Below are 57,671 nucleotides of genomic sequence, written 5' to 3' on the forward strand. Positions count from 1 at the left end.
CTTCCTTGTTCGCGATCGAATCCTCAGCCTTCGGCTCGGAGTTCTTCGCAACCTCCTGGTCCTTGCCCTGCGGGTCGTACTTGCCAGCCTGGTCGGTTACCTTCAGCGGCACAACGTCGGTGTGCTCGGTCTCGTTGCCGTCCTGGTCCACCAACGTGTAGGTGACGGTGACGTTCGGCTTTTCCTCAGAAGCGTCAACTGTCTTCTTCGGCGTACCGATGATCTTGCCGTTCTTAGGCTCCAGCCCCTCCGGAAGGCCCTCAACCTTGATGGAGTCCTTCTTCAGCTCGAAGCCCTGCGGCAGCTTGTCAAAGCCTTCCGGCTTCACTTCCTGCTCGTACGGCTCACCGACAACGCCGTCGGACAGCTTGGTGTCCGTCACTGTGACCTTGGTGACCACCTGCTCCTTACGCTTCTGAGGAACGAGCTTCTTCTCGGTCTTCTCAACGCGCTTTTCCGGATCTTCTTCGTCCGGGTTCTTGTAGACCGGGTTGCCGTCGTCGTCAAGCACCGGCACTTCCTGCTCAACCATGACCTCGACCTCGCGGGTCACGATGACCTCGGTGGTGCCCGGGGTGGTCGGCTTGCCGGTGATCTTGCCGGTCTTCGGGTCGATCTCCAGGCCTGCAGGCAAGTCGTTAGCCGAGTAGGACGGTTCAGCGCCCTCCTTCATGTTGTCCGGCAGGTCCTTGAACAGCGGCGTGACGTCGTTATCCGGGAACTCAGTGCCAACCGAACCCAACGGCAGCGGCTCAGGAACAACAGCGGTGAAGGAGTCAGCGATCTCCCAACGATCAGACGGCTCACCGGAAGCCGGGTCAACAGAAACCAGCGCAGCGGTGTAGACCGTTGTCTCCTTCAGGTCTTCAGGAGCCTGGAAATCACAAGACTCGAGCGCACCCTTGTCGTCGCTCTTGATCTTGCACATCGCGTCCTTGATCTCAGTCTGAGTACCGTCCGGGGCGGTGGCGTACCAACGGATTGCGTACTCCGTGTTCGGCAGCAGGCCCTCAGTCTTCGTGGTTACCTTGGAGCCCGGACGACCCTTATTGTCGTAAGAGTTGTACTCCGGAATATCGAAATTCGGCTGTGCGGACATCAAAGGGATGTGGAGACCGCTCAGTGCGTTTCCAGATGCGCCGACGTAACCCTGGTCGTTGAAGTTCTGGAACATGTTGACCACGAAAGCCGAGTTTCTGACATCGCGACCCTTAATACGTGGATAAATGTACATGTAGTCATAGTTGATGTGGCGACGCTTGGTCGCGTTGACCCCACCACCGGCCGTAAACGCTGCGAGTCGAGACGCGCCGTTTTCTGGCATGAAGTCTTTTGCGACAGTACCGAAGTCGCCCTCTTCAAGCAGGTTCCTGTACTGTGCGAGCTGGTTTTCCTGGGTGCGTGAAACACCGTACGTGCCCTTGAACGGAAGGTAAATCGTGCCGTCGTCTTTGGACGGAGCAACCACCGTCTCTGCGATGTGGGAACCAACGCCATGCTCGTCCTGGTACGCCTTAATGATGCGTTCCTGATTCTTACGTTCCTGCTCAACGGTGTAGCCCGGGTTCTCTTCCTTCCAGGCATCGATCTGCCGCGAGACTTCGTCATTCAGGTACGAAGCAACGATCTCGATGCCGCCGGCTGCGCGGTCGCCGCGCGCAGGCTGGTAGTCGTAGTAACTCGCCGGCTTACCCGCGGTTTCGCCCGATTCCCACCACACGGTGGAGTGACTCTGGGTGCCTGCGACCACAGGCTGCGAAGAAATCGCACCATATGCATCGTAATCCGGGAAGTAGCCATCGACCGTCGGTTCACCAGTCTGACCATCCGTCGCACGGGTCCACTCAGATTCTGGCTTTGCCAGCCAGTCAACCTGGGCTGGGCGCTCTTCAAGCACAAAACGGCCGTTGGTAATGCGGGAACCAGACGGACCAACAGTGAAGTTCCAAGACTCCTGGACGCGGTCCAATCGCGTGGTGTAGCGGCCAGACTTAATGTCACCGGCCATGACCACAGAGAACTTCTCCGGATCCGGGTTCTCGCCCCAGACGCGGACGCGAACGCTCGAGTCCGGCAGCCAGAACGGCGGGGCATCAACTTCGTTGGTTACCTTCTCGGACAAGTCGAAGGAGAAGCGGCCCTCAGAGTCGGTCGTGGTGTAGAACGTCGGAGAGACCTCGCCCTTCCCTGTCACGTACTGCAGGTAGATGACGTTGCCTTTGAGAGGCTTGTTGTTCTCAGACAGGTCATCATGGCGGCCGTCCTTGTTGATGTACGCCCAGCCGTGGTAGCCGTAGAAGTCGCGCCAGCCACCCTTGGTAAAGATGGCATTCGGTACCTGCTTGTTCTTACCCTCGCCTTGCTGCGCGCCCTTGTCAGCGCTTGAGGCAGGAGCAGCAGAAGCCGGCGGGTTGTCTTGCGCAAACGCAACAGGTTGAGACAGCGGGGCCGCCAGTGCAAAGGACAACGCCGCAGCAGCAATCGAAGTGCCACGACGTGCCGTGATGCTCTTTCGCATATGTTTCTTCCTTCTTCCCGAAGATCTGAATGTCCAGAAAGTTGTGTCCGTGCCCGTCAATAAGACGCACAGACCTTTCCCGAAACTAAACAATATCGACAGGAGTGCACCCTTCCGGGAATCCTTTTTCGCAAGAAACTTGCGCAATTCCATCCGTATTTAGCGCCTATTCGGCCAGAATCCACGGCAGCCTGCATCGACTCAAACTGAATCCCCATCCCCGGCCGGTTACTTTTCTTTTGGTTAAAGCGTTTTAAGAATGGATTGATAACGGCCCTATTTCTTTTGACTTTCAACAGCAGCTAAGCGGATTACCGCCAAACATTCTTTGAGCCCCAACGGGAATAGAGCCCAAACACATCGAACGAAACACAAACGTAGCGCGCACAGCATTTGTGCCCGACCTTTAGTTCAGCGTCTTATCCGGTAATTGCCGAAACGAGTTCCTCCCTGAGTTTTCCAGACAAAGATCAGCCAAAGTGATGGCGAGAAATCTCCAAGAAGCGCGAAAGGCCCCCTAATAGGGGCGTTCTAATAGTTGATATAAGGCGGCCTACTGCGAGTTTTCCACACAGAAGCTGAGGTAGACCGACGGAAACTCCGGTGCTTTCGCCTCAAGCGTTTTTGAGTCGCGCCCTCACAATCTTCTGGCGTAGCTGGCGTCGGCTCACGTTGTGGTGCTTGCGCGACTGCTCTTTGATCGCGCTAACAAGGCCTCGTGTCAAGAGTGCGTACAGCTTTGCCCTAGCCTCCTTCAGCCAAATGGCGTTGAGGTTGAGGTTGAGTACATCGTTGAGAACGTCTTGCGCGGCCTTCATTTCCTCTTCACCGGGAAAATATGCCGGGTTTGGGCGCACGGTCCCATCCCTTTCCACGACAACCAGGCTGCTCAACTCAGGAACTGATGGATCGCGCTGGTCGGCTGTGTTTGGGTTTTTCAACTAGGCACAAATATCAGTGTTGGATTTGCTTGTATCACAGTGGCGACTCACCACACCCGCAAAGTCAGTCTGCCCCTGCGCACACCGCGAGCAAGTTGGTGAGTTCCAGAGAAGATTAGTGCAATTCGTTGCATCCCGCAGCAGCCCTGCACTCATCACTAGCAGTCACACTGCTCTGAGGATGAAAGTGCTCAATCTTATTCGTTGGAGCGCGGCGCGTGTCTGCTTGAGATTTCTTTGAGGTGCGCCGCTTGTCGTTGATCCTTCGCTCGCAATAAGCACACCGATGCCCTTGGCGATTCAGCAGAAACGCGCGGATCTTATCCTTGCCTGGGTAATCATGGAACTCTACCCCTTGACGAAGCGCACGTTGAAGCTCTGCGCGCAGCTGCTGTTCTTCTTGGTTGTCCTGACGGCGCTGAATAAACACTGTCGGTTCCCCCTAACCGTCACCTTCAAGAAACAGATACGCATCTGCTTCCAATAGTTCTGGTACAAGGTCGAGGCCGCCGAGGGATTCCTCAATCCGTCGGCGCAATCCAAGGGCTTCTTCGCTATTGCCTTGTCCGGCGTGAACCATCTCCATATAGGTGGTGAGCATCCTGCGGTTCGCTGTATCCGGTGTAGGATCCACCCCCTGGACTCGTTCGATCACCGTCTCAATATCAAGGCCCTGTGCATACTCTGGTGTATGCACCTCATTGTCTACGAGAGCCCGGACTGATGCCGTCTCCGCGTTGGCAATGACCAACGGGCTGTGCGTCGTCACGATGAACTGTACTGCGGGAAAGGTTTCCAACAGCGTCGGCAAAATCTTCCTTTGCCACGATGGGTGTAAGTGCATGTCCACTTCATCAATGAGCACGATGCCGGGAGTCTGGCACCGCAGCTCCTCACCAGAAAGGTGTGGGTTGAGTCGGCCCATACGAGTAGCGATATCAAGCGCTAGACCAGCACAAATCTTCGTGCCAGTTGCCATCAAAGAAAGTGGCAAGGTCCCATGTTGCTTGTGCGTAAGCACCACGGACTTCGCCTTCCGGTCCCACCGGGCATTCCCCCACCCTGTTGGCTCAAGGATGCTATTACACGAGTCAAAGATGGACTGCAGCTGCTGTGCATCGGCATTCGTCTTAAGAGACTCGTCAGCGCTGAGCGCGTCGAGGCGCTGCGCGTCCAGATATTCAATGTATGACGAAAGCTGGTTCAAATCCGAACGAGGATCCAGCACATTGTCGTAGGCCGATAGGCGGGAAGTGGGCACAGACGCCTTACGCGGAATCTCTTTCACTAAGCGCTCGACACCATACGCTGCAAGGAGCGGAGCGGTCTTCATACTCGCGTCCGCGATAAGCTCCTCTTTCAAGGACTCACAGTACTTCCGGAATTCAGAATTCGCCCCAACTGTTTTCCGCTTCGGCCCGTTGAGCGAGCGCGTCATCTCAAAACGTTCATTGCCGCATACCAAGTCAGCATTGACGGACACCGGGTAGTACGGTTCCACCTGAGACACGCGGTTGCTGTTTCCCAACTGTGGCGCTAAGTGCGCGTCGTCCTGCTTGATTCCAACTGCTTGGTAGCCGAAAACCCCAACTGGCACCGAAAGGATGATTTTCAATGCATCCAGCACTGCAGTCTTTCCAGCACCGTTCACACCGGTAAGAACAGTCAAGCGCTCGTGAAAGTGGAGCGAGAACCGTTCGTAGTTACGAAAGTTCTCAAGCTCTAGGGTTTCAAACCTCCACTCAGACATGCGCTTGACTATACCGGAACCGACCTCTACTGCTTACTGCTCAGCCCGTCTTTGTTCACCTCTGGTCCACACTGCGTGTAGATCAGCGCACTGAGCGCCACGCCGAACGCCAGCAGGCCCGCGCCAGCCAGCGCGATCTCCGGGTTCTTCACGCCGGACTGGCCGCCAGGGCCGAACGCGTCGGCCATCGCCTTGCGCATCGGAGCAAGCGCCTGCTGCACGCCAGGGATCTCCTGCGCCGCGATACCCAGCGGCAGCAGCAACAGCAGCGGCACGCCAGCCGCGACGGACACCGCGATGCACTTCTCCACTTCCCAACGCTCCGAACCGGAATCCGGCTTCTGCGCCGTCGTGGGCGCAGGGGTAGTGGTCTCGGTTGGCTGCTCCGGCTCCGTGGTCGGGGTCGGGGCTGGCGCGGCAAACGGGTTCGTGCGTTGCTCCAGCTCATCGAGATTGGACACGCCATCACCATCGGCGTCCGCGGTGCGGTCGAGCAGTGGGTGCTTGTGGGCGTCGAGAAGCTCGAAGGCTGCTGTGGCCAGCTCAACGCGGCCGTCCTCGTGCTCGACGATGACGTTGACTGCCGGGCGCAATACATGCTGGAAGTCCACCGCGAACTGGGCCCACACAGGCGGGCGCAACTGCACCACGCCGTCGCGGGCACTGCCATAGGCCTCCTCGAAGAGCGCGGCCAGGAACTCCTGCGACGGCGCGACCGCGTGGATCTGGCCGGTGTTCTCGTCGAGGGTGAACTCCCAGCCGTGCGCGCCCGCCGGGGCGTGCATCTCGTAGCTGCGCACCAGCGCCAGCGAGTCGGCGAACGGATCGCGCGTCATAGCGCGTCCGCCCATGTCAACCGGCACGCGGCCGAGCGCACTATTCGGGTCGGCGTAGTTCGCGTGGGCGTTTGCCGGCGGAATCGGGGCCGCCGAGGTGGTCGGCACTGGGGTGGTGCCCGGCGCGGTCGCTGGGGTGGTCGGGACCTGCGAGGTCGCCTCGCTTGTCGACGTCCCCTTCGTCGTCACCGGTGCTGGTTCAGGCGTCGCGGTGGACGTCGACACCGTCGCCGTAGGAGCGGCGGAGGTCGGTGTGGTGGAGGTCGGCGCTGTCGTCGTGACCGGGGCGGCCACGCGGACGCGCACCGGCATCACGTCGGAGGAGCCGTCCTTGTAGCGCACCGTGATATCGAAGACCACGGTGCCCGGGGTCGCGTGCTTCGGCGCGTGCAGCTTCACCGCGTCGCCTTCGACGGTAACGCCCCAGTCCAGCGGGCCACTGACCGAGACCTCTGCATCCTTCGGCAGGGCATCGCCCAGGTTGTCCAGCGTGATATCCCCGTTGGCCTTCGTCGTCGCGCCCTGGTACTTCGGCGTGTAGAGGTCCGCGACGTTCTCGGTAACGCGCAGCGGAATGCGGCCGATCTCTTCGCCGGTAGAGAGCGCGGAGACGACAATCACGTAGTCGTCGCCAGGCTTGGTCTCCACCGGGACAGTCAGCAGCATCGCGCCAGAATCCAGGTCCAGGTCTACTGAGGCACCCTCAACAGACTTCCCTTCGGCACCGATGCGCTCCAGTCGAGCCTGTGCGTTGCCGGCGTGCTCCACCGTCGGAACCAGGCGCTCCTGGTGTGCACCCGCCGCTACTGACTGCTGCTCAACCGTGCTCAGTACCGGCAGCGGCATGCGGAGGCGAACCTTCGCCACGCCGCGGATTGGATCCTCGTACGGGACGTGCGCCACGACCGGGACCTCAACATCAGTGAGCTGGCGATGCGAAACATCGACCGTGAGCTCGCCGGTGTCGGCGTCGATAGTGACGCCCTCCACGGGGCGCTCCAGCTCGAACTGGGTGCCCTCGAACGTGAGCTTCTCACGCTTCTTCGTCGCGCGATCATCGAACGTCGGTGCCGGGAACTTCGCCGTCTGCCCCGGCTCCACCTGCTGCTCCTTGTACTCCAAGGCGTACTGGGCAACGTGCGGCACGAATGTCGCAATCGCGGCCGACACCGGACGCGAGCCCGGGCCCTGCGAACCCTGCGCATCATAACGCTGGATCTTGTTACTCGGGTCCAGCATCTCCACCGGGATCTCAATGCGCTCGCCAACCTGGTCCATGCGTGGCGTGAAACGGACCACGCCCTCATCATCCACGCTCACCTGGGACGCGTCAACCCCGAACGGCAGCGAGCCCAGCTGGAACTCCGCGCGCTCCGGCTTCGCCTCCACCGGATTCGAATCGGGGTTATCAAAGCTCGGCGTGGCCTCCGCCGGTCTACCGACGGCCGCCTCAACCGGATCCCCGTACTCCAGGAACATGTGCGTCACCGCAAACGAATCCTGCGCCAACATCGCCTGCACGTTGCCAGCGTCCGACGCGTAGAACAGGCGGGCAATGTACGTATCGCCCTGCTTCGCATCATCCGGCACCTTGAAGTCACACGACGCAATGCGCGCCTGGTCATCCGGCGTCGTTGCCTTGCACTCGTGAACCCGTTCGCCTTCGTCGTCATACCAGACGATTTTGTAACTCAATCCCTTCGAAAGCGGCACGCCCGAACCAAACGTGCGAACCGTCTCCCCCGGAGGCGCCCAGTTGTTAAACGTGTTCCGCTTCTCCACGTGGAACTTCAAGGGGGCCGTCGATAAGGCGTAGCGCGGCGAGCTCACCAGCGTCGACCCCGCGTACGCCGAGCCTGCCCAGGCCTTCAGCCACGGCACATCCGAACCCGACCAGTAGTCGAAGTAGCCACCACTCGGACCTGGGCCGCCCCAGTAGCCCAGTGCCCACGGGTGGATCGCACCAACGTTGTTCGGCAGCTCCTTGCCGTCCGGTGTCAGGATCGAAATATAGGTCCATTCCCAGTTGATGTGCTTGGAATACATATTGCCCTTGGCCCACGAGCCCTCATCCCACGACTCCGCAACCCGGTGATGCCAGCTTCCTACCAGACCGGGATAGCTGTAAGTGTCACCGTAGGTACCCCGCCAGTACAGGTTAAAGTCACCATTCTCGTCCGTCGTGGTCACGGCGGTTTCCGCGATCCAGCTCTGGTCCTTCGCAATCTGCTCATTGATCCACAGCTGCAGCTGTTTCTCATCCTCCGGCGTCCACGATCGGCTACGCACCTTCTTGCCGAACTGCTTCTTGCCATACTCGAGCGTCTTCGCCACTGCCTCATCCGACAAGTAGGAGCCGACCACCATCATCCCAGCAGCCGGCGCATCCCCCGCATTGTTCGTCATCGACTCCTGGTAGCGCCGGTTATACGGCGTATCCACCGTATTCCAAAACATCTGCCCCGTGTACACACCAAACGGAGTTCCCGAGCCGTCATTCTCAACCCACTTCGAGCGGTCCTTCAGATGCTGCGCCGAGTTCCTCCGGTCCTGGTACGCCACGAAGAAGCCATTCACCTTGCCGCCACGCCACCAACCATTCGTCTCATACGAAGGCGTCACATTGCCCAACCAATTCGTCGGCGGCACAATACCCGCCGGCTGATGGATCAGGCGGTAGTCATCCCGCACGCTCTCCGGCAGCTCCACCCAGACGCGCAGCTTCTCACGCAACTGATCACGCCCGCGATCACCCGAACCAACCACGCCGACCGTCGCATCCGCCAAAAACTCACGCTCCACCCCACGCGCATCCACATACGGCTGCAGCTTCAGCGAAAAGTTCCCGTTCTCATCCACCTCCGTATAAAACGTCGGCGACGAATGCTCCGTATACACGCCCTCATACCACTGCGCGAACACACGAATCGGCTCGCGGCGCACCGGCGCCCACGTCCCCGGATGCAACGCCGGCGTCAAATTCCCCGAACCATCATCAACCATCACCGGCCGCCCCAGCGGCTCCCCCTTGCGGTTCGTCAGCACCTTCGCCGACGCACTCACCGTCCGCGCCGAACGCGCCACCTCCATCGGCAGCTTCACCGAACCACTCACCGTCGCCGGATCATCCGGATTCCCCGGCGAAAACAACGCCTCCGTCGAATGCAGCGCCTGCGCATAATCCGGCGCAACCACGTTCAGAAACGGCTTCGCGGCCTCCACATCAATCTGCGCCGACGCCTGCGGCACCACAATTGACGACGCCACCACCGCAGCAACCACCGCCATGCCCAACCGGGAAGTGTTCATGCGCAGACAACTCCATCTCTAAAAAAGATTGCAGTAATCTGTCAATTAAACCAGTAAACTAGTCCAAATCCAACACGGGCCCGGTTCAGAGGCGCGACGCAGCCAGCGTCGCCCGGTCCCGCGCCTCCTGCGCCGACTCACCCGTCGACGTCACCACCGCAGCACCATCCACAAAACGCACACCAGTCTCCGCGACCGACATCGCCTTCGCAAGGCCATCCACGCTCGGGACAACATCCTCCACCAGGACCATTGCGCCCGGGCTGACCAAGGTGGCGTCAATAGGCAGACCAATCACTGCCCTCGCGTGCAACGAACACTGGTTCAGGCGCTGCGTCGCACGCGTCAGCAACCCATCCAAGGACGGCCGCGGCCGCGCATCCGAGAAGTACACCTCATCACCGGCCACGAACATCTCCACCGCGTACACACCCTGCCCGCCGAGCGCCCCCGTAATCCTGGCCGCAATCGACCGGGCGTTCCCCGCCGCAGCCTCCGACAACACCGCCGGCTGCCACGCCTCCACCAAACGGCCCCCCACATGCCGCGTACCGATCGGCTCACAGAACCACGTCGCCAACTCACCCGTCGCCGGATCCACCGAACGAGCCGCCAAAATCGTCAACTCAAAATCAAACTCAATAAACCGCTCCACGACCACCGGACCCTCCGGGTCCACCTCCGCAGCCGCCTCCCACGCCTTGGCCGCCTCAACGTTCAGGTCCTGCTCGCTCCGCAGCACCGTCTGGCCCTGCCCCTCCGACGAGCGCCCCGGCTTCACGACGACCGGCAAACCCAACCGCAACGCCGCCTCCTCCAGCTCCTCCGGAGAACGGACGAACTCACAACGCAACGTCGGCAAACCCAAGGAATCCGTCGCCGTCGCACGCACGCCCTCACGCGAACTGCACAGCTCCTGCGCCTCCACCGACGGCGCCACAATCGACCCGGCGCGCTCCTCCAGCTCCTTCAGCACCTCAGAGTCCACCCCGGCGCCCGCCACCGTCAACGACGGATACCGCTGCTGCATGTCTTCCGGGTCTATTTCAGTGGTGCACAGGTGCGTCACGTCAAACCCGAGCTGCTTGAAGGACCACGCGAGCTCCTCCTCAACCACGCTGTCGCCCAGCACCAGCACTTGGCGAGGGTCACACCTCAAATCCCGCGCGGGGTCGAGCTGAGTGATGGGCTCGTTGTCGAGCTGCTGTTGCTGCTCTGGCTGCTGCTCTTCGGGCATTGCTGCGTTCATAGTGGTCAGCATATTCAGCCGCGTATGTGGCGAGCAAACTTGAGAGGGGAAGGTGTGCTCTCGAGCGGAGTCGGGAAATTGTGAACAAATTTGCTTGTGTGCGCTGTCACAAAAAGCGCAATTTTGTTCACGATTTTCCGAATAAAGTTGAGAGGCACATATCCACCCCTCGGCCCGAGCAAAAAAGAGGACCTGGGAGCGTCTCCCAGGTCCCGAACTTCGGAGGAAGCAGAAAGCTAGCGGTCCATTACGTCAAAGCGGACGATGGTCTGGTCGCGGCCAGGACCGACGCCGATGTAGCTGATCGGCGCGCCGGAGAGCTCCTCCAGGCGGAGGACGTAGTCCTGGGCTTTCTGCGGGAGTTCTTCGAAGGTGGTGCAGCCGGTGATGTCCTCGTCCCAGGCCGGCATCGTTTCGTAGATGGGGGTGGCGTGGTGGAAGTCGGACTGGGTCAGCGGCATTTCGTCGTGGCGGACGCCGTCGACGTCGTAGGCGACGCAGATCGGGATTTCGCCGATGCCGGTGAGGACGTCGAGCTTGGTCAGGAAGTAGTCGGTGAAGCCGTTGACGCGGGCGGCGTAGCGGGCGACGACGGAGTCGTACCAGCCGCAGCGGCGCTTGCGGCCGGTGTTCACGCCGACTTCGCCGCCGGTTTCCTGCAGGTATTCGCCCCACTTATCAAACAGCTCGGTCGGGAACGGGCCCGCGCCGACGCGCGTGGTGTACGCCTTGACGATGCCCAGGGTCGCCGTGATCTTCGTCGGGCCGATGCCGGAGCCGACGCAGGCGCCGCCGGCGGTCGGGTTGGAGGAGGTCACGAACGGGTAGGTGCCGTGGTCGACGTCGAGCATGGTGGCCTGACCACCTTCCATGAGGACGTGCTTGCCTTCGGCGAGTCCGGTGTTGAGGACGTTTTCGGCGTCGATAATCATGGGTTTGAGGCGTTCGGCGTAGGACATGAAGTAGTCCATCATTGCGTCCGCTTCGATGGAGCGGCGGTTGTACATCTTGACCAGCATTTGGTTCTTGACGTCCAGCGCCGATTCGATTTTTTGGCGGAGGATTGATTCGTCGAGGATGTCTTGGACGCGCAGACCGACGCGGGCGACCTTGTCGGCGTAGGTGGGGCCGATGCCGCGGCCGGTGGTGCCGATGGCGCGTTTGCCCAGGAAGCGTTCTTGGACGCGGTCGAGTGTCTGGTGGTAGGGCGCGACGAGGTGCGCGTTGCCGGAGATGCGCAGGCGTGAGGCGTTGGCGCCGCGGGCTTCGAGGCCGTCGATTTCGTCGAAGAGCGCTTCGAGGTTGATGACGACGCCGTTGCCCAGGATTGGGGTCGCGTTCTCGCTGAGCACACCTGCCGGCAGCAGCTTGAGTTCGTACTTCTCGCCGCCCACGACAACTGTGTGACCTGCGTTGTTACCGCCGTTGGGTTTGACTACGTAGTCGACTTTCCCACCGAGGATATCGGTGGCTTTGCCTTTCCCCTCGTCGCCCCATTGGGCGCCGACAATGATGATGGCGGACATTCTCTCTCCTTTTATAGGCACTAATCCGGGCTTATTGTAGCGTGAATGCCATGCGTCTTCTTCATTGTGCGTGTGCTAGCTCCCTCACAATTCCAGGTGCGGAGGAGGTCACACTGTCGGAGGTGCCGTCGAGAAGTGAGCTTTCCTTTCTTCTCGACGCCGCCAGCTCCGCCCTCCCCCACGACCCGACGCCGAGCTTGGCGGAGATCCAGAAGTCGCCGTCGGTGGAGCACCTGGGTGCCCCGCAGCTGGCGCCGCAGCAGCCGGAGGAGCGGCTGCGCGTGGTCGTGTCCGGCAGTGATGCTGCGCTGAGTGCGGTGCTGACGCGACTGATGCGCGCGGACGTGATGTGGGTGGAGGTGGCCTACCTGCCCACCGATCCGACGTCGCCGGCGGCGGTGGCGTGGGGCGCGGGGTCCGTGGACCTGGCCGTGGAGGGGCCGGTGGTGCCGTCGCCGTGTGTTAGGACGGACACGGGCGTGGTGGTGGCCGGTTCGGCGACGCTCTCCCACGGGGATGGGCGCAGCGAGTACGTGGGCGAGATCGTGGTGGATTCGCAGCAGCTGGTGATGCGCACTGGCGAAGAACCCTCCGCGCGGTTCTTCGGGCAGTTCGGGGCACGCCTGGTGCCCACACCGGATGCGCCGGGCCTGGCGGCGTCGCGCCTGGTCACGCCGCTCGTCGTGCCGGAGGGTCGGCGCGTGGACCCGCAGCGCCTGGAGGGGCTGGCGGGCATGCCGCTTGGCAGCTTGCTGACGAAAGGCAAAACGGTCGCCCCGGCTCTCACGGACCCGGCGACCGTTCTGACTGGCCGGGCTCTACAGTCCGGAGGGGAGGACATCACGCTGGTGGTGGACGGCGTCGCCCACCCGCGGCCGCTGCAGCGGGTGACGTTCTACCGCCACCTTCGCGACATCCAGTCGGTGCGCGGTTAGCGCAAATCGAAGGACTCCGGCGGGTACGCCGGCGTGTCAGAGGTCGGGGCCAGCGCCGCCAACGCCGACTCCCGCGACATACCGCACACCTGCAGCAAGTCCACCGTCAGCGAACGCGTCTGCGCCAGAATCGCGTACTCCGACAACACCGCGTCCTTCTCCAGGAGGTCCACCGACGAGCCCTGCGCCACCGCCCGCAACTCGTTCACAATCTGCGGGATCACGGTGGCCTGCGCGCGCCGCGACTTCACCTCGTACACCTCAGAAATATCCAGGCACGCCTTCGCCAACACGTCAATCAACTCAATCTGCTGCGGCGAGACGTGGTCACCGTCCTCGCACAGCACCAATGCGCGACGCGCCAGCACCCGGCACGAGCGCACCGCGTTATCCACCGGCGGGATCACCAAGCTCAGGGAATTGATGTAACGGCGCGCGCCCCACAGAAACGGCGAAATCTTCGTCGTCTCTTTGCCCGCGTTCACTGCCGACGCCATATCGTCAATATCCGTCTGCGACCCGCGGATCGCCTCCAACGCATCATCGATTACTTGAGGATCGCGGTCGGTGAGGCCGGAGGCGACGTCGTCAAGCACTGAACTCATCAACCCCATCAAGTTCGAAATCTCCGCGCGCACCGGCTCCATCGGCCCCTGCGGAATCAGAGCAATCGTGGCCAACGCCACCATGCAACCCACCGCCGCGTCAATCGTACGGTCAAAACCCGTCACCTCCGCGCCAGGCGGCATAATCGTCGCGATCAGAATCGAACCAATCGCCACCTGGTTATTCACCAACTGCGACTTCGAAAAGAACGACGCAATCAACAAACTGCCCGACACAATCGCCGCAATCTGCCAACCCCCATCCCCCAACCTGTAAAACAGCGAATCCCCCACCAGCACGCCCAACGCACAACCAATCGACAAGTCGATCGCCTTCGTAATGCGCTCCCCGCCCGACATGCCAATAATGATCACCACCGAAATCGGGGCAAAAAACGGCTTCGCGTTGCCAATAATGTCCCCCGCGATCCAATACGCAATACCCGCCGCAATGCCCATCTGCAGAATCGGCAACAGACGCTTGCGCACACGCATCAACCGCGCCTGAATCGACTGATCCACCGACGCCAACCGGGCACGCGTACCCATTCTCTCTTTCGCCATGCCATAACCATAGCGCCCCGGGTGGTCGTGCCGTTTTCGCTCGCTTTTCGTTTTGGTCGACCTCTTAGCGTTGACCAATGCAGGTCAGCGCGAAATCGGGATTTTGGCGTCGAAAAGCCTCAAAATGCCGTGACCTGCATTGGTCGACCGGAGGAGGTCGACGGGAGCGGCGCGGGTGAGGGCGGTCCACTACCTATAAATTTCTCCACGGTGCCCAACATCAACCACCAACACCGTCACGATGTCATCTTGAATCTCAGCAATTACCCGATAGTCCCCGACACGCCAACGCCACAACCCTGACATTCCACCTACAAGGGCTTTACCGCGGACGCGTGGATCATTCAACCGCGACAAATCACCCAAGACTTGAAAAAGCCGACGCTGTACCTGCTTGTCTAACCGCCGCACCGCCTTTCGTGCCCTAGGCGAAAACTCAATCTGCCAGGCCACACTCGGCCTTAAGTTCATCGAGGGTAACAGTTTCCAGCTCGCCCCTACGAACAGCTTCCGCCTCAGCCTGAAGCTCGTAGATGTATTCAGCGTCATCAAGATAGGCCTCAATTGCCTCACGGATGTAGAACGCCTTTGGCCTACCGGTCTTTGTAGCAAGCTCGTCAAGCCGACGTTTCTGGGCTTCGTCCATTCGCAAACTAATCACTGATCCACTCATGTATACATGTATACACAAGCCTGCCAAGCCTGTCACCCCAGGCCAGCAGTCCCTCGACAGCAAATACAAAATAGTCACATTTCAAGACACCTAACCGCATGAAGTGTGAAGTGCTGGAACCTTCCAGACGCTTTCAGTGCCAATAGACGCACCGCATTTTTCGCGACCTGGGCTTTTGCCGGATTCGGCGGAAGGGATTGCGTCCTTTGGCACTTGCGCGAAAGGAAGCGACACCAGATTCCAGGTTTTTGGAGAAGCGGCTTCGTAAAACCCCAGGTCGCGGGGACCAAGAGAGGGAATTTGGTGCGCGGGCAAAAGGCCAAGACACCAAATTCCCGGATTCCAGAAAACCGCCACGACAAAACCCCAGGTCGCCCGGCCACGAATAGGAATCTGGTGCACAGCAGGCCCCCAAAGGGCCCCAAAAGGCCCGAACCACCCCACACACGAAGAAACCCCCAGGACCTCGAGGGCCCCAGGGGTTTCAGGAAGAGCAAGCAGTAAAACTTACTTGGACACGGAGGTGCCAACGGAGCGCAGGTCCTGGCAGGCCTCGATGACGCGGTCGGCCATGCCCTGCTCAGCCTTCTTCATGTAGGAGCGTGGGTCGTAGACCTTCTTGTTGCCCACTTCGCCGTCAATCTTCAGGACGCCGTCGTAATTCTCGAACATGTGGGAAACCACTGGGCGGGTGAAGGCGTACTGGGTGTCGGTGTCAACGTTCATCTTGATGACGCCGTAACGCAGGGACTCCTCGATCTTCTCCTTCTCGGAGCCGGAGCCACCGTGGAAGACGAAGTCGAATGGGTTGGTGCCAGCTTCGAGGCCGAGCTTCTTCTCTGCAACCTTTTGGCCCATGTCCAGGACCTCTGGGCGGAGCTTCACGTTGCCTGGCTTGTATACGCCGTGGACGTTGCCGAAGGTTGCGGCCAGCAGGTAGCGGCCGTTCTCGCCGGTGCCGAGGGCGTCGATGGTCTTCTCAAAGTCCTCTTCGCTGGTGTACAGGTTGGCGCCAGCCTTTGCCTGGACGCCGTCTTCTTCGCCACCGACGACGCCGATCTCGACCTCGAGGATGATGTTGGCCTTGTGTGCCTTCTCCAGGAGTTCCTGGGCGACCTCAAGGTTGTGGTCGATTGGGATGGCGGAGCCGTCCCACATGTGGGACTGGAACAGTGGGTTCTCGCCGCGGTCGACGCGCTCCTGGGAGATCGCGATGAGTGGGCGGACGTACTCGTCGAGAACCTCGAGCTGGCAGTGGTCGGTGTGCAGCGCGATGTTGACGTCGTAGTGCTTAGCGATCTCATGTGCGAACGCAGCAAGCGCCTGGGCACCAGCAACCTTGTTCTTCACGGACAGGCCAGAGCCGAACTCTGCGCCGCCGGTCGAGAACTGGATGATGCCGTCAGACTCGGCTTCTGCGAAACCACGAATTGCGGCGTTGATGGTCTCAGACGAGGTGCAGTTGATGGCCGGGTATGCGAACCCGCCCTTCTTTGCAGTGTCGAGCATCTGGTTGTAGACCTCAGGGGTTGCAATTGGCATGAAGATAACCTCCACTAGAGCTTCTTAGGTACGCCAACCAGTATGCCTGCTTTACTGACTATTTGCAGCCGCCACCCGAGCAGCCGCCTCCAGCAGCATCCACCCGGAAAGCTGTACCGAAAGGTCCCTCTCATCAATTCGGACCAACCCGACGGCCTCGCTCAAGGACGAAGGCCCGAGCCCGTAATTGTGGGGAAGGCGGGCGTCTTCGGTCCATCGCGCGGAGAAGATCGGCAGTCCGTCGACCTCCAAACGATGGGACCAAAGGGACTCCGCCGAGGCCATAATCAGCCTTGATGCTATCTTTTTGGTCGCGATGTTCTGGCGGGAATCTTCAGGGAGACGGACTGCAACATCGGCAAGGTAGCGTGCCAGAATTCCCTTGAAGAGTCCGCCGTCGCCGTCGCCGGATTCGTAGGACTTGTTCAGAATCACCCCCTGGGGGGTAGCCATATGCAGGACAATCGCTTCCACAATTGCCCGGATATGTGTGATGTAAAACACGGAATCGTCGGCGCGTTTTGAGTACGCGAAGGAGTCGATTGGCTCGTCGTCGCGAAGTCCGACGTCGGCGCGCAACGCCAGCGCGATCTCTAGGCTCGCGCCGAGCACCGTGCCCTGGTTGTACGTATACAGCTTGTCGACGACCTCCGGGCCATGCATCCGCATCCGGATCCCGTCCTGCACCAGGCCTGATTCGGTGACCAGGTTGTCGAACGTCCAGTCAAGCAGCTCGCGGGCCTTGTCCAGGCGGCCGGTGCGCGCGAACAAGAGGGCGGCCGGGCCGTTCGAGGGCACGTTGTAGAAGGTTTCCTCCGTGCGCCACGGCAGCACACCCATCACCGGGTCGATGCCTGCGAGCAGGTCGAACTCCAGGGCGTCGAGGGCCTTCGTGCGGCGCGCCAAACCCTCGTCGACGGCGCGGTTCCACGCCAGGGCCAGCCAGGCCTTGTCGTCGTAGTACTTGTTCTTCGTCAGCTTGCCCAGGTTGCGGCGCTGGATGCCACGCAGGGTGTCTTTGAGGCGGCGCTTGTGGGTTTTGGTGGGGCGTCGAATAGCGGCGTCGATTTGGCAGTCCAAATAGTGGGCCTGCCACCAGTAGTGCCAGTGCCAGTAGAGGCGATCCTTCGAGCCCGGCGGCCACGTGACCACCGCGAGGTTCGTCTTCGGCAGCCCCCACAGGCGGGAGGCGTGTCGCTCCTGCACAGCCGATTGAGCCAGGTCAGCGCGGTGCGACCATGTTTCCGCGGCGGTTTCTTCCACAACCTTCACCTTTCACCAAGCAGTACTCAAGTCGGCGTGCTGGCGTATCCACGCGTGCATCGCGATGCCCGCAGCAACACCAGCGTTAATCGAACGCGTCGAGCCGAACTGCGCAATCGAGCACGTCATCGACGCCTCGCGCTGCGTCTCGTCCGTAATGCCGGGACCTTCCTGCCCGAACACTAACACGCAGCGCTGCGGAAGTTCCGCCGTTTCGAGCGGCACGCAGCCGGGCGTGTTATCGATCGCCACAATCGGCAGGTCGTGCTCCTTGGCCCACTGGGCGAAGTCCTCGATCGTCGCGTGGTGGCGGATGTGCTGGTAGCGGTCCGTCACCATCGCGCCGCGCCGGTTCCAGCGCCGCCGCCCAATGATGTGGACTTCCTCGGCCAGAAACGCGTTCGCGGTGCGCACCACGGTGCCGATGTTGGCGTCGTTTTCAAAGTTCTCAATCGCGACGTGGAACGGGTGGCGCCGCTGATCCAGCTCCTCGCGGATCGCCTCCAGCGACCAGTAGCGGTAAGCGTCCACTACGTTGCGACGATCCCCCTCCTCCAAAAACTGCGGATCCAGGCGGGGGTCATCCGGCCACGGGCCCTCCCACGGGCCTACGCCGTGGCGGCCCTCATTCCACTCCGTCGGTCCTTTGGCCTGCTCAGCCTGCTCAGTTGAGTCCAAGGTCCTCGAGCCCCAGCAGGAATCGGTAGTCCAGGCCGGCCTCGTGCAGGGCGTCGGCGGCGCCGGTTGCGCGGTCCACCACGGTGGCCACCGCGACGACCTCCGCGCCCTCAGCGCGCACGGCCTCCACCGCGGTCAGCGGCGAGTTGCCCGTCGTGGTGGTGTCCTCCACCACGAGGACCTTCTTGCCAACAATCGACGGCCCCTCAATCCGGCGCTGCATCCCGTGCTTCTTCGCCTCCTTGCGCACCACGAACGCGTCGATCGGGCGGCCGGCGGCGTGCATCACGGCCGTGGCCACCGGGTCCGCACCCAGCGTCAGACCACCGACCGCGTCGAACTCCAGGTCCGCCGTCATCTCACGCAACAGCTTGCCGATCAGCGGCGCAGCCTCATGGTGCAACGTCGCACGACGCAGATCCACGTAGTAGTCCGCCTCCTTCCCGGAGGAAAGCGTGACCTTGCCGCGCACCACGGCCAGTTCCTTCACCAGCTCTGCGAGGCGTGCTTTATCGTTCATGATCGGTTGGCTCCTTCTCGGTGTCCGGGGTGTCTGACGTGTCGTTGAAAATTGTGGAGGGCTGCTGCTCGCGGCGCACTCTGGTCAAATCATAGAGCTCCGCGTCGTCTTCGGCAGGTGAACCGTCCGCGATCGGCGCCACAGAATCCGCACCGACCTCGTGGTCCTCCAACTCGCCGAATCCGCCGCCCGTCACGCGGGTCGGCAGCTCAAGTGGTTCCTCCGGGCGCTGCACCTGCGGGGTCTCCGGCTCAAGTGCCTCCTCGGCACCGAGCACCGGCGCAAGCGCCGCCGCCTCGCGCGGTGGCAGCGTGCGTGCCGCGTCCGCCAGCAACGCCAGCGGCGCGAACGTGTCCTCCCAGTCCTGTGGCGTCGAACCGCGCTCCAGCTGGGCCAACACCCAGTCTTGTTCGCACCACACCGCGCACACGCTTTCGGGCATCTCGCGCAGGGCGGTGCGCACGCGCACATCGATGAAGCGCAGGACGGGACCGGGCTCATTCGTGAACAGCTCGAAGCCCTCGACGGTTTCCACCAGCACCAAATCCGCCGAGGAATCCGCCTGGAACTGCGGGCGGCGCATATCCACCACGATGTCGCTGACCTCACCCGTTGCGACGGCCACCACCGTCACACCGCCAAGGTCCACCACGCGAACATCATGGCCGTAGACCTGGCCCGCCACGACATCGCGCGGTTCCGCACCGGACGCCGCCGCACCCCGGTGCCACTCGTCGACCAGGTACTCATCCACCTTGGAGAAGCGGAAGCCGTGCTGCTCCGCCCACAGGCGGCGCTCCCGGCGCGACGCGCCCGGCAGCTGCAGGCCCGACATGCGGTGCGGGCGCTTCGGGGCAGGCTCGGGCGCCGGTGTTGGCTCGGGCTCCGGCTCCGGCTCCGGGGCCTGTTCCAGCTCTAGCTGTGGCTCTGGCTCCGGCGCAGGTTCCGGTTCGGGTTCCGGTTCCTCTTCCACCTCGAGCGCAGGCTCCTCTTCGACCTCAGGCTCCACGTCCGGCTCAGCCTCAGGCGAGGGCTCGGCTGGTGGCGGAGGGGGCGTCGATAAGGAGGGAGACGCAGGTGCAAACCACAACCAGACAGCCGCGACCACGAGCAGCGCGGCCAGCCCAAACAACACGTAAGCAATCATCGAAGATTGATACTACAGTGCCGTGGCGACCTTATTCCCCAACCGTGCACTCCACTGCGACCAGCCACCCACATAATGCGTGGCCACCGGCAGGCCCGCGTGCTCCATCGCCGCGATGAGCAGCGCGGAGTGGTTGCCCGAACCCGAGTACGTAATCATCTTCGCCGGGTCCGTATTCTGCGTCACTCCCAGGCTTGCGAAGCGGTCGCGGATGTAGTCCGTCTCCTTGACCTTCCTCGTTTCCTTGCAGAACAGGTCCGCCGCCGGCAGGTTCAGCGCAGACGGGATGTGGCCCGCCTTCAAGTCCAGTACTTCTCGACGCCCAGCAAAGCGCTTCTCATCACGCGCATCAATCAGGATGCCCTCGAACTGCTGTACGTCCTCCAGCGTCGCCACCGGAAGCTTGCTGCCCTCCAGTTCCAGGTCGCGCGGCACAACCACGTTGCCTGGGCCGGCGATGGTCTTGAGGCCCTCGGCCTCCCACTCGCGGAAGCCGCCGTCGATAATGTGGACGTGCTCCAGGCCAGCCCAGCGCATGATCCACCACGCGCGGGCGGCGAAGACGCCGGAGCCCTGGTCGTAGATGAAGACCGGGCGGTTCGCCTCGACGCCCCACTCCTCGAGCGCCTCATCGATCACGGCGAGTGACGGCAGCGGATTGCGGCCCTCGCGGCGGCCCGGCATGCCCACGAGGTGGCCCTCCAGGTCACCGTAGACGGCCGTCGGAATGTGCTCGGACTGAAACTTCTGCCAGGCCTTGCCTGCCTCCGGCTCCCAAGAAACATCGAGCACCGTCTGCTTCTTGCCGGACTTAATACGTTCGTACAGCTCCTGCGGAGAAATAAAAACAGTCATACATAACACCATACGCGTATGCCTCACGCTGTATAGCCAGGTGCGAGCTGGATCACTCCCGAAGCAGCCAATCCCTCCAACCATTCATCAATCCCGGCCTTCGGACAATCCGCCCCTATCGACGCCGCCAACATCCCACCCGGGCCCATCTCCACCCGGCAACCAAACGCCAACAACGTCTCCGCCAGCGAAAACGGCGATTCCCCCTGCGGCAAAATCCGCACCGTGGACGCGCCCCCGCGCACCACAACCTTATTCACGTGGAACATGCCGCCAACGCGCACGCACTCCACGATGTCCCCCACCGCCAACGACACATCCACAAATGGCACCGATGCAACAACGAAGTGGCCGCCGCCAAGCTGGTGAGCCTCAAGTTGCTCGTTCTCCACGCCTGGCACGGCCACCCGTGTGTAAATCGTCGTCGTTGGTTGCATGGACAGCAGTGTAGCCCGAACGCTACTTCGCTGCCGACACCGCCAACTCCTCGCCGCCTTCCGCGACATCAACCTGCACCGCGTCACCGTCGCGGATCGCGCCGGCTAGCAGCTCCTTCGCCAACCGGTCACCGATCGCCTGCTGGATCACGCGACGCAACGGACGCGCGCCGTAGGCAGGGTCGTAGCCGCGGTCCGCGAGCCACGCCTTCGCGGCGGCCGAAACGCGGAGCTGGAGGCGTCGAGAAGCAAGGCGATCGGCGAGCGTGCCCAGCTGAATATCGACGATGCCCACCAGCTGCTCCTTCGTCAGCGGCTCGAACACCACCACATCATCGAGGCGGTTGATGAACTCCGGCTTGAAGTGCGCCTTCACCGCGTTCATGATCTGCTCGCGGTCACCGCCCGCGCCCAAGTTCGACGTCAGGATGATCACCGTGTTGCGGAAATCCACCGTGCGGCCCTGGCCGTCCGTGAGGCGTCCCTCGTCGAGGACCTGCAGTAACACGTCGAATACATCCTGGTGCGCTTTCTCAACCTCGTCGAACAGCACCAGCGAGTACGGGCGACGGCGCACAGCCTCAGTGAGCTGGCCGCCAGCGTCGTAGCCGACGTACCCCGGAGGGGCACCAACCAAACGCGCGACCGAATGCTTCTCACCGTACTCCGACATATCGATGCGCACCATCGCCGCCTCATCATCGAAGAGGAACTCCGACAGCGCCTTCGCAAGCTCCGTCTTACCCACACCAGTCGGGCCCAGGAACAGGAAGGAACCAATCGGACGGTTTGGATCCGCAACGCCCGCACGCGAACGCCGCACCGCATCCGACACAGCCACGACAGCTTCCTTCTGACCCACAACGCGGCCAGCCAGGATTGCCTCCATGTCCAGCAGCTTCTCGGTCTCACCCTGCATCATCTTGCCCGCAGGGATGCCCGTCCACGCCGACACAACCTCAGCAATCACCTCAGGAGAAACCTCCTCCGTGAGCATCGTCCTTGACGACGCCCCCGCCGCCTCCTCAGCGTCCTTGACCTGCTGCTCCAGCTCCGGAATGCGGCCGTAGCGCAGCTCCGACACCTTCGCGTAATCGCCCTCGCGCTCCGCGATCTCGGACTCGTTGCGCAGGTGCTCCAACTCCTCCTTCGCAGCCTGCACCTTATCGATCTCCGCCTTCTCATTCGACCAACGCGCCTTCAGCTCACCGAGCTTCTCGCGCTGATCCGCCAACTCCTGGCGCAGATCCGTCAGACGCTCCTTCGAGGCCTCGTCGGACTCCTTCTGCAGCGCGATCTCCTCGATCTCAAGCCTGCGAACGATACGCTCCAGCTCATCAATCTCCTGCGGCGAAGAATCAATCTCCATTCGCAGACGCGAGCCCGCCTCATCAACCAGGTCAATCGCCTTATCCGGCAAGAACCTGTTCGTGATGTACCGGTTCGACAGCTCCGCAGCCGCCACCAACGCCGAGTCCTGAATCCGCACGCCGTGGTGCACCTCGTAGCGCTCCTTCAAGCCACGCAAGATACCGATCGTGTCCTCCACAGTCGGCTCGCCCACGTACACCTGCTGGAAACGACGCTCCAGCGCCGCATCCTTCTCGATGAACTGGCGGTACTCATCCAATGTCGTCGCACCAACCAGCCGCAGCTCGCCGCGCGCCAACATCGGCTTAATCATGTTGCCTGCATCCATCGCGCCCTCGCCCGTGGCGCCAGCGCCGACGATGGTGTGGAGCTCGTCAATAAACGTGATGATCTGCCCGTCGGACTCCTTAATCTCGTCCAACACCGCCTTCAGGCGCTCCTCGAATTCGCCACGGTACTTCGCGCCCGCAACCATCGACCCGAGGTCCAGGGAGATCAGCGTCTTGCCCTTCAGCGACTCTGGGACGTCGCCCGCCACGATGCGCCTTGCAAGGCCCTCGACGATCGCCGTCTTACCGACGCCCGGCTCACCAATCAACACCGGATTATTCTTCGTACGACGGGAAAGCACCTGCACCACGCGTCGAATCTCCGAATCGCGACCAATGACCGGGTCAATCTTGCCCTCGCGCGCACGCGCCGTCAGGTCCGTCGAATACTTCTCCAGCGCCTGGAACTGATCCTCCGGCGACTCAGTGGTGACCTTCTTATTGCCGCGAACCGACTGGAACGCCGCCTTAATCGCCTCAAACGTGGCGCCGCGCTTCTTCAGCAGCTCCGCCGCGTCATCATTCCCGCGCGCGATACCCGCCAGCAGCACCTCAGTAGAGACGAACTCGTCACCGAGTTCGCCCGCCAACTCCTGCGCCGCGTTCAACGCATTCAGGCCGTCACGGTTAAAGTTCGGATTCGCCATATTCTGGCCCTCCGCCTTCGGGTAGGAATCGACCAGCTCAGCAGCCTCCTTCGCGACCGTCTGCGGGTCCACACCCGTCGCCTGCAGCACCGGCGCCGCGATGCCATCCTCCTGCTTCAGGATCGCCTCAAGTAAATGCGCCGGGCGAATATCCGGGTTGCCCTTCGCCGACGCCTGCTGCAGCGCCTGCTGCAACGCCTCCTGCGTTTTCGTAGTTGGGTTAAACGAAGACATGTCCGTTTTCCTTTCTCTTTGCGTTTTGTTTTGTTGTTCACTCTCCCTAACGCACGAGAAGTTGAGTCTGTTCCACTCAAGGTTGGATGTGGGGCGTTTTCGGGGGTGGCGCTGCAGATTTTGGGGCTCGGCGAGCCCTTGGAAACGCTCTGAAACCCCACGTCAAAACGCAAATGGTAGTAACAGGATTGTAGTAATCCCCGAAAATGGCCCCAAAAAGCGGATTACTACATTCCTGTTACTACCATCTAGAAAAATGCCGGCCCTATTCCTGGGCAGCCACGGCCCCTGAGCCGTGTTTCTTGGCGGGCACCCACTTCAGCGCGAACGCCACGACCACCACCGCAACGGCGATCAGGAACGACACCCAGCCGAACGCGGTGGTAAACCCGGCGATGATGGCGATTGGGGCGAGGATAGTCATACCGATCTCGAATGGGGCGAAGCCGACGTAGGCCACACCGTATTCGTTGAGAGTGCCGGACTTCAGTTTGGGGTCGACCATCTTGAGCAGGGCGATACCGGTCGCGACGGCGGCGGTTGCCCAGCCCCAGCCGAAGATGCCGCGCTCGAGCCAGTTTTCGCCGAAGAAGAGCGGGCCGGCCCAGGCCATCCATACGACGCAGAAGACGGTGCCGAGCACGAACATGATGAGCAGGGCTTGCCAGTACCCGGCGAGTGCTGCGGGGACGATGGAGGCGATGCCGAAGGCGATCATGAAGTCGGTGGCGGCGCCGGAGACGGTGGAGATGGTTTCGCGGTCGAGGTAGTTGGGTCGCTTGAAGGCGACGAGGAGGCCACGGCCGATGAGTCCGATGACGAATGCCATGGCGAACAGTGGGATGGAGACGTTGCTCCACATGCCTTTGATCCAGGTGTTGACCATGTAGGCGATCAGCACGGTGATCAGGATGAATCCGGCGTGGAGTGCCAGCGGTTCGATGGAGGACGGGTTGGTGGTTGCGCGTCCGATGGAGGGACGCTCGGACTCGGTGGCGATGTAGCCGGTGCGCAGGTCTTCAGGCAGGGTGCCGCGCAATTGGGTTGCTTTGCCTTTCCGGATACCCCAGTTCGCAGCAATGACCCCGCCTACGATGGCCACCAGGGTGCCGACGGTTGCGGAGGTGAAGCCGATGGAGGACGCCTCGGCGATACCGATGTCCTCAAGTGCGGAGCCGACGGCGGCGGCGGTGCCGAAGCCACCGACGAAGCCGACCGGGAGCATCATGCCGAACCATGGTTCGGTGCCAAAGAGTGGCGCGAAGAAGTACAGCCCCAGCAGGATGAAGATGCCCCACTGGCCCATGAACATGGCCGTCGAGTAGCCCCACATGTTGCGGGCACCTGAGGCAACGGAGCCGCCGAGGTTCATGGAGTAGGCCATGGAGGCGAACACGACGGCGATGAGCAGCGTTGTGTAGGTGCCGACTTGGTCGGACCAGTGAATCACGCCGAGGACTTCTTGCCCGAGGATGAGCCCGAGCAGTCCGGCGGTGATCGGTGCCGGCAGGAGCAGCGCCTGTAACACTTTCAGTCGGTTTCGGAGCACGTTTCCGATGATGAGCAGGATGGAGATCCATCCGATATCCGTCAGAAGTGTGTACGGCGTGTAGTCCACTGCGGCACCTTTCTCTCTAATTGTTTCCCTGCTCACACTAGTCCACCTCACCGAGGCTGAGAAACAGTACCCTGGCCCTATGAGAAAGTTTGCCCCCGTCGCGGATGGCCCGAATGCGGCCGCATTGCAAGTGCTCGCGGAGCAGGATTCCGAGGTGCGCGCCACCCTGTTTGGGCGGATTGTGGAGCAGTATCCGCAGGCAGCGATGGTCTTTCCGGAAGGTGCTACGGAGGTGCCCCAAGTACTTGTCGACGCCACTTCGTTCACCCTCGCCGCCACCCAGGAGTCCGAGTCGGCGGGGGCAGCAATCCCTGAGGCAACCCTTATCCCGCTGCGCGAGTGGGCGTTGGATCTTCGGCGCACTGGGTTTCCGGCGTCGGAGTTTCCGGCGGTGGCGGAGATCGTTGGTGGGGTTGTGGGCGTCGATACGCAGGTGTTGGTGCGGGCGGCCCGCGAGATGGAGCGGGTGTCGCGGGAGGCTGACGAGGCCGGGGTGGCCGCCGCGTCGGTGGCGCAGGTGACCTCGGTTGTACAGGACGGGTCAGCGTGGGTCGTGCGGGCGGAGGCGTCCGCGGCGGTGGGCTATGCGGCGGGGCAGGCGCTGCCGGTGATGCGCGCGGGCAACCAGGGCGTGTGGTGGGCGTTGGCTCCGGCGGTGCCGCCGAACCGGTTCGGGCAGCTGGAGTTCCACCTCGACGGGCCGGATGTCCAGGTCGGCGACTACCTGACGCTAGGGGCCGCGCGAGGCCCTGCGGTGCGGGCGAACCGGCCGAAGATGCTGCTCGTGGCGGTGGGGACCGGTTGGGCGGCTGCGAAGTCGGTGGTGTTCGGGCTCATCGAGGAACGCATCCGCCCCGAGGTGCACCTGGTGCTGTGCGGGGACAACGCGGACGATTTTTACGACACCCGCACCATCAACTCGCTTGCCGATTCTCAAGTTTGGCTGCAGGTTACGCGCGTCGCGCCGACCCCGGGCGAGTTTGGGGAGAGTTCCGCGAAGGCCATTTGGGTGCCGGGGTCGGCGTTCGTGTCGGCGCCGGGCACGTGGTGGGATCACCAGATCGTGCTGTGTGGCAAGGGCTCCGAAGTTGCGGAGTACCGCGAGGCCCTCGAGGCCGCTGGCGCTAGCGGGATCCTTACATGCGCGACTGACGCAGCGGTCCAGTTTCCGAAAGCCTAATCAGCGGGACGTCCTCCTGCACGGCCGCGACCTGCGCGATGTCGATGTCGGCGTCGAGGAGTTCGGGGCCGTAACCGGCCTCCACAATCCGGTGCCCGTCCGGCGCCACAACAGTGGAGAACCCGATGCCGGTTGGTCCGGACTTCTCGCCGGCCTCGGTCTCGTGGTTCGGGCGGGACTGCCCGGCCGCCGCGATGAACGCGCCGGAGTCGAGGGCGCGGGCGCGCGTCAATAAGCGCCACTCCTCAAGCTTGCCTGGGCCGTCCGCCCAGCTCGTGGGCACCACGATGACGTGCGCGCCCATCGCCGCCAGCGCCTTGAACTGCTCCGGGAAGCGGATGTCGAAGCAGGTGGCCACACCGATGGTGGCGTCGCCGTGCCGGAACGTGAGCAGGGTATCGCCGGCCTTGACGGTGCGGGATTCGTGGTAGCTGTGGGCGTCGTAAAGGTGCACCTTGTCATAGGTGAGGATGCGTGGGGTGTCGCTGTGACCGTCGAGGATGAGGGTGGTGTTGTAGACGCGGTTGATGCTGCCGACGGTGTCCGCCGGGCGGAACGAGCCCGCGACGATGGTCACGCCCAGCTCCTTGGCCAGCGAAAACAGCCCCTGCGTGAACGGCCCGTCGGTGTCCTCGGCCTGGTAGTCGAGGCGGCCAGCCCCGAACGCGTGCGAGGCCGCCTCCGGCAGCACGATGAGCGTCGCGCCCCGGCGCGCGGCCTCCCTAACCTGGGGTTCTATGCGCGAAAGGTTGCGCATTTTATCAGGTCCGCTGGTAAATTGTGCCAATGCGATACGCATGTGGATAACTTTAGCGAATCTGAAATTTTATCCACAGGGTTTCGGGGTTTTTCCTTGCCCTGCTTCGGCGGGTTTTCGAGGATGGGTGCATGCATTTATCAACAATCGTCCCGTCCCTCGCCCGCTCCCACCGCGTCGCCCACACGTCGCTCCCCCGCGCTGAGCTGCGCGACAGCGCCAGCGCCGCCGCGTTACGCTCGCTGGAAGATCGCGCCCAATCGCTTTTCGACGCCTCCACCACCGCCCTCAACACGCACTTGGAATCCATCGCCTCATTTGCGGACGACTGCATCCACTGCGACACCCGCCTCGCGGAGGCGTTGCGCCATGTCTGACACCTACCGCCCAGCCCTGGATGCCGGGCAGCTGATGGTCGCCGCGGGCGTGATCGATGGCGCCGTCGCCGAATTCCGCGCCCGCTCCCAGGTGTGCCACGGTGCGAGGTCCGACCTGGTAGGGGCGGGTTTTCGCGGTTCCGCACCTACCGCGGCTCTGCAACGCCTCCAGCGTGTCGACGCCACCTTCGCCCACCCCGCCGACGACCTCACCCAGGCCGCCAAGGTGCTACGCCGCTACGCCACCTGGCAGGCGCGCCTCGACGCGATGGCCCGATCCCTGCGCGGCAGCCCCGTCTACGCGCTGGCCGTGCAGGTGTTGAACGGGGTCTCGCGGACCTTCGACACGCTGTGCGCCGCCGAGCTCGAGGCCCTGTGCAAGGCGCACGAGCGGGAGCTGGAGGCGGCTCGCGGACACGTGCCACTCATCGCCTACCACGGCGTGGACCTTGGCCAGGTACACCGGACAAACCTGACAACGCTCGATCCGGCGCGCCGCGAGCTGGTCACGGCCGCGGGCGCGACCGTACTAGAAGCCGGGCCTGTGTCGGCGACGCTGGCGGTCGGTGACGTGGTGGACCCGGCGCGCGTGATCACCATGGTCGCGGGCGTATCCACCGGCCGGCCAGAGGGCTTGGGCGGTGAGCTTGCGCGTGCGCAGTTCCTCGCCGAGCGCACCGGCGCGACAGTGATCCTCTGGCAGGGCTACGACCCGCCACCCAACGTGGTCAACGGCCTGGACCCCGGCCCGGCGCGCCACGGCGCCGACGACCTCTCCGCCTTCCAACTCGCGCTCACCGACCGCTTCCCCAACGCCCACCGGGTGGTCCTCGCCCACAGTTATGGCACACGCGTGGCCACCGAGGCGGCGGTCCACCACGGCCTACTTGCCGACCAGCTCTGGCTCGTCGGCAGCGCCGGCGTCGCCGGTACTCACGTGAGCGACCTACAACTGGCAGGGCCGGATTCTCGCGTAGTCGCCGTGGATTCTCCCGACGATCCGATCCTGTGGACCAGGTCCGGTCCGCAGGCGGTGCTGGGGGCGTCGCCAACTGATCCTGCCTACGGCGCGCACGTCCTACCTGGGGTGACGGGCGGACATAGCGCCTACTTCACAGACGAGGCCTTTGTGTCAGATCTCACACAATCTTTCGAGTTCCAGGAGACACAAAGGTAACATGATAAGCGGTTAATTTATTCTTCAAATAAAAGGAGATTTTAGGAATGGCTCAGAACTTCGCCTCGGCATTCGTTGCCAAGCTGAAGGAGCTCGGCGTCAAGCGCATCTACGGCCTCGTCGGTGACTCCCTCAACCCGCTTTCCGACGCCGTCCGCACCCAAGGCATCGAATGGGTCCACGTGCGCAACGAGGAAGCCGCCGCATTCGCCGCCGGCTCCGACGCACTCGCAACCGACGAACTCGCAGTGTGCGGCGCATCCTGCGGCCCAGGCAACACCCACTTCGTCCAAGGACTCTTCGAGGCGCACCGCAACGGCGCAAAGGTCCTCGCGATCGCCTCGCACATCCCGTCCTTCCACATCGGGTCATCCTTCTTCCAGGAAACCCACCCCGAAATGCTCTTCCAGGAGTGCTCTTCCTACTGCGAGATGGCAAACTCCGCCGACCAGGGCATGCGCGTCGTCCACAACGCCATCCAGAACACCATGTCCGGCAACGGCGTATCGGTCGTCGTCGTCCCAGGTGACGTCTTCGCACAAGAAGTCACCGCCGACGCCTCAACTCTGTCCGGCAACTACGCCACCGGCGGCAACAAGCGCGTCTACCCAGACCCAGCCGAAGCCGCCCGCCTGGTCGAAGCCATCAACGAGGCAGACACCGTCACCCTCTTCTGCGGCTACGGAGCCAAGGACGCCCGCGACGAAGTCTTCGCACTCGCCGAAAAGATCAAGGCACCAGTCGGCCACTCCTTCCGCGGCAAGATGTACATCGAGTACGACAACCCATACGACGTCGGCATGTCCGGCCTCCTCGGCTACGGCGCCTGCCACGAAGCCTCCGACAAGGCAGACCTCTTCATCATGGTCGGCACCGACTTCCCATACACCGACTGGCTGCCCAGCAAGAACGTCGCCCAGATCGACATCGACGGCGCCCACATCGGCCGCCGCACCAAGGTGCACTACCCGGTCATCGGAGACGTCAAGAGCGTCATCGAAAACATCCTCCCACACATCGAGGAGAAGAAGGACCGCTCCTTCCTGGACGCAATGCTGAAGCGTCACGCTGAGCTGCTGGAGTCGGTCGTCGGCAAGTACACGACGGAAGCCCGCGAAGCCCGCACCCCAATCCACCCAGAGCTCGCCGCCTCCGTCCTCGACGAACTCGCCGACGAAGACGCCTACTTCACCGTCGACACCGGCATGTGCAACGTGTGGTCCTCCCGCTACCTCACCCCCAACGGCAAGCGCGACGAGTCCGCGTCCTTCCTGCACGGCACCATGGCCAACGCCCTCCCGCAGGCCATCGGCGTCCAAGCCGCATTCCCCGACCGCCAGGTCATCTCCTGGTCCGGTGACGGCGGCCTCGGCATGCTGCTCGGCGAACTGCTCACCGTCAAGCTGCACAACCTGCCAGTGAAGACCATCGTGTTCAATAACTCCTCACTCGGCATGGTCAAACTCGAAATGCTCGTCCAAGGCTTCCCCGAGCACGAAACCGACCACGACGGCGTCAACTACGCCAACATCGCCGAAGGCGTCGGCATCAAGTCCTTCCGCATCGAAGACCCAAAGGACCTGCGCCCGAAGCTCAAGGAGGCCCTCGCGTACGACGGCCCCGTCCTCGTCGACATCGTCACCGACCCGGACGCCCTGTCCATGCCGCCAAACATCACCTGGGACATGATGAAAGGCTTCACCGCCGCTGCAACCAAGACCGTCCTCGACGGTGGCGTCGGCCGCATGGTCGACCTCGCACGCTCCAACCTCCGCCACATCGGCGGCGCAGCGTCGATCACCTTTAAGTAGTGGTCAGTTAGGCTCCAACGCCTTTGCGGCCCCGGGTTTCTGCCCGGGGCCGCTTCGTTTTTCGGGGTTTGCAGGCTTCTCCTCCTGCCGTTTTGAAAAAGTTCCCGCGCCCGGGAACGATTTTGCGTTTTGGGTCGATTCCGGTCGACCAACCGACCCGTTTCCCCAGGCCACGACGCCCGTCCACGAAGATCGTTCTCCATTCATGCCGCGATCGTGGGAACTTTTCGGAAGTCTGCAGCCCTGCTCGGCCCTGTGCTCCCCGCCCCTAATCCACTCAAAGCGTTCGATTAAAAGCGAGCACAACGGACGCCATGGCCCGCCCAAACGCGCTCCACCAGCGCACCAAATTCGCTGCTTTCTGGATCTGGTTTTGTGTTTTCCCAGGTCGCAGATTATTGGCAATGGGATTTGGTGCCTTCCCTTTCTCTGTAGACACCAAATTCACTGTTTTTCCGGACGGCGCGTGGCGTTTCCCCAGGTCGCGACCTCTGAGCAAAGGAATTTGGTGTCGCGAAGCCTGGGATACGCGCACAAAACGGACAGCGAACCCAGCAAGCAACAGAAAACAGCCCCCGCCCATGCACTGCACGAGAAGGCGGAGGCTGTCCTGCCACCTAGGGGCCGAATCCTGCTTTACCGCGCCCGGCGCCGTGACCTGGCGGAGGACGGTTCCCACGTCACCAGCGCGGTGGAGCGCGGAACGTGGACGAGTTCGCCGCCACGCGGGCGGGTTTCCAAGCGTTGGCGTTCCAAGCGTTGGCGTAGTTGCGCGTTTTCTTCGCGTTTGGCCGCCAGTTCCTCTTGGAGTTCATCGATGTGTTCGGTGAGCTCGATGATGGTTTTGATGCCGGCCAGGTTGACGCCGTCTTCTTGGGAGAGTTGTTGGATCCGGCGCAGCATGGAGATGTCGCGTCGGGAGTAGCGGCGTCCGCCGCCGCTGGTCCGCATCGGTGTGACGAGGCCGATGCGGTCGTAGGTTCGTAGGGTTTGGGCGTGCATGCCGGTGAGTTCGGCGGCGACGGAGATGACGTAGTACTCCTCAGCCATGGTTATGCACCTCCTGCCCACCCGGCGCGCGGGTCGAACCCGGAGTCGCGTTCGGCTTGCTGGTAGGCGCGCAGCGCGCTGGTAGCGGCTGCGTCCAGGTCCTTGGGCACTGCGACTTCGACGGTGACAAGGAGGTCGCCGGCGTTGCCGGATTTGCGTGGCACGCCGCGTCCTTTGACGCGCAGGGTGCGCCCGTTGGGGGTGCCTGCGGGGACCTTCACGCGGACGTGTTTGTCCAGGGTGGGCACTGTGATGGTGCCGCCGAGGGCGAGTTCGCTGAAGGAGACGGGGACGGTGACTTCGAGGTCGTCGCCGGTGCGGGTGAATACTTTGTCGGGGCGGACGTGGACGGTGACGAAGAGGTCGCCGGCTGGTTTGCCGTTGGGTCCTGCTTCGCCCTGTCCGGCGAGGCGCACTTTTTGGCCGTCGACGACGCCGGCGGGGATGCGCACCGTGATCGTGCGGGAGCGCCGGACGGTGCCGGTGCCGTGGCACGTGGTGCACGGGTCCTTGATGACGTCGCCGGTGCCGCCGCAGTTGGTGCATGGGCGGGCCATGCCGAAGGCGCCGGAGTTCTCGCGGACGTAGCCGGAGCCGTGGCACTGTTCGCACTGTTCGACGTGGCCGGATTTGGATCCGGAGCCGTGGCATGTGGTGCATGGGGCGTCGCCGGTGAGTTCGACGGGGAAGGTGGTGCCTTTGGCGGCTTCGCGGAAGTCGAGCGTTATTTCCGTCTCGACGTCCGCCCCCCGCGACGGCCGAGCGTTCCTGCCAGCAGCGCCGCCGCGGTTAAAGAGGCCACCGAAGAGATCACCAAGGCCGCCTTCTCCAGCTTGTCCAGCACCCCCGGCTCCTCCGAAGATGTCGGAGAGGTCGGAGAAGTTGAAGTCGCTCTGCCCCGTTTGGCGAAACCCTCCCGGAAAGCCGGGACCTCCTGCCCCTCCGAATCGGCCGCCGAAGCCGCCGGAGCTCATCATCGCTTTGAACTGGTCGTATTCTTTGCGTTTTTCTTCGTCGCCGACGACGTCGTACGCTTCTGCCACCTTCTTAAACTTCTCCTCGGCGGCTTTGTTGCCGGGGTTGGAGTCGGGGTGGTTTTCGCGTGCGAGCTTGCGGTATGCCTTCTTAATGTCAGCTGTGGACGCGTCTTTGGAGACGCCGAGGTCGCCGTAGTAGTCCTTGTTGGCCCACTCTTGTTGCATAGCCATCTCGCACCCTCCTTTCTCGGATGAATTTTGTTATTTCAAGTACAAAACCGGGGCGTGAAGGCCGCTTTTCGCGCACCTCACGCCCCGGCCCTGGGTTTTGTTGTTACTCGTTGTCTTCAGCAGGCTCTTTCGCAGGGTCGGCGATGATGACCATTGCGTTTCGCACGAGTCGGTCGCCTACGCGGTAGCCCTTGCGCAGTACGGTGCCGATGACTTTGTCGTCGCCGGAGGACAGGTCTTGGACTGCCTCGTGGGTTTCGGGGTCAAAGGCGTCGCCTTCTGCGCCGAAGGCTTGGACGCGTTGCGCGGTGGCCACGCCGCGGAGTTTGTCGGCGAAGGCTTTCAGTGGGCCTTCGTTCAAGTCTCCGTGTTGTTCGGCGAGGTCGAGGTCGTCGAGTAGCGGGAGCAGTTCGGTAGCGAAGGCTGCTTTCGCGTGCTCGGCGATGGCCGCGCGTTCCCGCTCTGTGCGGCGCCGGTAGTTTGCGTACTCGGCGCTCACACGTTGCAGGTCTTCGGTCCGTTCAGCAAGCTGCTTTTCGACGTCATCCTGCTCGCCCTCATCCGTTTCCGGTGCAGCGTCGGCGTCGACCTCAGCCTCGGCTTCGGCAGCCTCTGCGGCTACGGCCTCAGCTTCTTCGATCAGGTCTTCAACCTGCTCCGGTTCCGGAGTGTTCGGGTTCGTCATGGTGACCTCCTTCTGCAGTGTTGCTGGTGTCTACTTGGTTTCGTCGGTGTCTTCGTCGACAACCTCGGCGTCGACGACGTTGTCGTCGGCTGCCTCGGCCTGGGTCGCGCCCTCGTTGGTCTGTGCCTCGTAGAGCACCTTGCCCAGCTCCTGCGACTCAGTGTTCAGCTTCTCGACGGCCGACTTCACCGCTTCAAGGTCATCTCCCTTGAGTGCTTCGTCGACGGCGTCGGCTGCCTCGGTGACGCGGGTCTTGAGGTCCTCCGGCAGCTTGTCGGCGTTGTCCTCCATGAACTTGCGCGTCTGGTAGGCGGCGGACTCTGCACCGTTGCGGGTTTCCTGCTCCTCGCGACGCTTCTTGTCCTCGTCGGCGTGTGCCTCGGCGTCCTTGATCATGCGGTCGATCTCCTCCTGGGACAGGCCGGAGCCGTCCTGGATCTTGATCGTGTTTTCCTTGCCGGTCGCCTTGTCCTTTGCGGAGACGGACACGATGCCGTTGGCGTCGATGTCGAAGGTGACCTCAATCTGCGGAACACCGCGCGGTGCCGGTGCGATGCCAGCCAGCTCGAAGGAGCCGAGCAGCTTGTTCGCGGAAGCCATCTCGCGCTCGCCCTGGAAGACCTGGATCTGCACGCTTGGCTGGTTGTCTTCAGCCGTGGTGAAGGTCTCGGAACGCTTCGTCGGGATGGTGGTGTTGCGCTCGATGAGCTTGGTCATCACGCCGCCCTTGGTCTCGATGCCGAGGGAGAGCGGGGTGACGTCGAGAAGCAGGACGTCCTTGACGTCGCCACGCAGGACACCTGCCTGCAGCGCCGCACCGAGTGCCACGACCTCGTCCGGGTTCACGGACTTGTTCGGCTCCTTGCCGCCGGTGAGCTCCTTGACCATGTCGGTCACGGCCGGCATACGAGTGGAACCACCGACCAGCACAACGTGGTCAATCTCGCCGACGGAGAGTCCAGCGTCCTTGATGACCTGGTTGAACGGCGCCTTGGTGCGGTCCAGCAGGTCAGAGGTGATCTTCTGGAACTCGGTGCGCGTCAGCGTCTCGTCGAGGAACAGTGGGTTCTTCTCGGCATCAACCGTGATGTATGGCAGGTTGATGGATGCCTGCTGGGAGGAAGACAGCTCGATCTTTGCCTTCTCAGCGGCCTCACGCAGGCGCTGCATCGCCATCTTGTCCTTGGACAGGTCGACGCCCTGTGCAGACTTGAACTTATCGACGAGCCACTCAACCACGCGGTTGTCCCAGTCGTCGCCACCGAGCTCGTTGTCACCCGCGGTTGCCAGGACCTCTACGACGCCGTCGCCGATCTCCAGCAGGGAGACGTCGAAGGTACCGCCACCAAGGTCGAAGACCAGGATGGTCTGCTCCTTGTCAGCCTTCTCCAGGCCGTATGCCAGTGCAGCTGCCGTCGGCTCGTTGACGATACGCAGGACGTTCAGACCTGCGATCTGGCCGGCTTCCTTCGTAGCCTGACGCTGTGCGTCCTCGAAGTAGGCAGGGACGGTAATGACGGCGTCGGTAACCTCCTCGCCGAGGTATGCCTCTGCGTCCCTCTTCAGCTTCTGCAGCGTACGTGCGGAAATCTCCTGCGGGGTGTACTTCTTGTCATCAATCTCGACCGTCCAGTCTTCGCCCATGTGACGCTTAACGGAGCGGATCGTGCGGTCAACGTTGGTCACCGCCTGGTTCTTTGCGGACTGGCCAACCAGCACCTCGCCGTTCTTCGCAAATGCGACGACGGACGGGGTGGTGCGCGAACCCTCAGCGTTTGCGATAACTACCGGCTCTCCACCTTCAAGGACAGAGACAACCGAGTTCGTCGTACCAAGGTCAATACCTACTGCGCGTCCCATTTCTACATTTCCTCCTGTGTTTATCGAAGTATTTTCTGAAGTTAATCCGAAGTTGAATCGCCTCGGCTCAACTTGACGGGAACCACTGTAGCAGAAGTTCCGCCAACCTTGAGCCTGTCACGCTCAATCCTTACAACATGCAATCCAGAAAGTTATTCCCACTCGACTCAACTTTTCCTAATCTTGCAGTCCAGGGGGTGTAAATAAGTTATGTCGGAGAGGTCTGGCACAATGTCTTGGTATGAACAACGAAGTTGAACCACAGGAGGAAACACAGCCCACCGCGGCCGACGCCGCGCAGGAGCTTTCCTCAGAAAATGTTGACCGCAGCACGGTCATCGCCTCCGACGGGCGCACCGCGGCAGCTTGGGCGGCGAGATTCATCATCATCGTCGCCGCCACCGCCATCCTGCTGTACCTGCTGAAGTACGTCTGGATGGGACTGCTGCCGATCTTCCTAGCGCTCATCGTGTGCACGGTGCTGTGGCCGCCAGTGGACTGGCTGCGCAAGAAGAAAGCGCCGCCTGCGCTCGCTGCGGCCGGCGTGCTCGTGGGGGCGTTCGCCATCATCGGCGGCATTTTCGCCGCGATGGCCCCGACCGTTCGCACCCAGGGCACCCAGCTCGTCGACCAGGCGCAGCAGGGTATTGACCAGATCACGCACTGGCTGCGCGACAACGTCGATAACGAGCTCATCGATCCAACCAAGGTTCAAGAGGTCATCGACCAGGTCACGAACGTCCTGCGAGGCCAGGCCTCCAACATCGCGTCTGGTGTGTTCTCAGGCCTCGGGGCGATCGCGTCCGTCGGCACCACCTTGGCGCTGACCCTGATCCTCACCTTCTTCTTCCTGAAGGACGGCTCAAAGTTCCTGCCGTGGCTCAAGGGTTACGTCGGCGTGCGCGCCGGTTGGCACCTCACCGAGGTCTGCATGCGTTCCTGGAACACGCTGTCCGGCTTCATCCGCACGCAGGCGGTCGTCTCGGCTGTCGACGCCATCTTCATCGGCCTCGGCCTGCTCCTACTCGGCGTGCCACTGTGGCCGGTCCTGGCAGTGATCACGTTCTTCGCGGGCTTCGTCCCCATCATCGGTGCGGTCACGGCGGGCGCGTTGGCGGTGATCATCGCGCTGGTCTCCAACGGCCTGACCAACGCCATCCTGGTGCTCGTGCTCATCATCGTGGTGCAGCAGCTGGAGAGCAACATCCTCCAGCCGATTCTGCAGTCCCAGGCAATGGGCCTGCACGCAGCGATCGTGCTGCTCTCCGTGGCGCTCGGCGGCACGCTGTTCGGCATCGTCGGCGCGTTCCTCGCGGTGCCGGTCGCCGCGGTCCTCGCTGTCTGGTTCCGCTACTGGGCAGAGATGGTCTCGCTCCGAACTGGCGAAGTCACCCCCGACGAGGTCCAAATGGCCACCCAACAGAGCCAGACGTTGGACTCCAAGGAGGCCTTCACCGCGGTGCGCGAGCACATGGCGCAAATGGGCAGGCGCTCCAAGAACTAAGCATGTAGCGCTATATTGTTAAGATAACTAGCCTCAAAAACCGAAAGGACATATTTCTATGAGTCTGCGCGTCGCTGTCGTAGGTGCCGGACCAGCAGGTATTTACGCATCCGATCTGCTCATCCGCAATCAGGAGCACGAGATTCACGTTGACCTGTTTGAGCAGATGCCTGCGCCGTTCGGCCTCATCCGCTACGGTGTCGCCCCGGACCACCCGCGTATTAAGGGCATCGTGAAGTCGCTGCACAACGTGATGGATAAGCCGAACCTGCGTTTCCTGGGCAACATCACGGTCGGCCGCGACATCACCATTGATGAGCTGCGCGAGTACTACGACGCCATCATCATCTCCGCGGGCGCTGTCCGCGACCGTGAGTTCCTCGTCCCTGGCGGCGACAAGTCCATCGGCGCCGGCGAGTTCGTCGGCTTCTACGACGGCAACCCGCGCTTCGAGCGCTCCTGGAACCTGGAGGCACGCGAGGTCGCAGTGGTGGGCGTCGGCAATGTGGCGCTGGATATCTCCCGTATCCTTGCAAAGACCGGCGACGAGCTGCTGGTCACCGAGATCCCAGACAACGTCTACGAGTCCCTGAAGAACAACAAGGCCGAGGTCATCCACATGTTCGGCCGTCGCGGCCCGGCGCAGGCGAAGTTCACGCCGAAGGAGCTACGCGAGCTCGACGAATCCGACACCATCCAGGTGCTCGTCGACCCAGAAGACATTGATTACGACGGCCCCTCCGAGGAACTGCGCCGCGCCGACAAGTCCATCGACCTGAACTGCCAGGTCCTGGAGCAGTACGCGATGCGCGAGCCGGACGACGCCCCGCACAAGATCCACATCCACTTCTTCGAGTCCCCTGTCGAGGTACTCACCGAGGGCGACGCCATCGTCGGCATCCGCACTGAGCGCACCGAGTTCGACGGCGAAGGCGGGCTGCGCGGCACCGGCAAGTTCACCGACTGGCCAGTCCAGCAGGTCTACCACGCCATCGGCTACCGCTCCGAGCCTGTCGAGGGCGTCTCGTTCGACCTTGAGCGCCACGTCATCCCGAACGACGGCGGCCACGTCCTCGGCGAGGACGGCTTCGAGGACTCCCTCTACGTCACCGGCTGGATCAAGCGCGGCCCGGTCGGCCTGATCGGCAACACGAAGTCGGACGCGAAGGAAACGACCGACATGCTCATCGCCGACGCAGACGCCGGCAAGCTCACCGCCCCGGTCCACGAGGACCCGGACGCGATCCTCGGCCTGCTCGACGAGCGCAGCATCGACTACACCACCTGGGACGGCTGGTACCGCCTGGATGAAGCAGAGCGCAAACTCGGCGAGGAATGCGCCACCCACAGCCGCGAGCGCAAGAAGATCGTCGAGTGGGACGAAATGGTCTCCTACGCACACCACAAGCAGTAAGCTGCTGGCTATGCGCCAGTTTTTGAAGAAGATCGCCGCCGCCTGCGTGGGCGTCGCCACCGCCGCTTCCCTGCTCGCCCCCGCTGCCGACGCGCGGCCGGTGGTGAACCAGGGCGACCGCGTCCGCCTCGACATGGGGCTCGCCTACGGTATCTGCACCGTCGGCTACGTGGACCATGCGCGCAACCAGATCGCCATCGCGCGTCACTGCGTGAAGTTCCCGTTCCAGCAGGTGCTTGACGGCAGCGGCCGGCGCATCGGCACGGTGATCTCCTTCCCCGGCTGGCTCGTTTCCGCCGACGGCCCCAACGACTTCGCCTACGTCACCCTCTCCGGCGCTACCGCCGGCGCCAACCGGTTCTCCGGCAACGCGAAAGTCCACCCCAACGCGGTGCGCCCGGGCGAACGCGTCTGCTCCTACGGCGCCACCACGCGCCGCGAGTTCTGCGGGCACGTCACTGGGGTGCGCGGCAACATGGTGGCAACCTCCATCGCCGGGCCTCGCCACGGTGACTCCGGCGGCCCCATCTGGATCCCGGGCCGTGGCTTCGTCGCCGTCACCTCGGGCGGGGTATGGAAAGACAAGAAGTACTGGATGACCGGCTCCTACCCGGAGCTGTACTTCGGACCCGAACTACTGTCTCCTGTTTCTATGGACCTTGACCAGCCCACGACGTCGTCAAACTCGATCCCGGGCTGGTACGCGCGGCAGCTGCGATAAGTTCGCCTAAAGTTTACTTTGGTGTTACCGACCGTGCACGTGCGCACATTATGGTGATACGTTGGCCCACACCTTGGGCCCTTTTTGGCGAGAGTTTTTTCAACGACAGGAAGCGCTTCATCATATGAGCATGGACACCGCGACAACGACGTTCACGCACCACCCCGACGGAGCAGACGCAGGTAAGAAAGACCCACTGGGTTTCCTGCCGTTCGGTGGCCCCTTCAAGACCTTCGTGGACTGGATGTCCGTCGTCGTCGCGGTGTGGCTGCTGCTCAACGCGGTGAGCATGATCGGCGCCGGCTTCCAGATGGCCGCGGGCGACCGCGCCGAGGAACTCTTCTCGTTTGCACAGAACCCGTTCGTGGGCCTGGGCATCGGTATCCTCGCCACGGCAATCATGCAGTCCTCCTCCACCACCACGTCGATTACTGTCGGCATGGTTGCGGGTGGCCTGCCCATCGAAATCGCCATCCCGATGCTCTTCGGCGCCAACCTGGGCACCACCGTGACCGCCACCCTCGTCGCGCTCGGGCTTTCGGGCAACAAGGAGCAGTTCCGCCGCGCCTTCGCGATGGCCACTGTGCACGACTTCTTCAACCTGATCGCCCTGGCCATCTTCATGCCGCTCGAGCTCGCCACCGGCTTCCTGCAGAAAACCTCGGGCGCGATCGCGCACTACACCAGCGGTGGCTCCGGCGGCATCCTCAACACAATCTTCAGCGGCATCGGCGACTTTGTCGACGCCATCACCGAACCACTCGTCTCCCTCGCCGAAACCGCCGTCAGCCCGCTGAGCCACGTGTGGGGAGGCATCATCCTCTCCATCGGCGGCATCGCCCTGATCATGGTGGTCATCGGGTTCATCGGCAATATGCTCGGCACCCTGCTGGTCGGCCGGGCGCAGGAGTTCCTGCACGCGGCGCTCGGCAAGGGTACCTTGTCGGGCGTGCTTTCCGGCGCCGTCATCACTACGGCGGTGCAGTCCTCCTCCACCACCACGTCGCTGACGGTGCCGCTGGCGGCGTCGGGCAAGTTCCACATGCGCGACCTGTTCCCGTTCGTGGTCGGCGCCAACATCGGTACCACGGTCACCGGGTTGATCGCGGCGTTTTCCGCGCCGCCCGAGGTTGCCGAGGTGGCCATGCAGACCGCCCTGGTACACACCCTCTTCAACACCTTCGCAGCGATCATCATCATGTCGGTGCCGTTCCTGCGCGCACTTCCCCCGAAGGGTGCCGAGTGGCTCGCCGGACTCGCCGATAAAAACAAGGTGTACATCTTTATCTGGGTCGGCAGCGTGTTCTTCGCGCTGCCACTGCTGGCGATCTTCATCACCAACTTGGTGTCCTAGGGGCTGACAAAACCCAAACTGTAGTAACAGGAATGTAGTAATCCCCGAAATTGCCCCAAAAAAGCGGATTACTACATTCCTGTTACTACACTTTGCAGCTCTAGGACAGTCCGCACCAGCCAAGTATGCTTAGGAGCTATGACCATGCCTCAGCCGAATCCGAATTTCCAGTTCAACTACCGCATCAGTGACACCGACCGCAATGACGCGGTGACGGCGTTGTCGGTGGCGTTCGGCGAGGGGCGTCTGAGCATGGATGAGTTCGATAGGCGGTGTGCGGCTGTCGCGAAGGCGGAGTACTCGCCGGATTTGATGGCGTTGTTCCAGGATTTGCCGCAGAAGCCGGGCCAGTGTCAGGTGCCGGCGCCGCAGGTCCAGAACTCCCCGGTGTACACCAGCAAGGACATTGAGCTGGCCCGCAGGAGGGGTCGCAATGTGCGCGGTGGTCTGATGGGCTTGTCGACGATCGCCAGCCTCGCATTCATCGGCGTCTTTGCAGAGATGGGGGCGGACGCCCTAGCTACACTGTCACTGCTCATCATCCCGACCGTGTTCATCCTGCTGTACGTGATGAAGGTCGGGCCGGACAGCTGGTACGCGCCCTCGGTGCGGCAGATTCAGCGAGCGCAGCGCCAGGCGGTCAAGATGCAGCAGTTGGAGTTGCAGTCGCAGCAGGCGGCGGAGATCGCGATGCGGAAGCAGCAGCAGCGCCAGCAGATGGACCAGCTGAAGAACGATGCGTTGAATATCGCGCAGCAGACGATGCAGCGGTTCAACAAACGTGGTTAGGTTCGGGCGCTAGTATTGGCACATGGCCAACAAGAAGCAATCAGAAGCACCAGAAAACAAGAGTCCGCAGCACACGCCTTTTAAGCGGCACCGGCACTTTGACCAGGCCGAGAAGCTGAAGAACGTGTTTTATGACATTCGCGGCCCGGTGAGCGCGACCGCGGAGGAGATGGAGCGCGACGGCCACACCATCCTGAAGCTGAACACGGGCAACCCGGCCGTGTTCGGGTTTGAGGCGCCGGATGTGATCATGCGCGACATGATTGCCAATTTGCCGACGTCCCAGGGCTACACCACGTCGAAAGGCATTATTTCGGCGCGTCGTGCGATTGTGACGCGCTACGAGATGATCCCGGATTTCCCGGCGTTCGACATCGATGATGTGTACCTGGGCAACGGTGTGTCTGAGCTGATCAGCATGGTCACGCAGGCCTCCCTGAACGAGGGTGATGAGATCCTCATTCCGACGCCGGATTACCCGCTGTGGACGGCGGCGTCGACACTTGCGGGCGGCAAGGTGGTGCACTACAAGTGCGACGAGGAGGACGACTGGAACCCCTCGCTGGAGGACATCCGCTCCAAGGTGACCAGCAAGACGAAGGCCATCGTGGTGATTAACCCGAACAACCCGACGGGTGCGGTGTACTCGCGGGAGACGCTAGAGGGCATCGCGAACATTGCGCGCGAGCACGAGCTGATGATCTTCGCCGACGAGATCTATGACCGCATTCTTTACGACGGCGCCCAGCACATCTCCATGGCGGAGGTTGCCCCGGACGTGATCACCCTGACCTTCAACGGCCTGTCGAAGGCGTACCGCGTGTGCGGCTACCGCGCTGGCTGGATGGTGATTACGGGGCCGCGCCGCCGTGCTAAGGGCCTCATCGAGGGGCTGGACCTGCTCTCCGGCACGCGACTGTGCGCGAACGTGCCTGGCCAGCACGCGATCCAGGTGGCCCTGGGTGGACGCCAGTCGATCTACGAGCTCACCGCGGACGGCGGCCGCCTGCACAAGCAGCGCAACGTCGCCGTGCGCAAGCTGCGCGAGATCCCGGGCATTTCCGTCGTGGAGCCGAAGGGCGCCCTGTACGCCTTCCCGAAGATCGACACGGAGATGTACCACATCCACGACGACGAGCGCTTCATGCTGGATCTGCTCAAGAGCGAGAAGATCCTCATGGTGCAGGGCACCGGCTTCAACTACCCCACCCCGGACCACTTCCGCGTGGTCACGCTGCCGTGGGCGTCACAGCTGGAAAACGCCATCGAGCGCCTGGGCAACTTCCTGGCGGACTACCACCAGCACTAGCGGATGACGCGCCACCCCGCCTTGTGCCAGGTGGGCACGTCGAGGGCGTTGCGGGCGTCGATAATTACTCGCTTGTCGACGCCCACCAGCGGCTGCAGAAACGCATCCCACTCGGTGGCCAGGATGCAGAGGTCCGCGCCCGCGGTGGTCTGCGCGAGCGTGCCGGGAAACTCCAGGTCGGGGTAGGCGGCGCGGGCGTTGGCGAGGGCCTTCGGGTCGTGGACGCGCACGCGAGCACCGGCGTCGTGGAGGCGCTGCGCCACGTCGAGGGCGGGCGAGTCCCGGATGTCATCCGAGTTCGGTTTGAACGCCGCCCCCAACACCGCGATAGTGCGCCCCTCCAGCTCGCCGAGCTCCCCTCGCGCCAGGTCAACAATGCGGGCGCGGCGGCCCTGGTTGATGGTGTCGACCTCCCGGAGGAAACGCACCGAGTCACCCGCGCCGAGCTCGTCGGCGCGCGCGATGAACGCCCGGACGTCCTTCGGCAGACAGCCGCCCCCGAAGCCCAGGCCGGCGTTCAGGAACTGGCGGCCGATGCGCCCGTCCATCCCGATCGCGTCCGCCAGCTGGGTAACGTCAGCCCCCGCCGCGTCACACACCTCGGCGACCGCATTTATGAAAGAAATCTTCGTGGCCAAAAACGCGTTCGCCGCCACCTTTACCAGTTCAGCGGTGGGAAGATCCGTCACCACGACTGGTGAGCCCTGCTCAATAGGAGTGGCGTACACCTCCCGCAGCACCTGCTCCGCGCGCCCACCCGGGCGCTGTCCCACCACGATCCGGTCCGGCGCCAGCGTGTCCTTCACCGCGTGGCCCTCACGCAGAAACTCCGGGTTCCACGCCACCTCCACCGCATCCGGGAAACGCTCCTGCAGGCGGCGCGCCGTGCCCACCGGCACCGTCGACTTGCCCACCACCAGGTGCTCACCCTCAAGGATTGCGGCGAGGTGGGAGGTGGCGTCGTCAAGAAATGAAGTGTCCGCGGCGAACCCACCGGAAACCTGCGGCGTGCCGACGGCCAAAAAATGCACCCGCGCGAACCCCGCCACCTCGCGCAGATCGTTCGTGAAACGCAGGCGACCCGACACCGTGTGGCGCTTGAGCAGGGCGTCGAGGCCGGGCTCGAACAACGGCGCACTCCCCGACTGCAGGGCCGCAACCTTGCGCGCGTCCGAATCCACCGCCAGGACCTCGTGGCCGAGCTCGGCCATGCACGCAGCGTGTGTCGCCCCCAAATACCCCGCGCCGACCACCGACAATCGCATACGCGAGGCCTCCTACCGGAAGTTCAAGTACGCCTTCGACGGCGTCGGACCCCGCTGCCCCTGATACTTCGAGCCCAACGCGCCACTGCCGTACGGCACCTCCGCCGGCGACGTCATCGCAAACAACGCCAACTGGCCGACCTTCATCTCCGGCCACAGCACGATCGGCAAATTAGCCACATTCGACAGCTCAAGCGTGATGTAGCCCGAAAACCCCGGATCGATGAACCCGGCCGTCGAGTGCGTCAACAGGCCAAGCCTGCCCAGGGAACTCTTGCCTTCCAGACGCCCAGCCAAATCGGCTGGCAACGTGAACTTCTCCAACGTCGACGCCAACACAAACTCACCCGGGTGCAGCACAAACCCCTCACCCTCGGGGACCTCAACCAGCGTGGTCAGATTCGGCATCTCCTCACGCGGATCAATATGGGTATAGCGCGAGTTATTAAACACGCGGAAGAACCGATCCAAACGCACATCCACCGACGACGGCTGCACCAACGCAGCGTCATACGGTGCAATACCGAGGCGTCCCGAATCAACGGCGTCACGAATGTCATGGTCTGAAAGAAGCACGGCGCCTAGTCTAGCCTGCTTTGGGGTGGGGCTAAAGTAAACGCATGCACCGAATCCTCTCGACCATTCTCCTGACCGCCGCTCTCGCGGTCAGTGGCGCCCCAATCGCCACAGCGAACACCAGCGACATATTTAACGACGCCTCTTGCGTCCCCGCCGCCGACAAAACAACACCCGTGCTCTATGTACACGGCACCTCCGCAAACACCGAAAAGTGGGCCCAAAACGCCGTCGCCCTCAAAGCCGCAGGCTACTGCGTATGGGGCTTCAACTACGGCCGTGGCAGCGGACTGCCCTCTCTCTTCCCCGGTTCCTACGGCAACGCCGACATCAACAGCTCCGCGCGCGAACTCGCGCGCAACGTCGAACGTGTCAAGGAAGCAACCGGTGCCGACCAGGTCGACCTCGTCGCACACTCCCAAGGCGGCCTGCTGGTGAAGAAGTACATCGCCGAGCTCGGCGGTGGCGACAACGTCCGGCGCGCAGTCACCGTTGGCGCCACCTTCCACGGCACCGACCTCAACGGCGCCGGCCGATTCCTCTCCCCCATCGCCCGCGCACTCCCACGCCTCGCGGCGTTCCTCGTCGGACCAGGCGCACTCCAACAGCTCAACGACTCCCCCGAGATCCAGGCCCTCAACGCACTCCCCGACACCCAAGCCGGAATCGTGTACACCTCGCTCTATTCACCATCCGACGTCACCGCCACCCCAAACAGCACCTCAATCCTGCAAGCTGTCGACGGAGCGGACGTCGTCAACATCAACATCGAAGCATCCTGCCCGAACTCCGGCCGAGTCCTGCACCCCAACATGCAGTCCGACCTCACCGTCGCGGCCCTCACCCGGTGGGGCCTCGAGCGCACCGCCGACGACCGCACCCCCAACCAGCGCGCCTGCTCACTCAGCGCACTCCCCGACGGGTCCGACGCAGCCCGCTAGCGTTTGGCGAATTAGCAGCGCGGTGCTAAAATTACCCACTGCTGCATTACATGCGCTGCCGGCGTAGTTTAGTGGTAGAACATCAGCTTCCCAAGCTGAGAGTGCGGGTTCGATTCCCGTCGCCGGCTCCACTATGACGTCGAAAATGATAAGTAGGCGTTTGCGTTAGCGCGTACGCCCCAAGGGGGTCAAGAAAATCGCTTGCGTTAGCGAGTGTATAGCGCATTAGCTCTGACCTGCGGAAGCGCTTTCCTCTCTTTCGGCTGAGCGAGCGTTTGCGTTAGCAGGCGTTGATCTGGTCAAGGCGGACGCTATGGTCGGCGACCTCGGTAACGAGTTCAGCGTCGTGGGTGATGACAATGACGACGGCACCAGTGTCAGCGAGTTTACGCATTACTCGGGAAATCGCGACAAGGTGCTTGTAGCCAACACCGGACGTGGGTTCGTCGAAGATGTAAACTTTCTTGTTCGCAGCAAGCGCTGTAGCAATAACCAGGCGTTGGCGCTGCCCGCCAGAGAGTGCTTGGGGATGGTCAGCCTCGTGGTCGGCAAGGTCGAGTTCTTCAAGGATCGCGTGGGCATCGATGTGTTGCTTTTCGGCTTTGGTCGTGCCGAGCGTGACTTCGTCGATGACGGTATCTGAGAACAACTGTCGGGTAGGGTCTTGCATCACAAGGTAGGCGTCACGGCTGGGGAATTTTTGTCCATTGAGTGTGATGGATGCGTGTTTGGCTTTTTCTAGTCCGCAAACAATGCGTGCCAGGGTTGATTTCCCTGAACCGCACGGGCCGAGGAGCGCTGTGATTTTCCCTGCCGGAAACAACACGTGGTTAATATTGAGGACTGTGTTTCCGTGGCGGTAGGCAAAGGTGAGGTTGCTGATCTCCAGCCCCTCCCCTGCCGGTTCCGGAAGTTGTGGCATAGGCACAGTTACTAGGGATCGCAGTCCAAGCTGTTTGCGCTCCTCATCCGAGGTAGCGTAGAACTCTTCGCCGGTTGCGGTGAGGACGATGTTGCCTTTATCGAAGTAGTAGACACGGTCAGCGATCCCGGAAAGAAAACTTAGCCGGTGTTCAGCAATGATGATCGTGTGTCCATCAGCTTTGAGCCTGGCGATGAGTGTGGCGAGTTGGCCGATAAGATCAGCTGATAGGTTCGCGGTCGGCTCGTCAAAGACGATCAGCGACGTGTTGTTGCACATGGCGACGGCGCAGGCCACGCGTTGCATCTGCCCGCCCGACAGCTGTGTGACGCGGGATTCCAACAGGTCGGCGATACCTAACTCGGCTGCAACCTCGTCAATGCGGGCACAGATCTCCTGCGGGGCGCGGCCGAGATTTTCTGGGCCGAAGGCGAGTTCTTGGCGCACGTGAGTGGTGTAGAACTGGGTGCGTGGGTTTTGAAACACTGTCGAACAGTGGTGGGCAAGCTCTGATAGATCTACTCGTGCCACGTCAATGTCGTCGACTGTGACGCTTCCGGTAAGGTCGCCGTCGTGAAAGTGTGGGATGAGCCCGTTAAACAGCCGTAACGCGGTGGTCTTCCCCGATCCCGATGCGCCACACAGCAAGGTGACGGTTCCGGGTGTGATGGTGATGGTTGCGTCATTGATTGAGGGGTGGTCTGCTCCTCGATAGGTGAAGGTGACGCCGGTGGCTTGGGTTATTGTCATAGGACGATTCTCCATATCGCGAAACCGATAACGATGAGCAGAATGACTGCGTCGATCACACGGAATTTCACGACCGTGACTGAGGTGGGCTTTGCGGTTCCGCCCAGTCCGCGCACGAGGGCGGCCGATGCCAGTTCGTCCCCGCTGCGTACCACGGTCGATAGCAGCGGGATTGTGAAGTACTGGGCCGCGCGCAGGGAAAGCGCGGACATGCCGCGTAGTTTCATCGCATCTGAGATCGCTTTAACCTCGTGGCCGATCACGGGCAGCACACGTAAGGCAACCGAGATTGGGATCGTGAAACAGGTTGGGATTCGTGAGCTGGCGAGTGCTTTTTGCAAGGTGGCGGGTCGGATCACGCCGATCGCGTAGGCTCCCATTCCTGCGCTGACACTGAATCGCCACATCCACTGCAAAAACAGCACGAGGAACGCGCTGACCGTTGACTTCCACACCAGTGGTATCACGAAGACGAGCCCGCCGAGGACCGCAAACGTGGCCAGGTAGACGGCCACCCAGCTCGGGCGCACGAGCGTGTTGGGGTTGATCGCAGCGCTCGCCAGCATCACGGCGGCGAATCCGCCCAGAGCACACACGAACCACGGCGAGTAGGCACTGTAGATCGTGGTGGAGACGATGACGAGCGCTACGATAATCGTGCGCGGGTCGGGAAGTTTAGACAAGACCGGCCCGTTCAAAGTGCTTACGCGCCACCCTGGTTCCCAACAGACCAGCAAGCCAGCCCACGATGAGCATCACAACGAAGAAGCCCAACAGAATCGGAATCGTGACAACCTGCGCCATCTTCGCGGCATACTCGGCGCCCATTTGTTCGGCGATCTGCGACATATATGCGTCTTGGTCCATAAATAGCGGCATCCACGGGGAAACATAGATCGGCAGAATAAACAGTGCGTATGCCAGCGGAACGCGAACCTTCACGCTCTTCGGCCCCTTGGTAATGACTAGGTCGGCGAGCAGGCCGAATACAGCGGCCACCGCGATTCCCCCTACCCAGTGGCCGGTCACGAAGAAGAGGATTTCGATGATAATCAGCATGATTGTCAATGCCCCCATCTTCGGAGTGCGTGCTGTGAACAGCGCAAAGACGATGCCGTTAACGAGAATAGAAAGCAAGAAGCCGGCATACATGGCGGCGGGGATGAACCCGAGCATTCCGAATGCAAACACGATGACGAACATCAAGGCGGTGAAGACGCCAATGTTGATGAAGTCGCGCGTGTTGAGGCGCGAGGATGTAGGCGTAGACATAGTTTTTCCTTTCATGTGCTTATACGTGCTGTGTTTAGACGAGTTGCCATCCAGCTGCGTTGATGCGTTCTTGCCAGAAATCGCGGTATTGACCCGGCTGGTTGACCAGCTCGTCGTGGCACCCGCGCTGGGCGATACGCCCATCGTGGGAGAGCACAATGATTTGGTCAGCTTGGCGAATGGTTTCAAGTTTGTGGGCGATGACAATTAGTGTGGAGTGCTTACGCAGCTCGTTCATCGCCGCAACAATGTTGGCTTCATTTTCCGCGTCCAACGCGCTGGTGGCCTCATCGAACAGCACGATCGGGGCTTTCTTCACCAAGGCGCGAGCGATGGACACTCGTTGGCGTTCCCCACCTGACAGTGCACGCCCGCCAGCACCCGCCAATGAATTCCAGCCGTCTGGGAGGCGGTTGACAATTTCCGTCACGCCCGACAGCTCAGCGGCCCACCTGATTTCTTCATCAGTAGCTTCGGGATTGCCAAGGCGAATGTTGGCTTCGAGAGTGTCGTTGAATAAGTAGACGTCTTGGAAGACCAGAGATATCTGGCGCATCAAATCTTCGGTGGTCTGCTCGCGCACGTCCACTCCGCCAACGCGCACGCTGCCGGACTGCACATCCCAGAAACGTGCAACCATCCGGGCGATCGTCGTCTTCCCGCACCCAGATGGACCAACCAGGGCACACATGCCGCCTTGCGGGACATGGAAGGACATATCGTGCAGCACCGGGGTGTCCGGATCGTAGCTGAAGGTGACGTCCTCGAAACGAACATCACCAGGTGCCCTCACTGGTGTAGAGGCATCGGGTTCGGACAGTTCGGGGGCATCCATGACCTTGTCGACGTGGTTCATCTGCTGGCGGCGTTCTTCCAGCCCGGTCATGCAGCCACCGATGTCTTGGAGCATGGTGGTGAACCGCAGGCACATGCCGATTGTGACCACGGCGTTCAGCGCATTCATTTGCCCGCCGAGGGCGAGTTGGGCGGTCAGCCAGATCATTATCACGACGAGGGCTTGGACGAACATTCCATTAATCAGGTTCGCTAATGTTTCGATCCACAATGCTTTGCGGCTTTTGCGGTCAGCCTGTTTGAATGCCCGATCAAGGGCCGGGTAGTCGTCGGCGACATGGCAGGAGCGCAGCGCGCCTTGGCAGGTGGCGAATTCGACCATGCGAGCCGCCAATTCTGACTCAGCTGGTTCGGAAACCTGCTTACCTTTATCAAGAAGCACGCGGGAGATATGGAGGAAGGCGAGCATGATCGGGAACGCGATCGTCAAGGTCAGTCCCAGCCGCCAATCCCAGAACCAGGTTCCCACAGTGATCACCAGCACGGCTGAGAGTTTTTGGACGAGGGAGAAAATGAAGTGCGCCGCCGACTCGCCCAAGTTCATCATTTCCTGGGTGACCATGCGCGACAGTCGGCCAGAGCTACCCGAATCGAACACTCCCAACGGTAGGCGGGCTACTTTGTTACCTATTGCGTGGTGGACGTCGTGAATGAACCCGAGCGCGCCAATATAGCCGGTGCGCATGCCATAAAACTCGGTGCCTACACCCGCTACCGAGATCACCGCCAAGGCGATGAGCCAGCCCCAAAACGATAACCCCCACACCGGCATTCCGGTCGCTAGGGCACTTGCTGCGGGAAGCAGAATCAGCAGGGCAAAGCCGTGACACAGTCCTGAGACCGCACCCCACGCTTGACCGACCGAGAGGTCACGCCACGAGGCGGGTTCCATCAAACGCTTAAAGCGTGGCAGCAATAGTTGATTCATCGTGTCATCTCCTCACATGCACCTTGGGCAAGAAGTGCCTGATAGTGCGCATTACCCAACAGCTCGTCGTGTTTACCGACCACAGCAATGCGCCCGCGTTCCATGACGACAATCTGATCCGCGCCCCTGATCGAGGCCAACCGGTGGGCGATCACAATCACGGTTCTGCCTTTGGCAAGAGTCGAGAGAGCTTGTTGAATTTTCGATTCCGATTCCGGGTCCGCCATCGCCGTCGCCTCGTCCAGCACCAACACTGGGGCATCAACCATGAGCGCCCGGGCGATCGCGATACGGGCTGCCTGCCCGCCCGAAACGTGGGTGTCCTCCCCCAACACGGTGTCGTAACCATCTGGCAGGCTCATGATGAACTCGTCGATCTGCGCGGCTCTCGCCGCCTGTCGCACCTGATCCAAGGTTGCGTCTGGCGCGCCCAGGGCAATGTTGTTGTGGATGGTGTCGCGAATAAGCTGTGCATCTTGCAAGACGAACGCGACCGTCGAATACAACAAATCCTGGGAAATGCTCTTTAGATCAACCCCGCCGATAGTGATCGTGCCAGCGTCCGGGTCATCGAAGCGGGCAATTAAACTCGCCAACGTCGACTTCCCCGCACCCGACGGGCCAACCAGCGCGGTCACCGTGCCTGCCGGAATGCTCAGGCTCACCTCGTCTAATGCCTGGGTGTCGTCATAGGCATACGACACACCCCGAATCTCGATATCATGACCGTGTGGTGTCTGTGGCGCATCGGGCTGACTCAACGCTGGTAGCTCCATGACGTTCACCAGCCTCACTGCCGCAGACCCTGCGAGCTGGTACGACCAGGCGATGGTTGCGACTGCCATCAACGCTCCCGGCAGCACCAAGGCGATCAACGTCGTCGTTATCACCTCGTAGATGCTCACCCAACCGGCGTTCATCATCAACGCGCCACCGCCAAGGTTCACGATCAACAACACCGGGATCGACACCCACGAAAATGAGGCGACCGACATCGACACCAGCGGCATACACCACGCCCGGTAGAACTTAGAAAACTCGTTAGCCGCATCTAAATAGGCTTTATGTGCTTGGCCGACCTTGCCGAATGCTTTCACCACTGAGATACCGGCAACGAACTCGGCCATCGTTGCCGAAACCTGAGCGAGCTTGGTGTCCATTTGTGCGGTCTTCTCATTCATCCCACGCATCGACATGCCATACATGCCCACATAAATCGGAATCGTCGCAATCGACAGCAGAGCGAGCCGCCAATCCACCACAAACGCATACACCAACAAGGCGAGCGGGGATACGATCGCGTTCAGTTTCTCAATCGGCCCGTGCGCGATCACTGTATGCACCGTGGCCGTATCATCCTGAATGGTCTTGCGGATCTTCCCCTCACCCTCGCGGGTAAACCACGACAGCGGAGCAGTCGACATTCGGGCGGCAATTTGCCGACGCATCTGATTACGCAACGACAGGTCAATAAAATGCGTCACGCCCAATGCAACAAAATATAAGGTCAACCGGGCCATGTATGCGCTGACGAGGAGCATGACGATCCAGTTCACCCGCGCCGGGTCCACCTGGTCTTGCATAAGTTCTCTGCCAAGCTCCACCAGAGCCACATACGGGGCAATAGCCAACACGCCTGAGAGAAAAGCCAAAACCTGCGCGATAAACAGTTTGCCTTTCACCGGCTGCGATAGCTGACGGATCGCGTTCTGGCCAGCGACAGATTTTTCCTTCGCGGACCCATACTCACCGTCAACAACCTGATCCGTTACACTATCGTTCACGTAAACACCATCCTTATTAGGTAAGTCTAACCTTACTCGCTTTCTGGGAGGTGTACCTAACCGTGCACATCAACCGATACGAGCATCACCCTTTCAAGGCCATGCTTACCTGTTCACCGGTGCGGAATACCAACCGGATCGTATCCTCGTCTACGATGGCGTGGTCAATGAGTGCGCTCCACTCTACATCTGTAAGAACGAAGGCTCTTGGGCTGGAAGTTTGCTGCGCCCGCGAAATGGGTTCGCACCGATCAAGCACTTCAGGACTGTCCAACACGAACCTGAAGCAAGTCCATCTACTGCTCAAGAGCACGAAACACTCACAGAGTTAATTCTCGAAACGCTCAATCAAGCCGGTATTGAAACACTCCGTGCCCTCCAACCACTAGCTGAAAGCGATGACACCCCCTAACCAGATACCCGCTAACGCAAGCCCACCCGCAGATCCCCTTGGCTTCAAACGGACGCCACCCCCAGTGGGCGTTACAGCGATGACTGCCGGATCGCCGAACCTCCAGCGAAGTAGCGAGCAGTCTCAAAAACAGCTAAATCCCAGCTCAACAGGGGTTTAGTGACTCATGCGGCTTTTATCATTTTCGACGTCTAAGCCTCCACTAACACCCCTTTTGCAGGGGTGTTTACGTTTGCCGTTTTTGAGGTGGGCGGAGACGCGAGTGACAAAAGACGCAACCCGAAAAAGTAGGGTCGACATAACTGCAGGTCACAAAATGGATAGCCAATAAGAGATGCGTCTTTTGTCACTGGCGCAACGGGACGCGCACCAGATTCCGGCGTTTCGGCGAGCGTCCCAGCATTTCGCCCAGGTAGCGCGCCTCGCGGGAGGGAATTTGGCGCACGAGGAACAGGCACCTACCCGCAGCGGACGATGGGCTGCGGGTCGTAGACCGTGGTGGTGGTTTCGCGGCTGAGTTCGTTGCCGGCGAGGTCGGTGATCACGCGGGTGTCGGAGGTGGTGAAGCCGGGGGCGCCGCCGGACGGGGCGCAGTCGGGGCCGGTGACTGTGCGGGGTTGTGGCTGGGTGTAGGCCCAGCGTCCGCCGTTGATGGACTGCACGTTGACGGTCTTGACGCCCATGAGGCTGACGGTGATGTTGCCGCCGCCGTAGTTGGTGACGATTTTGACGGGGTGGTTGCTGTCGTTGCGGAAGGCGAGGTCGATGGCGCCTTCGTAGACGGTGGCTTCGCGCCCGGCTGGGTAGCGGGAGATGTAGTAGGAGTGTGGGGTGGAGGCGACGTCGGTCATGCCGGCGAAGTAGGCGGCGTTGTAGAGGGTGGTGGCGAATTGGGAGATGCCTCCGCCGACGGCGGTGCCGCCGCGACCGTTGATGATGATGCCGGATTCAACGTAGCCCTGGGCGGTGCCGCGGGGACCGGTGTAGCCGTTGAGGGAGAACGTTTCGCCAGGGTTGACGATGGCGCCGTTGACGGTGTTGGCCACGATGCGGATGTTTTCGCCGGAGGCGCCACTGAAGCCGCCGGTGGTGAAGGAGCCGACGGTGTCGTTGAAGGTGGCTTGTTCGGCGTCGGCGGTGGTGAAGGCGGCGGGGACGTCTTTGTAGGTGGCGTCCCAGGTGCGGTCGGCGTCGTGGAGGAGGCGGTCGTCGAAGCCTTTGAAGGTGGCGTCCCAGTCGACGTTGATGCCGTCGACGGAGGGTTCGATGCCGCCGCTGGTGAGTACCCGGGCGTTCTTGGCCTCGACTTCGGACTCGTGCAGCTGCTCGCCGAGGATGGCGCCGGCTGCCTTGTGGTCCACGACGGGTTTCAGGACCTCGTCGAAGTGGAGGATCTCGCCGATGCGTTCCTTCGGGATCACGGCTGTGACATCTTCGCGGCCGTTGACGGTGAGTGGCCCGGAGAGGGCACGGTGGACCGGGCCGTCCATCGCTTCCTTGAGAGCAGGAGCGCCGATGCGCGGCGCTATTGGTTGCGGCTCAACGGTGACGCCGTCTGGGTTGAGCCAGTGGGCGGTCAGCTGGGTGCGCAGCGCGTCGGCGGGCACGTCCTGGCCGTCCTCGGGGGTGCGTTCGCGGGCGGTGCCGCCTTCGAGGGTGATGGCGGCGTTGACGGGGTCGCGGTGCAGTTCTTTTTGCAGGCGGGTGATTTCTGGGGCGAGTTTCGCGTCGTCGACGCTGGGGACGACGGCCACTTCGTGCTCGCGGATCAGGCCGCTGAGGCGCTCAATCGGGCTTGCGGACTGCAGCCCGGCCGCCTCCACGGTCGCCAAGTAGTCGATGCCGAGCCCGGCGCGCTGCGGCACCACTTCGGCGCGCTCGGGCCCGGAGGTGACGGTGATGGGGCGTGAGGGGGCGTCGCCAAGCTGGGCTTTGAGCTCGGCTTCTGCTTCCTGCGGGGTGAGTCCGCCGATGGCGACGCCGCCGACGGTGGTGCCGCGCGGCACGTGGCCGCGGTTGAGCGCCAGGTCGGCGAGGTAGATGGCCAGCAGCACCGCGAGCACGCCCACGGAGAAGCCGATGAAGATCTTTGTTGCCCTATTCACCCGCCCCAGGGTAATCGAGTATGGGCTATAACCCAACGTCAATGAGTTGTTGTTGGACGCGGGTGGCGGCCTCATCAATGCGGGACTCGGGGATTTCGCCCTTTTCGACGCCCGCTACGACACCATCGATGATCCGCGCGATGTCGTGGCCCGAGGACCAGAGGGCTTGGTCGGCACCTGCGCTGATGGCGAGGCGGACCGCGTCCGGCGTGGGGGCGTATTCGAGGATGCCGCGCATGCCGGAGAGGTCGTCGGTGACGGCGACGCCTTCGAAGGGGACGCCGCCGGGGTAGTCGCCTTCGCGCAGGATGCGGTAGGCCTCCGGGTTGAGGCTGCTGGGCACGCCTTCGGCGCCGAGACCGGGCACAATCATGTGGCCGACCATCACGCTGGCGCGCGGGAAGCGTTGCAGGAGCTCGCCGTAGGGGACCAAGTCGAAGGCGTGCAGGTCCCCGATCGGTGGCGTGGTGGCGAGCTTCTTGTGGGTATCTCCGGAGGCGCGACCGTGCCCGGGGAAGTGTTTGAAGGTGGGGGTGACGCCGGAGTCGAGAAGGCCTTGGGAGAAGAGTGCGGCGATACGGACGACCTCGGCGGGGTCGCGGTGGAAGGCGCGGTCCCCGACGACAGCGAGGTCGGCGGCGTCGATGTCGACGACCGGGGCGTAGTCCACGTTGATGCCGTGGGCGCGAAGCGACCGTCCGATGTCGTAGCCGGTGCCCTGGATCACCGCGGGTGTGCCGGCGGCGAGGCGGCCCGGCGCGGGGAAGTCCCCGAGGACGTCGGTGTGGCGCTGGACGCGGCCGCCCTCGAAGTCGATGGCGACGGTGAACCCGCGCGGGTACTGCTCGCGCAGCGCATTGATGTCGTGGCCGGGGTCGTCGAGAAGCTTGGGGTCGGCCCAGCTGGGGATGATAAGCCCGCCGACGCCCTGATCGAGGGCCGCGCGGGCCTGGTCGTAGTTCTTCACCCCGACAACCATGAGGGAGGCCACCCGCGCACGCAGGTCCTCCGGGACGCGCTGCTGGGCTGGCGTTTTGGGGACGATCTCGGTGATCGGCACCGTGTCGGTGGGCAAAAGTGGGATGTGGTTGTGGAGCGGAGCGGGCGTCGTCACGGGTTGTGGGGCCGGCTCGGGCGCGCACCCGGCGAGCACGACGACGAGCCCCGCCGTCACCGCGGCGGACCCCCATACACGTCTGGTACGCTTTTGCACATGTCAAACCGTACTACCTTGCCTTCCGTTGTGGCTAGCGCCGTCGTCGGTGTTGTGCTCGGCGTGGTGGGCGTGATTGGGGTAGCGGCGTTCTCCGGGCAGAATTCCGTGCCGGTGTCCAACGCCGTCCCGGCAGACGAGGCCGTGCTTGGCGGCCCGGAATATGGCGCGCGCTAAACTCCGCAGCCTCACTCCCCACTTGGTCGCGTGGGCAATCATCGCGCTGATTGTGTGGGCGCAGGCGCCGGGGCAGATCGCCGCGGACACCAAGTTCGACCTCACCACCAACCCTGCCGGGTTCCTCGCGCAGGCGATGCACGCCTACACGGACCGCTTCACGCTCGGGCAGCTGCAGAACCAGGCGTACGGCTACCTCTTCCCCCAGGGCGTGTTCTTCCTGCTGCCGCTGCCCGCGTGGGTGTTGCAGCGCTGCTGGTGGACGCTGCTGGTGGGCCTGGCGTTCTCCGGGACGTACGCGCTGGCCAGGCGGCTGGGCATGCGCGGGGTGGCGGGCCCGGCGGTGGCCGGGGCGCTGTACGCGTTCAGCCCGCGAATCCTGACCACGCTGACCGCCATCTCTTCGGAGGCCTGGCCAGTGGCGTTGGTGCCGTGGACGCTGCTGCCACTCCTGAGGGTTGGCCGCCGCCCGCGGCTCGCCGCCGCGCTGCTGCCGGTGGCGTGCATGGGTGCGGTCAACGCGACGGCCACCATCGCCGCCTGCCTACCCGCCCTGCTCGTGCTGTGCGCGCAGCGCCAGTGGCGCGCCGCCGCACTGTGGCCGGTGGGCGCGGTGCTGGTCAACGCGTGGTGGCTCGGCCCGCTCGTGGTGCTCGGCCGCTACTCCCCACCGTTCACCGACTTTATTGAGTCCGCCTCAGTGACCACCGCGTGGCTCAACCCGATCGAAGTCCTGCGCGGCACCACCAGCTGGACCCCCTTCGTCGACGCCGAGCGCGCCACCGGGCACCTCCTGGTCACCGAGCCCGTATTCGTGCTGCTCACGGCGGGTGTGGCGGCGCTCGGCATCACGGGGCTCGCCCGCCGCGACATGCCCGCCCGCGGCCCGCTCGTCGCGGTCTTCGCGGTGGGCGTGGGCATTCTGTGGTTCGCGCACGCCCACCCTTCACTTTTCGACGCCCCCCTCGACGCCTTCCGCAATCTGCACAAATTCGACCCACTGGTCCGCCTCCCGCTGGCGCTGGGAGCCGGATGGGTGGTGTCCCGGGCGCGCACCCCGCAGCTGGTCGGCGCCGTCACGCTGGTGGCGGTGGCGGTATCCCCGGCGTGGTCGCTACGCCTGCTGCCGCAGGGCACGTGGCAGGAACCGTCCGCGGACTGGGTCGCGGCGGCCCGCTGGCTCGACGAACACGCCACCGGCACCCGCACGCTCGTCGTCCCCGCCGCGCCCTTCGCCCGGCAGACCTGGGGCTGGACGCGCGACGAACCGATCCAGGCGCTCAGTCAGGCGCGCTTCGCGGTGCGCGACGCCATCCCCCTCGTCGACCCGGAGGCAATCCGCGGCTTGGACGGCCAGGTCCGCGCCGTGGACTCGGAGGCGCTGCGCGCCATCGGGGTGGGCGTCGTCGTGGTCCGGCACGATTTGGAGGAGGAGGTGGCGTCGACAAGCGTGCCTAATCTTGGCGAGCCGACCGTGCGCTTCGGGGACGTCGATATTTATGCGCTGGAGTCCACGCGCGACATGATGCTGACCAGCGCCACCCCCGTGCGCGTCGACGCCGGCGGCGAGGCGCTCCCCCTCTTATGGCGCGAGTTCGGCTACTTTCCCGCAACCCTGACCAGTGGCGATGCGGACATCGTGACGGATACGCCGGCGTTGGCGGTGCGCAACTACGGCGCCGTGCAGCGCGCACAGTCCGCGTACCTGGCCACCGCTTCGGAGGGCAA

General features: G+C 62.6%; 47 protein-coding genes and 1 tRNA gene (1 of these 48 running past the window's edge). 15 read left to right on the plus strand and 33 right to left on the minus strand.

All coding sequences use genetic code 11. The features are described from left to right. The 7 genes from QP752_RS09915 to QP752_RS09945 form a co-directional block, all read right to left on the minus strand. Positions 1-2,518 (minus strand): putative Ig domain-containing protein (locus QP752_RS09915; RefSeq protein WP_284805399.1); only part of this gene is annotated, 2,518 nt, incomplete at its 3' end. Positions 2,519-3,132: 614 nt separating this feature from the next. Next, entirely contained in the window at positions 3,133-3,393 is a 261-nt protein-coding gene (locus QP752_RS09920) for a hypothetical protein (protein WP_284805400.1), read from the minus strand. A 181-nt stretch (positions 3,394-3,574) separates the two neighbouring features. Continuing rightward, positions 3,575-3,889: a hypothetical protein gene (locus tag QP752_RS09925; protein ID WP_284805401.1), complete on the minus strand. Its 315-nt coding sequence runs from the start codon at positions 3,887-3,889 to the stop codon at positions 3,575-3,577. A gap of 12 nt (positions 3,890-3,901) precedes the next feature. Then, complete coding sequence (locus QP752_RS09930) at positions 3,902-5,209, minus strand: AAA family ATPase (RefSeq protein ID WP_284805402.1); 1,308 nt, start codon at positions 5,207-5,209, stop codon at positions 3,902-3,904. Between the two features lie 26 nt (positions 5,210-5,235). Next, positions 5,236-9,354 carry a YPDG domain-containing protein gene (locus tag QP752_RS09935; RefSeq protein ID WP_284805403.1) on the minus strand — a complete coding sequence of 1,373 codons (4,119 nt, stop codon included), beginning with the start codon at positions 9,352-9,354 and terminating at the stop codon, positions 5,236-5,238. 85 nt (positions 9,355-9,439) lie between these two features. Beyond that, entirely contained in the window at positions 9,440-10,603 is a 1,164-nt protein-coding gene (locus QP752_RS09940; protein WP_284805404.1) for an ATP-grasp domain-containing protein, read from the minus strand. Positions 10,604-10,839: 236 nt separating this feature from the next. Beyond that, positions 10,840-12,129: an adenylosuccinate synthase gene (locus QP752_RS09945; RefSeq protein ID WP_284805405.1), complete on the minus strand. Its 1,290-nt coding sequence runs from the start codon at positions 12,127-12,129 to the stop codon at positions 10,840-10,842. A gap of 50 nt (positions 12,130-12,179) precedes the next feature. Here QP752_RS09945 and QP752_RS09950 point away from each other — a divergent pair, with 50 nt between their 5' ends. Continuing rightward, positions 12,180-13,064 carry a hypothetical protein gene (locus tag QP752_RS09950; RefSeq protein ID WP_284805406.1) on the plus strand — a complete coding sequence of 295 codons (885 nt, stop codon included), beginning with the start codon at positions 12,180-12,182 and terminating at the stop codon, positions 13,062-13,064. Here the strand turns inward: QP752_RS09950 and QP752_RS09955 are convergent. The 12 genes from QP752_RS09955 to QP752_RS10010 form a co-directional block, all read right to left on the minus strand. Further along, positions 13,061-14,233: an aromatic acid exporter family protein gene (locus QP752_RS09955; protein WP_256000825.1), complete on the minus strand. Its 1,173-nt coding sequence runs from the start codon at positions 14,231-14,233 to the stop codon at positions 13,061-13,063. The genes QP752_RS09950 and QP752_RS09955 overlap by 4 nt on opposite strands. Positions 14,234-14,422: 189 nt before the next feature. Then, a complete protein-coding gene (locus QP752_RS09960) occupies positions 14,423-14,782 on the minus strand; it encodes a type II toxin-antitoxin system RelE/ParE family toxin (RefSeq protein ID WP_336621666.1) in 360 nt (119 codons plus the stop codon). Continuing rightward, positions 14,670-14,906 (minus strand): ribbon-helix-helix protein, CopG family, encoded by a 237-nt coding sequence (locus QP752_RS09965; RefSeq protein ID WP_284805408.1) that lies wholly within the window; start codon positions 14,904-14,906, stop codon positions 14,670-14,672. Before QP752_RS09965 ends, QP752_RS09960 begins: the two co-directional genes overlap by 113 nt. Before the next feature lie 507 nt (positions 14,907-15,413). Beyond that, complete coding sequence (fbaA, locus tag QP752_RS09970) at positions 15,414-16,454, minus strand: class II fructose-bisphosphate aldolase (RefSeq protein ID WP_284805432.1); 1,041 nt, start codon at positions 16,452-16,454, stop codon at positions 15,414-15,416. 45 nt (positions 16,455-16,499) lie between these two features. Further along, positions 16,500-17,711, minus strand: coding sequence for a glycoside hydrolase family 76 protein (locus tag QP752_RS09975; protein ID WP_070479572.1), 1,212 nt, complete (start codon positions 17,709-17,711; stop codon positions 16,500-16,502). A 12-nt stretch (positions 17,712-17,723) separates the two neighbouring features. After that, complete coding sequence (locus QP752_RS09980; protein WP_070361824.1) at positions 17,724-18,389, minus strand: RNA methyltransferase; 666 nt, start codon at positions 18,387-18,389, stop codon at positions 17,724-17,726. Continuing rightward, entirely contained in the window at positions 18,376-18,909 is a 534-nt protein-coding gene (pyrE, locus tag QP752_RS09985) for an orotate phosphoribosyltransferase (protein WP_256005602.1), read from the minus strand. The genes QP752_RS09980 and pyrE overlap by 14 nt, the downstream gene beginning before the upstream one ends. Further along, the gene (locus QP752_RS09990) at positions 18,899-20,056 is read right to left on the minus strand and encodes a hypothetical protein (protein WP_284805409.1); all 1,158 of its coding nucleotides are present in this window, start codon (positions 20,054-20,056) and stop codon (positions 18,899-18,901) included. The genes pyrE and QP752_RS09990 overlap by 11 nt, the downstream gene beginning before the upstream one ends. A gap of 12 nt (positions 20,057-20,068) precedes the next feature. After that, a complete protein-coding gene (locus QP752_RS09995) occupies positions 20,069-20,911 on the minus strand; it encodes a sulfurtransferase (RefSeq protein ID WP_256000819.1) in 843 nt (280 codons plus the stop codon). A 23-nt stretch (positions 20,912-20,934) separates the two neighbouring features. Further along, positions 20,935-21,348 (minus strand): DUF4265 domain-containing protein, encoded by a 414-nt coding sequence (locus QP752_RS10000; protein WP_070479576.1) that lies wholly within the window; start codon positions 21,346-21,348, stop codon positions 20,935-20,937. Positions 21,349-21,370: 22 nt separating this feature from the next. Then, positions 21,371-23,929 (minus strand): ATP-dependent chaperone ClpB, encoded by a 2,559-nt coding sequence (clpB, locus tag QP752_RS10005; protein ID WP_284805411.1) that lies wholly within the window; start codon positions 23,927-23,929, stop codon positions 21,371-21,373. A gap of 265 nt (positions 23,930-24,194) precedes the next feature. Continuing rightward, entirely contained in the window at positions 24,195-25,547 is a 1,353-nt protein-coding gene (locus QP752_RS10010) for a sodium/glutamate symporter (RefSeq protein ID WP_284805412.1), read from the minus strand. Between the two features lie 79 nt (positions 25,548-25,626). On the opposite strand from QP752_RS10010, the gene QP752_RS10015 reads away from it, so the two are divergent. Next, positions 25,627-26,727 carry a hypothetical protein gene (locus QP752_RS10015; RefSeq protein ID WP_284805414.1) on the plus strand — a complete coding sequence of 367 codons (1,101 nt, stop codon included), beginning with the start codon at positions 25,627-25,629 and terminating at the stop codon, positions 26,725-26,727. On the opposite strand, the gene QP752_RS10020 is transcribed toward QP752_RS10015, so the two are convergent. Further along, entirely contained in the window at positions 26,684-27,526 is an 843-nt protein-coding gene (locus QP752_RS10020) for a carbon-nitrogen hydrolase family protein (RefSeq protein WP_284805415.1), read from the minus strand. The genes QP752_RS10015 and QP752_RS10020 overlap by 44 nt on opposite strands. Before the next feature lie 89 nt (positions 27,527-27,615). Between QP752_RS10020 and QP752_RS10025 the strand changes: the two genes are divergently transcribed. The 3 genes from QP752_RS10025 to QP752_RS10035 are packed head-to-tail and all read left to right on the plus strand — an operon-like array spanning position 27,616 to position 30,849. Beyond that, the gene (locus QP752_RS10025; protein ID WP_284805416.1) at positions 27,616-27,861 is read left to right on the plus strand and encodes a hypothetical protein; all 246 of its coding nucleotides are present in this window, start codon (positions 27,616-27,618) and stop codon (positions 27,859-27,861) included. Further along, positions 27,803-29,038: an alpha/beta hydrolase gene (locus QP752_RS10030; protein WP_284805417.1), complete on the plus strand. Its 1,236-nt coding sequence runs from the start codon at positions 27,803-27,805 to the stop codon at positions 29,036-29,038. The genes QP752_RS10025 and QP752_RS10030 overlap by 59 nt, the downstream gene beginning before the upstream one ends. A gap of 47 nt (positions 29,039-29,085) precedes the next feature. After that, complete coding sequence (locus QP752_RS10035; RefSeq protein WP_284805418.1) at positions 29,086-30,849, plus strand: pyruvate dehydrogenase; 1,764 nt, start codon at positions 29,086-29,088, stop codon at positions 30,847-30,849. Between the two features lie 636 nt (positions 30,850-31,485). Here QP752_RS10035 and QP752_RS10040 read toward each other — a convergent pair. The 4 genes from QP752_RS10040 to dnaK all read right to left on the minus strand — a co-directional run bounded on the left by QP752_RS10040 (position 31,486) and on the right by dnaK (position 35,652). Further along, positions 31,486-31,899, minus strand: coding sequence for a heat shock protein transcriptional repressor HspR (locus QP752_RS10040; protein ID WP_070479590.1), 414 nt, complete (start codon positions 31,897-31,899; stop codon positions 31,486-31,488). Positions 31,900-31,901: 2 nt separating this feature from the next. After that, entirely contained in the window at positions 31,902-33,107 is a 1,206-nt protein-coding gene (gene dnaJ / locus QP752_RS10045; RefSeq protein ID WP_284805419.1) for a molecular chaperone DnaJ, read from the minus strand. Between the two features lie 103 nt (positions 33,108-33,210). Continuing rightward, positions 33,211-33,792, minus strand: a complete 582-nt coding sequence (gene grpE / locus QP752_RS10050; RefSeq protein WP_070361809.1) for a nucleotide exchange factor GrpE — start codon at positions 33,790-33,792, stop codon at positions 33,211-33,213. A gap of 30 nt (positions 33,793-33,822) precedes the next feature. Further along, entirely contained in the window at positions 33,823-35,652 is a 1,830-nt protein-coding gene (gene dnaK, locus QP752_RS10055) for a molecular chaperone DnaK (protein ID WP_284805420.1), read from the minus strand. Between the two features lie 241 nt (positions 35,653-35,893). On the opposite strand from dnaK, the gene QP752_RS10060 reads away from it, so the two are divergent. From QP752_RS10060 to QP752_RS10085, 6 genes are all read left to right on the plus strand, one after another. Then, positions 35,894-37,156 carry an AI-2E family transporter gene (locus QP752_RS10060; RefSeq protein ID WP_284805421.1) on the plus strand — a complete coding sequence of 421 codons (1,263 nt, stop codon included), beginning with the start codon at positions 35,894-35,896 and terminating at the stop codon, positions 37,154-37,156. A 52-nt stretch (positions 37,157-37,208) separates the two neighbouring features. Next, positions 37,209-38,570, plus strand: coding sequence for an FAD-dependent oxidoreductase (locus QP752_RS10065; RefSeq protein WP_284805433.1), 1,362 nt, complete (start codon positions 37,209-37,211; stop codon positions 38,568-38,570). A 10-nt stretch (positions 38,571-38,580) separates the two neighbouring features. Then, complete coding sequence (locus QP752_RS10070) at positions 38,581-39,291, plus strand: hypothetical protein (RefSeq protein WP_284805422.1); 711 nt, start codon at positions 38,581-38,583, stop codon at positions 39,289-39,291. 130 nt (positions 39,292-39,421) lie between these two features. Next, complete coding sequence (locus QP752_RS10075; RefSeq protein ID WP_240492779.1) at positions 39,422-40,645, plus strand: Na/Pi symporter; 1,224 nt, start codon at positions 39,422-39,424, stop codon at positions 40,643-40,645. A 138-nt stretch (positions 40,646-40,783) separates the two neighbouring features. After that, on the plus strand, positions 40,784-41,434 hold the full coding sequence (locus QP752_RS10080) for a DUF1707 domain-containing protein (RefSeq protein WP_284805423.1): 651 nt from the start codon (positions 40,784-40,786) through the stop codon (positions 41,432-41,434). Positions 41,435-41,456: 22 nt separating this feature from the next. After that, positions 41,457-42,743: a pyridoxal phosphate-dependent aminotransferase gene (locus tag QP752_RS10085; protein ID WP_284805424.1), complete on the plus strand. Its 1,287-nt coding sequence runs from the start codon at positions 41,457-41,459 to the stop codon at positions 42,741-42,743. On the opposite strand, the gene QP752_RS10090 is transcribed toward QP752_RS10085, so the two are convergent. Both QP752_RS10090 and dcd read right to left on the minus strand, forming a co-directional pair. Further along, a complete protein-coding gene (locus QP752_RS10090) occupies positions 42,740-44,008 on the minus strand; it encodes a UDP-glucose/GDP-mannose dehydrogenase family protein (RefSeq protein WP_284805425.1) in 1,269 nt (422 codons plus the stop codon). The genes QP752_RS10085 and QP752_RS10090 overlap by 4 nt on opposite strands. A 12-nt stretch (positions 44,009-44,020) precedes the next feature. Then, entirely contained in the window at positions 44,021-44,584 is a 564-nt protein-coding gene (dcd, locus tag QP752_RS10095; RefSeq protein WP_070479603.1) for a dCTP deaminase, read from the minus strand. 44 nt (positions 44,585-44,628) lie between these two features. On the opposite strand from dcd, the gene QP752_RS10100 reads away from it, so the two are divergent. Together QP752_RS10100 and QP752_RS10105 are read left to right on the plus strand one after the other, a co-directional pair. Next, positions 44,629-45,525, plus strand: coding sequence for an alpha/beta fold hydrolase (locus QP752_RS10100; RefSeq protein ID WP_070361804.1), 897 nt, complete (start codon positions 44,629-44,631; stop codon positions 45,523-45,525). 57 nt (positions 45,526-45,582) lie between these two features. Beyond that, positions 45,583-45,656: transfer RNA gene (locus QP752_RS10105), tRNA-Gly, on the plus strand. A 149-nt stretch (positions 45,657-45,805) separates the two neighbouring features. Here the strand turns inward: QP752_RS10105 and QP752_RS10110 are convergent. The 7 genes from QP752_RS10110 to QP752_RS10140 form a co-directional block, all read right to left on the minus strand. Further along, the gene (locus QP752_RS10110; protein WP_256005627.1) at positions 45,806-47,197 is read right to left on the minus strand and encodes an ABC transporter ATP-binding protein; all 1,392 of its coding nucleotides are present in this window, start codon (positions 47,195-47,197) and stop codon (positions 45,806-45,808) included. Further along, complete coding sequence (locus QP752_RS10115; RefSeq protein ID WP_256005628.1) at positions 47,194-47,880, minus strand: energy-coupling factor transporter transmembrane protein EcfT; 687 nt, start codon at positions 47,878-47,880, stop codon at positions 47,194-47,196. Before QP752_RS10115 ends, QP752_RS10110 begins: the two co-directional genes overlap by 4 nt. Then, on the minus strand, positions 47,873-48,469 hold the full coding sequence (locus tag QP752_RS10120) for an MptD family putative ECF transporter S component (protein WP_070361801.1): 597 nt from the start codon (positions 48,467-48,469) through the stop codon (positions 47,873-47,875). Before QP752_RS10120 ends, QP752_RS10115 begins: the two co-directional genes overlap by 8 nt. A gap of 34 nt (positions 48,470-48,503) precedes the next feature. After that, positions 48,504-50,252, minus strand: a complete 1,749-nt coding sequence (locus tag QP752_RS10125; RefSeq protein ID WP_070975613.1) for an ABC transporter ATP-binding protein — start codon at positions 50,250-50,252, stop codon at positions 48,504-48,506. Continuing rightward, the gene (locus QP752_RS10130) at positions 50,249-52,036 is read right to left on the minus strand and encodes an ABC transporter ATP-binding protein (RefSeq protein WP_070361799.1); all 1,788 of its coding nucleotides are present in this window, start codon (positions 52,034-52,036) and stop codon (positions 50,249-50,251) included. The genes QP752_RS10125 and QP752_RS10130 overlap by 4 nt, the downstream gene beginning before the upstream one ends. Before the next feature lie 870 nt (positions 52,037-52,906). Further along, on the minus strand, positions 52,907-54,553 hold the full coding sequence (locus QP752_RS10135; protein WP_256005630.1) for a VanW family protein: 1,647 nt from the start codon (positions 54,551-54,553) through the stop codon (positions 52,907-52,909). Between the two features lie 25 nt (positions 54,554-54,578). Further along, entirely contained in the window at positions 54,579-55,766 is a 1,188-nt protein-coding gene (locus QP752_RS10140) for a glycoside hydrolase family 3 N-terminal domain-containing protein (protein ID WP_284805426.1), read from the minus strand. Between QP752_RS10140 and QP752_RS10145 the strand changes: the two genes are divergently transcribed. Both QP752_RS10145 and QP752_RS10150 read left to right on the plus strand, forming a co-directional pair. Beyond that, the gene (locus QP752_RS10145) at positions 55,767-55,943 is read left to right on the plus strand and encodes a DUF2613 family protein (RefSeq protein WP_071565697.1); all 177 of its coding nucleotides are present in this window, start codon (positions 55,767-55,769) and stop codon (positions 55,941-55,943) included. Next, positions 55,930-57,671, plus strand: the 5' portion of a protein-coding gene (locus tag QP752_RS10150; protein WP_284805427.1) for an alpha-(1->3)-arabinofuranosyltransferase family protein. The gene runs 1,219 nt beyond the window's last position; 1,742 of the gene's 2,961 nt are visible here — the first part of the coding sequence; its start codon is at positions 55,930-55,932; its stop codon lies off the right edge, out of view. The genes QP752_RS10145 and QP752_RS10150 overlap by 14 nt, the downstream gene beginning before the upstream one ends.

Origin of the sequence: Corynebacterium sp. UMB10321 (assembly GCF_030228725.1) — a bacterium.
Taxonomy (GTDB): domain Bacteria; phylum Actinomycetota; class Actinomycetes; order Mycobacteriales; family Mycobacteriaceae; genus Corynebacterium; species Corynebacterium pseudogenitalium.

What these genes read in the sequence shown, in the direction of transcription:
- QP752_RS09930 (WP_284805402.1), bottom strand. Translation starts at nt 5,209, where the DNA reads ATGTCTGAGTGGAGGTTTGAAACCCTAGAGCTTGAGAACTTTCGTAAC.
- QP752_RS09935 (WP_284805403.1), bottom strand. Translation starts at nt 9,354, where the DNA reads ATGAACACTTCCCGGTTGGGCATGGCGGTGGTTGCTGCGGTGGTGGCG.
- QP752_RS09940 (WP_284805404.1), bottom strand. Translation starts at nt 10,603, where the DNA reads ATGAACGCAGCAATGCCCGAAGAGCAGCAGCCAGAGCAGCAACAGCAG.
- QP752_RS09945 (WP_284805405.1), bottom strand. Translation starts at nt 12,129, where the DNA reads ATGTCCGCCATCATCATTGTCGGCGCCCAATGGGGCGACGAGGGGAAA.
- QP752_RS09950 (WP_284805406.1), top strand. Translation starts at nt 12,180, where the DNA reads ATGCGTCTTCTTCATTGTGCGTGTGCTAGCTCCCTCACAATTCCAGGT.
- QP752_RS09955 (WP_256000825.1), bottom strand. Translation starts at nt 14,233, where the DNA reads ATGGCGAAAGAGAGAATGGGTACGCGTGCCCGGTTGGCGTCGGTGGAT.
- QP752_RS09960 (WP_336621666.1), bottom strand. Translation starts at nt 14,782, where the DNA reads ATGACGCTGAATACATCTACGAGCTTCAGGCTGAGGCGGAAGCTGTTC.
- QP752_RS09965 (WP_284805408.1), bottom strand. Translation starts at nt 14,906, where the DNA reads ATGAGTGGATCAGTGATTAGTTTGCGAATGGACGAAGCCCAGAAACGT.
- pyrE (WP_256005602.1), bottom strand. Translation starts at nt 18,909, where the DNA reads ATGAACGATAAAGCACGCCTCGCAGAGCTGGTGAAGGAACTGGCCGTG.
- QP752_RS09990 (WP_284805409.1), bottom strand. Translation starts at nt 20,056, where the DNA reads ATGATTGCTTACGTGTTGTTTGGGCTGGCCGCGCTGCTCGTGGTCGCG.
- QP752_RS09995 (WP_256000819.1), bottom strand. Translation starts at nt 20,911, where the DNA reads ATGACTGTTTTTATTTCTCCGCAGGAGCTGTACGAACGTATTAAGTCC.
- QP752_RS10000 (WP_070479576.1), bottom strand. Translation starts at nt 21,348, where the DNA reads ATGCAACCAACGACGACGATTTACACACGGGTGGCCGTGCCAGGCGTG.
- clpB (WP_284805411.1), bottom strand. Translation starts at nt 23,929, where the DNA reads ATGTCTTCGTTTAACCCAACTACGAAAACGCAGGAGGCGTTGCAGCAG.
- QP752_RS10015 (WP_284805414.1), top strand. Translation starts at nt 25,627, where the DNA reads ATGAGAAAGTTTGCCCCCGTCGCGGATGGCCCGAATGCGGCCGCATTG.
- QP752_RS10020 (WP_284805415.1), bottom strand. Translation starts at nt 27,526, where the DNA reads ATGCGTATCGCATTGGCACAATTTACCAGCGGACCTGATAAAATGCGC.
- QP752_RS10025 (WP_284805416.1), top strand. Translation starts at nt 27,616, where the DNA reads ATGCATTTATCAACAATCGTCCCGTCCCTCGCCCGCTCCCACCGCGTC.
- QP752_RS10035 (WP_284805418.1), top strand. Translation starts at nt 29,086, where the DNA reads ATGGCTCAGAACTTCGCCTCGGCATTCGTTGCCAAGCTGAAGGAGCTC.
- QP752_RS10040 (WP_070479590.1), bottom strand. Translation starts at nt 31,899, where the DNA reads ATGGCTGAGGAGTACTACGTCATCTCCGTCGCCGCCGAACTCACCGGC.
- dnaJ (WP_284805419.1), bottom strand. Translation starts at nt 33,107, where the DNA reads ATGGCTATGCAACAAGAGTGGGCCAACAAGGACTACTACGGCGACCTC.
- grpE (WP_070361809.1), bottom strand. Translation starts at nt 33,792, where the DNA reads ATGACGAACCCGAACACTCCGGAACCGGAGCAGGTTGAAGACCTGATC.
- dnaK (WP_284805420.1), bottom strand. Translation starts at nt 35,652, where the DNA reads ATGGGACGCGCAGTAGGTATTGACCTTGGTACGACGAACTCGGTTGTC.
- QP752_RS10060 (WP_284805421.1), top strand. Translation starts at nt 35,894, where the DNA reads ATGAACAACGAAGTTGAACCACAGGAGGAAACACAGCCCACCGCGGCC.
- QP752_RS10070 (WP_284805422.1), top strand. Translation starts at nt 38,581, where the DNA reads ATGCGCCAGTTTTTGAAGAAGATCGCCGCCGCCTGCGTGGGCGTCGCC.
- QP752_RS10075 (WP_240492779.1), top strand. Translation starts at nt 39,422, where the DNA reads ATGGACACCGCGACAACGACGTTCACGCACCACCCCGACGGAGCAGAC.
- QP752_RS10080 (WP_284805423.1), top strand. Translation starts at nt 40,784, where the DNA reads ATGACCATGCCTCAGCCGAATCCGAATTTCCAGTTCAACTACCGCATC.
- QP752_RS10085 (WP_284805424.1), top strand. Translation starts at nt 41,457, where the DNA reads ATGGCCAACAAGAAGCAATCAGAAGCACCAGAAAACAAGAGTCCGCAG.
- QP752_RS10090 (WP_284805425.1), bottom strand. Translation starts at nt 44,008, where the DNA reads ATGCGATTGTCGGTGGTCGGCGCGGGGTATTTGGGGGCGACACACGCT.
- QP752_RS10100 (WP_070361804.1), top strand. Translation starts at nt 44,629, where the DNA reads ATGCACCGAATCCTCTCGACCATTCTCCTGACCGCCGCTCTCGCGGTC.
- QP752_RS10110 (WP_256005627.1), bottom strand. Translation starts at nt 47,197, where the DNA reads ATGACAATAACCCAAGCCACCGGCGTCACCTTCACCTATCGAGGAGCA.
- QP752_RS10120 (WP_070361801.1), bottom strand. Translation starts at nt 48,469, where the DNA reads ATGTCTACGCCTACATCCTCGCGCCTCAACACGCGCGACTTCATCAAC.
- QP752_RS10125 (WP_070975613.1), bottom strand. Translation starts at nt 50,252, where the DNA reads ATGAATCAACTATTGCTGCCACGCTTTAAGCGTTTGATGGAACCCGCC.
- QP752_RS10145 (WP_071565697.1), top strand. Translation starts at nt 55,767, where the DNA reads ATGTCAAACCGTACTACCTTGCCTTCCGTTGTGGCTAGCGCCGTCGTC.